The organism is Adlercreutzia caecimuris B7, from assembly GCF_000403355.2.
GTDB classification, from domain to species: domain Bacteria; phylum Actinomycetota; class Coriobacteriia; order Coriobacteriales; family Eggerthellaceae; genus Adlercreutzia; species Adlercreutzia caecimuris.
On the sequence record NZ_KE159646.1, the window covers coordinates 2,431,960 to 2,489,630 of the forward strand.

Annotated in this window: 38 protein-coding genes and 1 tRNA gene (1 of these 39 running past the window's edge); 26 read left to right on the forward strand and 13 right to left on the reverse strand. The window is 64.4% G+C overall.

Annotated features, from left to right (window positions below):
* The 3 genes from C811_RS13800 to C811_RS13810 all read right to left on the reverse strand — a co-directional run.
* On the reverse strand, positions 1–495 hold a 495-nt coding region (locus C811_RS13800), incomplete at its 3' end, for a BspA family leucine-rich repeat surface protein (protein WP_016310294.1).
* An 11-nt stretch (positions 496–506) separates the two neighbouring features.
* Complete coding sequence (locus C811_RS13805; RefSeq protein ID WP_016310295.1) at positions 507–2,159, reverse strand: DUF262 domain-containing protein; 1,653 nt, start codon at positions 2,157–2,159, stop codon at positions 507–509.
* A gap of 723 nt (positions 2,160–2,882) precedes the next feature.
* Positions 2,883–4,082 (reverse strand): Fic family protein, encoded by a 1,200-nt coding sequence (locus tag C811_RS13810; protein WP_016310296.1) that lies wholly within the window; start codon positions 4,080–4,082, stop codon positions 2,883–2,885.
* Positions 4,083–4,454: 372 nt separating this feature from the next.
* Between C811_RS13810 and rlmB the strand changes: the two genes are divergently transcribed.
* From rlmB to C811_RS13835, 5 genes are all read left to right on the forward strand, one after another.
* The gene (gene rlmB, locus C811_RS13815; protein ID WP_016310297.1) at positions 4,455–5,207 is read left to right on the forward strand and encodes a 23S rRNA (guanosine(2251)-2'-O)-methyltransferase RlmB; all 753 of its coding nucleotides are present in this window, start codon (positions 4,455–4,457) and stop codon (positions 5,205–5,207) included.
* Positions 5,208–5,222: 15 nt separating this feature from the next.
* Positions 5,223–5,765: an NYN domain-containing protein gene (locus C811_RS13820; protein ID WP_016310298.1), complete on the forward strand. Its 543-nt coding sequence runs from the start codon at positions 5,223–5,225 to the stop codon at positions 5,763–5,765.
* 204 nt (positions 5,766–5,969) lie between these two features.
* Positions 5,970–6,941 carry a helix-turn-helix domain-containing protein gene (locus tag C811_RS16030; protein WP_016310299.1) on the forward strand — a complete coding sequence of 324 codons (972 nt, stop codon included), beginning with the start codon at positions 5,970–5,972 and terminating at the stop codon, positions 6,939–6,941.
* Positions 6,942–7,319: 378 nt separating this feature from the next.
* Positions 7,320–8,243: a helix-turn-helix domain-containing protein gene (locus C811_RS16350; RefSeq protein WP_016310300.1), complete on the forward strand. Its 924-nt coding sequence runs from the start codon at positions 7,320–7,322 to the stop codon at positions 8,241–8,243.
* A complete protein-coding gene (locus C811_RS13835) occupies positions 8,240–9,172 on the forward strand; it encodes a DUF4097 family beta strand repeat-containing protein (RefSeq protein WP_016310301.1) in 933 nt (310 codons plus the stop codon). The genes C811_RS16350 and C811_RS13835 overlap by 4 nt, the downstream gene beginning before the upstream one ends.
* Positions 9,173–9,427: 255 nt before the next feature.
* Here C811_RS13835 and C811_RS13840 read toward each other — a convergent pair whose 3' ends face one another.
* From C811_RS13840 to C811_RS13845, 3 genes are all read right to left on the reverse strand, one after another.
* Positions 9,428–10,837: a S1C family serine protease gene (locus C811_RS13840; protein WP_016310302.1), complete on the reverse strand. Its 1,410-nt coding sequence runs from the start codon at positions 10,835–10,837 to the stop codon at positions 9,428–9,430.
* 318 nt (positions 10,838–11,155) lie between these two features.
* Positions 11,156–11,434, reverse strand: a complete 279-nt coding sequence (locus C811_RS16755; RefSeq protein WP_156997109.1) for a helix-turn-helix domain-containing protein — start codon at positions 11,432–11,434, stop codon at positions 11,156–11,158.
* 95 nt (positions 11,435–11,529) lie between these two features.
* Positions 11,530–12,801 (reverse strand): MFS transporter, encoded by a 1,272-nt coding sequence (locus C811_RS13845; RefSeq protein ID WP_016310304.1) that lies wholly within the window; start codon positions 12,799–12,801, stop codon positions 11,530–11,532.
* 155 nt (positions 12,802–12,956) lie between these two features.
* Between C811_RS13845 and C811_RS0104085 the strand changes: the two genes are divergently transcribed.
* The 4 genes from C811_RS0104085 to nrfD are packed head-to-tail and all read left to right on the forward strand — an operon-like array spanning position 12,957 to position 17,237.
* Complete coding sequence (locus tag C811_RS0104085; RefSeq protein WP_016310305.1) at positions 12,957–13,586, forward strand: molecular chaperone TorD family protein; 630 nt, start codon at positions 12,957–12,959, stop codon at positions 13,584–13,586.
* A 58-nt stretch (positions 13,587–13,644) separates the two neighbouring features.
* Entirely contained in the window at positions 13,645–15,828 is a 2,184-nt protein-coding gene (locus tag C811_RS13850; RefSeq protein WP_022926656.1) for a molybdopterin-containing oxidoreductase family protein, read from the forward strand.
* Complete coding sequence (locus C811_RS13855; protein ID WP_016310307.1) at positions 15,828–16,364, forward strand: 4Fe-4S dicluster domain-containing protein; 537 nt, start codon at positions 15,828–15,830, stop codon at positions 16,362–16,364. Before C811_RS13850 ends, C811_RS13855 begins: the two co-directional genes overlap by 1 nt.
* Positions 16,365–16,370: 6 nt before the next feature.
* The gene (gene nrfD, locus C811_RS13860) at positions 16,371–17,237 is read left to right on the forward strand and encodes an NrfD/PsrC family molybdoenzyme membrane anchor subunit (RefSeq protein ID WP_016310308.1); all 867 of its coding nucleotides are present in this window, start codon (positions 16,371–16,373) and stop codon (positions 17,235–17,237) included.
* A 124-nt stretch (positions 17,238–17,361) separates the two neighbouring features.
* Here the strand turns inward: nrfD and C811_RS13865 are convergent, their stop codons facing one another.
* Together C811_RS13865 and C811_RS13870 are read right to left on the reverse strand one after the other, a co-directional pair.
* Positions 17,362–18,885 carry an ATP-binding protein gene (locus C811_RS13865; protein WP_016310309.1) on the reverse strand — a complete coding sequence of 508 codons (1,524 nt, stop codon included), beginning with the start codon at positions 18,883–18,885 and terminating at the stop codon, positions 17,362–17,364.
* Positions 18,886–18,941: 56 nt separating this feature from the next.
* Positions 18,942–20,486: a vWA domain-containing protein gene (locus C811_RS13870; protein WP_016310310.1), complete on the reverse strand. Its 1,545-nt coding sequence runs from the start codon at positions 20,484–20,486 to the stop codon at positions 18,942–18,944.
* A 183-nt stretch (positions 20,487–20,669) separates the two neighbouring features.
* Here C811_RS13870 and C811_RS0104090 point away from each other — a divergent pair, with 183 nt between their 5' ends.
* Entirely contained in the window at positions 20,670–23,015 is a 2,346-nt protein-coding gene (locus tag C811_RS0104090) for a leucine-rich repeat domain-containing protein (protein ID WP_016310311.1), read from the forward strand.
* Positions 23,016–23,057: 42 nt separating this feature from the next.
* On the opposite strand, the gene C811_RS13875 is transcribed toward C811_RS0104090, so the two are convergent.
* Together C811_RS13875 and C811_RS13880 are read right to left on the reverse strand one after the other, a co-directional pair.
* Entirely contained in the window at positions 23,058–24,029 is a 972-nt protein-coding gene (locus C811_RS13875; protein WP_016308429.1) for an IS481 family transposase, read from the reverse strand.
* A 410-nt stretch (positions 24,030–24,439) separates the two neighbouring features.
* Positions 24,440–25,966 (reverse strand): response regulator transcription factor, encoded by a 1,527-nt coding sequence (locus tag C811_RS13880; protein WP_084811532.1) that lies wholly within the window; start codon positions 25,964–25,966, stop codon positions 24,440–24,442.
* 244 nt (positions 25,967–26,210) lie between these two features.
* On the opposite strand from C811_RS13880, the gene C811_RS13885 reads away from it, so the two are divergent.
* The 5 genes from C811_RS13885 to C811_RS13905 all read left to right on the forward strand — a co-directional run bounded on the left by C811_RS13885 (position 26,211) and on the right by C811_RS13905 (position 31,026).
* Positions 26,211–27,938, forward strand: coding sequence for an FAD-dependent oxidoreductase (locus C811_RS13885; RefSeq protein WP_016310313.1), 1,728 nt, complete (start codon positions 26,211–26,213; stop codon positions 27,936–27,938).
* A gap of 305 nt (positions 27,939–28,243) precedes the next feature.
* On the forward strand, positions 28,244–29,512 hold the full coding sequence (locus tag C811_RS13890; protein WP_016310314.1) for a chloride channel protein: 1,269 nt from the start codon (positions 28,244–28,246) through the stop codon (positions 29,510–29,512).
* A gap of 101 nt (positions 29,513–29,613) precedes the next feature.
* On the forward strand, positions 29,614–30,243 hold the full coding sequence (locus C811_RS13895; RefSeq protein ID WP_016310315.1) for a GNAT family N-acetyltransferase: 630 nt from the start codon (positions 29,614–29,616) through the stop codon (positions 30,241–30,243).
* 80 nt (positions 30,244–30,323) lie between these two features.
* Entirely contained in the window at positions 30,324–30,629 is a 306-nt protein-coding gene (locus tag C811_RS13900) for a hypothetical protein (RefSeq protein WP_244874340.1), read from the forward strand.
* 79 nt (positions 30,630–30,708) lie between these two features.
* The gene (locus C811_RS13905; protein ID WP_016310317.1) at positions 30,709–31,026 is read left to right on the forward strand and encodes a hypothetical protein; all 318 of its coding nucleotides are present in this window, start codon (positions 30,709–30,711) and stop codon (positions 31,024–31,026) included.
* A gap of 254 nt (positions 31,027–31,280) precedes the next feature.
* Here C811_RS13905 and C811_RS13910 read toward each other — a convergent pair whose 3' ends face one another.
* Both C811_RS13910 and C811_RS17130 read right to left on the reverse strand, forming a co-directional pair.
* Positions 31,281–31,976 carry a CPBP family intramembrane glutamic endopeptidase gene (locus C811_RS13910; RefSeq protein ID WP_156997110.1) on the reverse strand — a complete coding sequence of 232 codons (696 nt, stop codon included), beginning with the start codon at positions 31,974–31,976 and terminating at the stop codon, positions 31,281–31,283.
* 78 nt (positions 31,977–32,054) lie between these two features.
* Positions 32,055–33,860 carry a helix-turn-helix transcriptional regulator gene (locus C811_RS17130; RefSeq protein ID WP_016310319.1) on the reverse strand — a complete coding sequence of 602 codons (1,806 nt, stop codon included), beginning with the start codon at positions 33,858–33,860 and terminating at the stop codon, positions 32,055–32,057.
* A gap of 360 nt (positions 33,861–34,220) precedes the next feature.
* Here C811_RS17130 and C811_RS13920 point away from each other — a divergent pair, with 360 nt between their 5' ends.
* From C811_RS13920 to C811_RS0104105, 5 genes are all read left to right on the forward strand, one after another.
* Positions 34,221–36,656 carry a DMSO/selenate family reductase complex A subunit gene (locus tag C811_RS13920; protein ID WP_016310320.1) on the forward strand — a complete coding sequence of 812 codons (2,436 nt, stop codon included), beginning with the start codon at positions 34,221–34,223 and terminating at the stop codon, positions 36,654–36,656.
* 24 nt (positions 36,657–36,680) lie between these two features.
* Complete coding sequence (locus C811_RS13925; RefSeq protein ID WP_156997111.1) at positions 36,681–37,304, forward strand: DMSO/selenate family reductase complex B subunit; 624 nt, start codon at positions 36,681–36,683, stop codon at positions 37,302–37,304.
* Between the two features lie 113 nt (positions 37,305–37,417).
* Positions 37,418–38,044, forward strand: coding sequence for a DMSO/selenate family reductase complex B subunit (locus tag C811_RS13930; RefSeq protein WP_016310322.1), 627 nt, complete (start codon positions 37,418–37,420; stop codon positions 38,042–38,044).
* A 9-nt stretch (positions 38,045–38,053) separates the two neighbouring features.
* On the forward strand, positions 38,054–38,734 hold the full coding sequence (dmsD, locus tag C811_RS13935) for a Tat proofreading chaperone DmsD (RefSeq protein WP_016310323.1): 681 nt from the start codon (positions 38,054–38,056) through the stop codon (positions 38,732–38,734).
* 9 nt (positions 38,735–38,743) lie between these two features.
* On the forward strand, positions 38,744–39,796 hold the full coding sequence (locus C811_RS0104105; RefSeq protein WP_016310324.1) for a dimethyl sulfoxide reductase anchor subunit family protein: 1,053 nt from the start codon (positions 38,744–38,746) through the stop codon (positions 39,794–39,796).
* Positions 39,797–39,801: 5 nt separating this feature from the next.
* On the opposite strand, the gene C811_RS13940 is transcribed toward C811_RS0104105, so the two are convergent.
* On the reverse strand, positions 39,802–40,335 hold the full coding sequence (locus C811_RS13940; RefSeq protein WP_198010043.1) for a metallophosphoesterase family protein: 534 nt from the start codon (positions 40,333–40,335) through the stop codon (positions 39,802–39,804).
* A gap of 389 nt (positions 40,336–40,724) precedes the next feature.
* On the opposite strand from C811_RS13940, the gene C811_RS13945 reads away from it, so the two are divergent.
* From C811_RS13945 to C811_RS13970, 6 genes are all read left to right on the forward strand, one after another.
* Entirely contained in the window at positions 40,725–41,042 is a 318-nt protein-coding gene (locus tag C811_RS13945; RefSeq protein WP_016310326.1) for a hypothetical protein, read from the forward strand.
* Positions 41,043–41,318: 276 nt separating this feature from the next.
* Complete coding sequence (locus tag C811_RS13950; protein WP_016310327.1) at positions 41,319–42,182, forward strand: Mrp/NBP35 family ATP-binding protein; 864 nt, start codon at positions 41,319–41,321, stop codon at positions 42,180–42,182.
* Positions 42,183–42,378: 196 nt separating this feature from the next.
* Positions 42,379–42,454 (forward strand) — tRNA-Ala (locus tag C811_RS13955).
* Between the two features lie 479 nt (positions 42,455–42,933).
* Complete coding sequence (locus C811_RS13960; protein ID WP_016310328.1) at positions 42,934–44,634, forward strand: ATP-binding protein; 1,701 nt, start codon at positions 42,934–42,936, stop codon at positions 44,632–44,634.
* A gap of 470 nt (positions 44,635–45,104) precedes the next feature.
* Entirely contained in the window at positions 45,105–46,523 is a 1,419-nt protein-coding gene (locus tag C811_RS13965) for a peptidylprolyl isomerase (protein ID WP_016310329.1), read from the forward strand.
* Positions 46,524–47,164: 641 nt separating this feature from the next.
* Positions 47,165–57,671, forward strand: partial view of a PASTA domain-containing protein gene (locus C811_RS13970; RefSeq protein ID WP_016310330.1) — the 5' end (the start) only. 27,659 nt of this gene lie beyond the right edge of the window; 10,507 of the gene's 38,166 nt are visible here — the first part of the coding sequence; the start codon lies at positions 47,165–47,167; its stop codon lies beyond the right edge, outside the window.

A 57,671-nucleotide genomic window follows, 5' to 3' on the forward strand; every position in this document is an offset into this window, starting at 1 on the left:
CCCCATATCCGTGACGGACGAGGTGTCGAACGAGCCGAGGTCGAGGGATGTGAGCGATGAGCACCTCTCGAACATATTACTCATATCCGTGACGGACGAAGTGTCTAATTTTGATAAATCCATCGAAGTGCATTGGTCCAGGTAGGCGAAGGCATGAGGTAGACCAGAGGGGCGTAGTGTGTCCCGTACTATAACTTCCGTGATGGCATGCTGCATTTCTATGTCGCCGACTAAGAGGCCAGAATCCGTAGCCGGCTCGCACTGAACTAGCCGACCATAGGAGGTATCAGCTGAGGGTGAGGATTGCAGGACGAGGGCGTAGCCGTCGTCTCCGACTTTTTGGTATATAGCTGCATACCCCCATGTCGATCCCCATGCTTGACTGCCAGATGCGATGGCCTCTGCCGGTACGCAGGCTATGGCCAGCAGAAGGGCTAGAGCCCCTCTTAAGAAAACATTTTTGAATTTCAGGGGCTGTTTAACTCTCGTCCTCATGATCCTTCTCCTTACTCTCCCAGGTCCCATTTGTCTTTTAAGATTGCGAGCAGCTTTTTCTGCCGTCGCTCTGCCACCGCGGGCGTCCATTCCGGTTCGTTGAGTACTTGCGTGGTCAGGGCGAAGGAACAGGTGCCGTGCTTACCGGCGAAGTACTCGCGCTTCTTGCGATCGAACTCGTAGTTTCGAGCGGCAGAGTTGGTGCGTCTGGTTAAGAGCGCCAAGTTCGCCAGCTTATGGAGCCATCGTTCGTGCTCCTCGGATGTCCACTGCTGCGCCCATTCGGAATCAGGCTTCACGGTTTGCGGCAAAACGTGTTCGATGGTGATGGTGCCTTGCTGGGCGGAGTAGTCCGCAGCGCCGTCGGAGACCATCTCGCTCAAGCGTACAAGAAGGTATTTGCGGCGATAGCTGGGGAGCAGGTAGATGTCTGAATTGAGCACCTCAAGAAACCGGGCTTTCTCTTCGGGAGTTAGTTCCAAAGAGACCGGAACGATGCTCGCCCCATCCGCCGCACGCAGTTCGTTCACGATTTTGCCGTAGCGCTCGATACGGGCGTTGACGTTGGCTCCCGTCGCCTGCAGGCAAGCGGCTAAGCGCTCCATCTTCGTGAAGAACTCCAGGGCATGCTGCTCGCTGCGCTCCTTCATGAGGAACAGCATTGCCGGGGGCATCCAGTCGGAATTCTCGATCTTGTTCAGCCACTTCAGAGAATTGTTGATGGGCTCCGGGTTGACAGCGGCGAGGTAGCGGTTGCTTTTCACAGTGCCATAGGCATCGGTGGCGGGCACGAGCCAGTCATCGATGAATTCCTGAGAGCTCACCTTGGAACCGATAAGCCCGGATACTTCCTCGTAGATGGCGCGACGCCCTTTCGTGGGAATGAGCATGAAGCGCACGTGGGTGAGCACGCTGTTCATGCCGTCGGGGCCGACGGCTGCCTCGGCATCATCCCATTTTCCGTTGTAGACAACGCGCTCCTTTTCGGTAAAGTCTTTGAATAGCCGGGGCTTTACCAGGTCGATGGGCGACAGGTCGAGGCCGCGGCTGTTCAGCACCGAAAACATGCGGAAGGCGCTCTCGAGGTTGTCGGATATGACCTCGACTACGTAACACTGCTCAAGGACGAAATCAATGAAGTCAAGCGTTTCGCTGCTGCTGTCTCCGATCCGCTCCTTGGCGAGAGTTCGGAGAAGGCTAACGTTCTTTGCGACCCGGCCAGGCTTGGCTGTGCTCGACGCAGACAGTTTGTCGAGCATGAAGGTTTGAACGAGCTCGAGGGATTTTCGGTCGTTGTCGCGCGCTGTGATGCGCGGAACGCGTTTGGCATCAGCGCGTCGGCTCATCTTGTCGTTGAGGAGAGCCTCGTAGTTGCCCTTTTTATCGGACGGCAGCGAATCTATGAGAACTGCGAGAAGAATGGCCAGCGTGCATAAGCGCTGCTGCCCGTCGACTACTTCGAAGTCGGTTTCCGACACCTTCACGAGCACAAGGCTGCCGAGGAAGTAGTCCGTCTCGCTTTCGGCGAATGCCTCGTAGAGGTCTTCGAACAGCTTTCCCGCCTGTTCTTCCTCCCACGCGTAGGGGCGCTGGTAGTCGGGAATGCGGTAGCGGCGTTTCGTGTCGAAGACGCCCTCGATCGTGCGCTCCTTCCCCTCGATCATGCGGCGGCCCTCCCTAGTCGGCCGCCGGTTTCGCCCCGGAGCGCGGGGGCGGGGCGTGGATCGGTTACGACATCACCTGGGGGGGGGTGTCCTTCTCTGTTCCATTGAGTCACCTTTCGACTTGCCTTGCGATATGTTCCATTATAGGTATTGCCCCGCAGAGAAACAATGACTGACCAGCGCAGGAATCGGACGAGAGGAGAGAAGATGGGCGACTATGAACCTGGATTTGCCCATCTACGATTCCAACGTGTTGTACGTTCTGCGCGCGGTCTTCCTCCCGGGCGCGGGGGTCCTAGGGGCGGTAATGGCGAAAGCTGCCATCGATCATCTCGTCGAACGTGACGATGTGCACGTTGGCGGACGTGCAAAACTCAAATTCATTTTAGTAAAGTGCACTTTAGCTTTTGAGAGGCGGCCTTAGCCAGGGTAGTCCGTGGAGATAAAACCGAGGAGATAGAAAGTGCCGAGGTCTCGTTTGTGGTGCGCTTGCTGCAGGCGAGATATCTCGTGAATTACGGAGGCCGGAGGCAGCTGCGGCTTTGCTGCGAGGTGAGCGGGCCCCGGCTGGCTTGCTGCCGGGAGTGCCCTCCTCGCGGTCGGAAACGCCTCTTCGGCATTCGCGGCCCTTCTCGTGCCGCTTTGGCGCGGTCGGCGGGGTGAGGACGGGCGTTCCGCGCGAATGAGACGAAGGCCGCTGCTTTCAGCTGAGAGGGTCCCGGTCTACCCTTGCGCCATCAGCCTGCGTATGCCGGCGATACTCGAAACGCTGTCGAGCATGTCCAGCATGGCCGGAGCCTGGTAGAAATCGCCGCGGCGGGCGTTGCCCAAGGGCCGCAAAATGCCGTATTCGCAGGCGCGGTTTATGAGAGTGGTGGCCGCACGCTGGGTGATGCCCAGGTGTGAGGCCACGTAGGCGGAATCTACCACGGGCTGCTCCACAAGCAGCGTCGGAAGCTCGTGGATTTTCGCTCCGGAGCGCTCCGTGATGCGGCCGTGCCAGTCGTTGATAATGCCCTGGGCAAGAGCAGAGGTTTTCTGCGCGATGGCCATGGCCAGATTGAGGGCGTCGGTCAGCTGCTCGATGATGGGAAGTGGGTTGCCTTGCTGGTATTGGGCGAGCGAGTCCATGTAATTGTCGATGTCATGCAGAAGGCCAGCGGAAACGGGCACCGTGCTTTGGACCAGTACGCCGTCATTGCGAAGCATGCGGTGCAGCAGCGTTCGCCCCGTTCGTCCGTTGCCGTCGATGAAAGGGTGTATGGTTTCGAATTGCGCATGGGCAATGGCGGCTTTTGCCAGGGGGTCTATGGCACCCTGCTGAGAAAAGCGGCAGAGATCTGCCAGGCAATCGGGCACTCGCTCGGCTATGGGCGGCACGAAGAGCGCCCCATGGGGGCTATAGGCAGTACCACCCACCCACACTTGCTCCTGGCGAAGCTGCCCTGCGAAGTTGGCGCCGCTTTGCCCGAGAAGGGCGCGATGGATGTCACGCACGCTTTCGGGTGTGAGGGGGCCGCTCAGGCTGAGGGCGCAGCGCATAGCCGCGATGTTGCCAGCGATGATCTGGGCGTTTTTCGGCGCTGAGGGGGAAAGCTCGGCCAAGGCAATGTTGCGTGCGCTTGAGGTGAGGTTTTCTATCTGCGAACTGGCTGCCGACTCGCTTCGCAGAAGGAGGCTGGGCATGTTGAAGGGGAGTGCCGCCTGCCGCTCGTCGAAGCGAGTGAGAAGGCTGCGGGTTTCGCTGAGCTGCTCGATAAGCTCACTCGGAAGGGTGAACGTTCGCTCGCTAAGGAGGGCGGGGATAGCCGCCCGATAGGTTGCAGTGATCTTGCGGCGCTTTGCCTTGGGAATGAAAACGGCGTCATCGTCGCTGAGGTGCCAAGGAGTCTCTTCGCTTGATACAGCGGGCCAGCCGTTCATAGATTCCCCTTCCGTTCTTCCGCAGTTTCACTTCCTCAAATTAGCATTATCGGAAGTGAAACTGCATTCACTTCCGCTAATTTTCCATAACGGAAGTGAGTTGCGAAGAGCGGGGATGCTGCGGTTTTGCTGTGAGGTGAGCGGGCCCCGGCTGGCTTGCTGCCGGGAGTGCCCTCCTCGCAGTCGGGAGCGCCTCTTCGGCATTCGCAGCCCGTCTCGTGACGCTTTGGCGCGGTCGGCGGGGCGGGGGCGGGTGCGGGGCCGGGTGCGTGGTACACTGCTGCGAACGAACAAAAGGCCCCCGAGCGGCCGTCCGGGTGCCGGCGCGTGGCGCGGCGGAGGGCGGCGGCCCCAACCAACGAAAGCGAATCCATGGCTGATTTCATTGAAGGCAAGCGCCCGGTTATCGAGGCACTGCGCACCCACGTGCCCCTGAAGTACATCCTCATGGCCGACAACCTGAGTCAGGGCGACAGCATCGTGCGCGATATCCAGCGCAAGGCGAAGAATCGCAACGTGCCCATTAAGAAGGTGTCGAAGAAGAAGCTCGACGAGATTTCCGAGCGCGGCAGCCACCAGGGTGTCATGGCCGAGGCCGAGCCCTTCGGCTACGTGAACGTGACCACCATTCTGGAGGCGGCGGCGAAGTCGGCCGAGGAGCACGACGGGCGCGCGCTCATCGTGGTACTCGACCACATCACCGACGCCGGCAACCTGGGCGCCATCGCGCGCTCGGCTGAGTCGGTGGGTGCGGCGGGCCTCATCATTCCGAACAAGCGGGCGGCCCGGGTGACGGCGGCTACCTACAAGAGCTCGGCCGGGGCCATCTCGCACATTCCCGTGAGCCAGGTGGCGAACATCACGAGCACCCTGGACCGCCTGAAGGAAGAGGGCTTCTGGGTGGCCGCTGCCACCGAGCACGCGAGCGACTACATTTGGAATACGAACCTGAAGGGCAAGATCGTGCTCGTGATGGGCAACGAGGGCGAGGGCGTGTCGCGCCTGGTGCTGGAGAGCTGCGACTTCGGCGTGAAGCTGCCCCAGGTGGGCGAGATCTCCAGCCTGAACGTGGCCCAAGCCTCCACCGCCTGCATGTACGAGTGGCTCCGCCAGAACTGGAAATAACTCGCAGGTCGCAGTATGGCCAAGCAACGGAAAAGGCTCCTTATCGTCGATGGGTACAACGTGCTGCGGTCGGGCAGCCGGTACCGGTGGCAGCCGCGGGCCGATGAGGACTACACCGACGACTTCTTCAACACGGCGCGCGAGCGGCTCATCAACGACGTGGTGAACTTCGCCGGGCGCGACATGGGCGCCGTCATCGTGTTCGACGCGGGCGACAACGAGCTTTCCCAGGGAAGCCGCACCAAGGTGGGCGGTGTGGACGTGGTCTTCTCGCCGGCGGGGCAGTCGGCCGACAAGGTGATCGAGAAGCTGGCCTACGACGCCGGCAAGCGCGGTGTGGAGACCATGGTGGTCACGAGCGATGCCGCCATCCAGGACACGGTGTTCGGTGGCGGCGTGGATCGCATGAGCGCCGAGGGGTTCTCCCATGAGATGGGCGAGTATTACGAGGACGCGCGGCTCGACGACACCCCGAAGGTGGCCCCCAAGCGCACGGTGGCCGACCGCATTCCCGCCGACACCTTGGCGAAGCTGAAGGCGCTGCGCGACAAGAAGTAGATGGCGGCCGGCCAGCATCGTGGTGTTTGGCGGTGGGCCCTGTCGGCAGTATTCGCACAAGAGAGGGCGGTGTTTTCCCAGATCAGACATTCCGCAACCAATAATTGCGGGAAATGACAACGGGAATTGGTCGCGCGGGCGGCGGCGTTTCGGTAGGCTCGAAGGCAGTCGAGGAAGGCAAACGCAGAAGAAAGGGACCACATCATGAACGTTGAGATTGCCGAGCGCCTGGCCGCGCGCCGTAAGCAGGCGGGGCTGTCCCAGGAGGCCCTGGCGGAGAAGCTGGGCGTGTCGCGCCAGGCCGTCTCCAAGTGGGAGCGGTCGGAGTCGTCGCCCGACACCGACAACCTCATTGCCCTGGCGAAGCTGTACGGGGTATCGCTGGACGAGCTGCTGTACGTGGACGACGCCATTGCCGACGATGTGGCCTTCGAGGCGGCCGACCGGTCCGCGGGCCGCCAGGGCGCGGCGGGCATGGCGGCTGGCGGGAGCGCGGCGGGCGCGGTGCTGACGACCGCCGATGCCGCTGGCGGCGCAGGCGAATCTGCGGCCGACGTCCGCGATAATACGTTGTTCGGCCCCGACGGAATCAACTTCGAGAAGGAAGGTCGAGGGCATGTGCACGTGGGACCCGACGGCATCCGCGTGAACGACGGCAAAGATCACGTGCTGGTGAGCTGGGCCGACGGCGTGCACGTGCGCGACCGCTACGGCCAGGAAGTGCACGTGGGCTGGGACGGCGTGCGCGTGAACACCACCGAGCCTGGGGCCGCCGACCACATCTTCGAGCGCGCCTCCTTCGACGACATCGATTCCGACTTTGCCAAGCGGTGGATGAAGTTTCCCTTCTGGGGCATCGTGCTGGCAGCCTACCTGCTGCTCGGCCTCGTGAGCGGCGCGTGGTGGCAGGGGCTGTTCCTGCTGTTCCTCATTCCCGTGTACTACATCGTGGGCGCGGCCATCGTGTCGCGCCGCGTGGCGCCCATGCTCTGCGGCCTGTATCCCGTCGGAGCTACGGCATGGTTCTTCTGGATGGCCTTCGTGGTGGGCCAGTGGCATCCGGCATGGGTCATCTTCTTCACCATCCCGCTCGTGGAGATGATCATCGTGAAAACCTCCGAGCGCTGGCACCGCCGGCATGATGCGGGCGAGGTTGTCGTCGAGGAGCTGTCTTAGACGCGTGCCGTGCCGACGGCTCGAAGAGACGACGTTGCGCCGAAGCCGACCGTCGCCTTTCCCGAACGGCCCGCTGTTGCTCCGAGCGAGTCTCCGCTGCCTCGAACGGGCCGCTATCTCGCAGTCGGGCGACACCGCCTTCCCTCAGCGCTTGGGCACCCCCGGTTCCTCGGAACGCAGGGGGCTTTTCTTTGGTATGCTGGTATCGTTGAGAAAGTGACTGGCATTTTCCCAGGTGGCATATGGGGCAACCGCTGGTTGTCGCGGCAATGTTCCGCAGGATTTTGAAATTGACCACAAAGGGTGCTGGTGCAACTTCCAGGGAAACCATAGGGTGAAAGGCGAGCAGTGACCACACGCAGGACACGAAAGGGAACCATGATGAACGTGGAGATCGCCCAACGCCTTGCCGAGCTGCGCCGCGAGCGTGGTTTCTCCCAAGAAGGCTTGGCCGAGCAGTTGGGGCTGTCGCGCCAGGCCGTTTCCAAATGGGAACGCGCCGAGTCGGCGCCCGATATGGGGAACCTCATTGCCTTGGCCGACTTGTATGGCGTGACGCTCGACGAGCTGTTGCGCGTGAGCCCCGAAGTTGAGGAAGACGTGCGCTACGAGTCGCAGGAGCGCGCCGAATCGGCCGAGAGCCAGGCGGCGGAAGCGGCCGAAGCGGCTCGCGCGGCGGCCGAGCGCGCCGAGACGGCAGCCGTGGCGGCCTCGGCGGCTGCCGAGAGCGATGGCGCCCAGAAGGTGGTCGTGGAGGTGAGCGCCCCGGCGCCGGGGGTCGGAGCGAGCGCGGGCGCCCGCGGAGTCGGTGCAGCCATGGGCGCTGGCTCGATGGCCGGCGGTGTGCCCGGGGTTGCCGGTGCGCCTGCTGCGCCGCCTTATCCGCAGGCCGCTTCCCCCGGCGGACCGTCGGTGCCGGGCGGCATGCCGGGCGGGGCGATGCCCGGCTACGGCGCTCCGCAGGCTCCCGTGCCGCCAGTGGGGGCAGCACCCTTCGGGGGCTCAGCCCCAATTCCCCCGGCGGCTGCGGTACCCATTGCGCCGCCCGCGCCGCCCCAACCGAAAGACCCGCTGCGCAGCTTCCCCTACCCGCTGCTGTGCGCTGTGCTCTTCTTGCTGGCCGGTTTCTGCTTCGGATGGTGGCATCCGGGCTGGATTATCTTCCTTACCATTCCGTTCTACTACTGGATTGTGGGCACGCTGGAATCCGACCCCGCCTATCGCGAATGGGTCGTCGAGCGTGGGCGCGCGGCGCAGGATGCGGCCCGTGAAGACGCTTCGTCTGAGGGAGGTGCCCGATGAAGCTGGCAACGAGCACCTGGGTGAAGATCGCGCTCATCGGGCTTCTGTGCCTGGGCGTGTGCGGATGGCTCGGCGGCTGCGGACGGGGTGTGTGGTTCGCGAGCTCGCCGCTGTGGCCCGGCGGCGTGCTGGGTTGTGCTGGTATCAACGCCGTAGATGGCGCGCTGTCCGGCCTGGCCCAGCCTGGCAACTACGAAACCACCACCGAGGGAACCCGCTTCGAGGCGGATGCCTCCGAGGTGAGCGCCATCGAGGTGAATTGGCTGGCCGGCTCGGGACAGGTGCGGGTGGCGCCCGATAGCGAGACGGGCGGCAAGGTGATCGTGGAGGAGACGGTGCGCGGTGGCTCGTGCCCCGTGATGGTGTGCGAGGTTGAAGACGGTACCCTGTCCGTTTCCTACATGGAGGGCCATGGCGGCCTGTCCGGGTGCTCGCAGAGCTGGTTCGGCCAGAAGGACCTGACGGTCACGGTGCCCGCGTCCCTTGGCGAGAAGCTGGAGCTGTTCGGCTTGGAGGCGGCTTCGGGCCGCTATACCGTGGAGAATCTCAACTGTGGTGAGCTGGAGCTGGGCGTGGCCTCGGGCGAGGTGGATATGACGGGGCTTGCGGCCAAGCGCGCGGAGCTCAGCGTGGCGAGCGGTCGGGTGCACGTCCAGGGTGCCATCACCGAGAACATCGGCCTCGACCAGGCATCGGGCGACGTGAGCCTCTCGCTGCCCGACGCAGCGCCTGCGGAGGTGACGGGCAGCATGGCTTCGGGCTCGTTGACGTTGGAGCTGCCCGCCGACACGCAGCTGGCGGCCGAGGTCGACAAGACGAGCGGCAACTTCAACAACGAGTTTGCGAACCAGGGAAATGGCAACGGAAAGCCGTGCAGCCTCTCTTTCGCCATGATCAGCGGTGCCTTCACGGTGCGTCCCGCAGCTTAGGGGCGATGGGAGCGGCAATTCGCCTCGGCGCCAGGACGTACGGGCCCAGATTGCGAGGAAAATGACGGTTCTCGTAGTTTCGGCGAGAGAGGTACGGGCGTTTTCCCAGGTCGCTTCTTCGACTCGCGGCGCTTTCGGCGAAAAAGCTACGAGAAACGGCATTTTCGTCGCATTTCAGCAAGCGCAAAAGGAAGCGCCCTCCGCGGAGGGCACTTCTGCGTTTCGGGCTTGGTTGGTGCGCGTTGGCTGTGCGGCTTAGCGCTGGCCGAAGAGGTCGTCCAGGTTCAGGCCGCGGCCGTCCTGGCCGTAGGGGTCGCCGTAACCGTAGCCGTTGCCGCCGTCCTGGCCGTAGCCGTAGCCGTCGCCCTGCTCGGGCATCGACTGCTCCAGCTGCTTCTTGGCCTCGGCCGCGGCCTTCTGGCTGGCGGCGTCATCGCCGAGGGTCACCTGGATCTCCTGCTCCTGGCCGTTGCGGTTCACGGTCAGCGTCACGGTGTCGCCCGGCTTCTCGCCGCGCACGGCCAGCATAAGGTCGCTCGCGCCTTCCACCTTCTCGCCGTTGAGGGCCGTGATGATGTCGCCCTCGGCCAGGCCCGCGGCCTCGGCACCGGAGCCCTGGGCCACGCTGGCCACGTAGGCGCCGCTCTCGGCGGGCAGGTTGTAGCTGCCGGCCATCTGGTCGTTCACCGTGGACAGGCTCACGCCGAGCTGGGCGTGGGTCGGGGTCTCGCCGGCGATGATCTGGTTCGCGAGATTCACCGCATAATTTGCGGGAATGGCGAAGCCCACGCCGGAGTAGTTGCCGGAATAGGAGGTGATCAGCGTGTTGATGCCGATGAGCTTGCCGTCGGCGTCCACCATGGCGCCGCCGGAGTTGCCCGGGTTGATGGCCGCATCGGTTTGGATCATGTTCGGGTAGATGGTAGCCTCGCCCGATCCGCCGGCCTGGGCTGACTCGCTTGCGTCCATGATCTGGGAACGGCTCGTGGCCGACACGATGCCCGTGGCCACGGACTGCTCCAGGCCGAAGGGAGCGCCCAGGGTCATAACCCACTGGCCCACGGTAAGGTCGTCGGAATTGCCGATCTCCATGGGGGTGAGGCCCTTGGCGTCCTTGGCCTTCAGCACGGCCACGTCGGAGGACGGGTCGGCGCCCACCAGCTCGGCGTCGTAGGTGTTGCCCTCGATGGTCACCTTGAAGGCCTGGCCGCCGTCTACCACGTGGTTGTTGGTGATGAGGTAGCCGTCCTGGGTCATGACGACGCCGGAACCGGTGCCCATGGCCTGGAGCTGGCCGCCCGCATCGGCGTAGGTTTCCACGAACACCACCGACGGCAGGCACTTGGCCGCCACGGCCTCGGCGAGGGTCTCGCCATTCTGGGGCGTGAGGGCCGCCTGGCTCATGGGGGCGGGCTCGTTTGCGGCCTCGGCGGTGGCGGGGTTGATGACGGCGCCGTTGATGCCGAGGGCCAGCATGCAGGCCATGGCCGCACCGGCGAAGCCCGTGAGGAAGGTGCGGCTGCGCTTCGACTGGGCGCCGGGCACGGTCTCGGCCACCGACGCGGCCACCGAGCGGTCGATGTCGAAGGCGGCGCTGTCCGCGATGAGCTCGGCGGGGCGAGCGTGGTTGCCGCGAGGAGAGGGATTCGTGTTGAAGTTCGTCATGATGGCTCCTTTTGGAAGGGGTCTGTCTTTTGCTGGAGCGCAGACTATCACGGCGAAACACGGACGATCGGCTGCGGCAACCCCTCGTCATGCTCCCGACACGCAGATACACCAGCGGGAGTAGTCCGCACGGATGAGGGGGCTGCCCTTCCCCGGTGAGCATGGATCACTGTTCCGAAAGAGGGACACCTGATAGAGCAAGGAGCCGGGACGCTCTTACCGGGTAAGAGCGTCCCGGTGCGCCCGATGGCGGTCGAGTGTGATGTGGCCGCCACTTTTGCGTCGCTACCATCCTGGGGCGGCGGTGACGTCGGCAGCTCAGTACTTGTCCACGAGGTCGATGAGCTCCTGCTTGGAATGGATGCAGGTTTTCTCGAAGATGCGGCGGGTGTGGGTGCGGATGGTGGATTCCGATACGAACAGCGCCTCGGCGATAACCTTGGCGGAGCGGCCGCGGGCCAGGTAGGGGAGCACTTCGGCTTCCCGGCGCGTCAGGCCGTAATCCTCGGCGATGAGGGCGAAGACGGCCTCATCGGGGGTATCGTCGACCGGGGGCTCCTTTTCGGCGCCTGCAGCGTCGGCCGTGGCATTTGCCATGGCAGCTTCGGCATTTGCCGAGGCGATTTCGGCGCCTTCGGCTGAGAAAGTGCCATCGGTGCCGTTCTCGCTCGCAGTCGGTTTGCTGCCGAGGTTCACGCAACCGTAGACGATGGCGGGCCGGTCAAGGAGGGGGCAGGCTCTGCGTCGTCGTCATCCTCGGGAACCTCGAAGGACGGGTGCTTGGCGCTGTGCCAGAGGAACCACAAGAGCATGACCAGGAGATACACCGCCGCAATGCAGACGCCCACGATGGCGCCGCTGGCTACCTCGGGTACGAGCATGACCAAATAACCGATGCCAATGCCGATGAGCCGCGCCAGAATGGAGAGGGCGCGCACGAGGCCGCCCACCACGAAGCCAGATACAGCGAAGTCGTAGGCTGTAGTCGCCACCATGTACCAGATGATGACGTCAAAGACGCCGTAGATGGCGCTCATGATGGCGTTCAGGATCACCGGATGCACGGTCCAGAAGAAGGGAACGACGGCGAAGAGCACGATAGAGATGGGAATGAGCAGCTGGTAGGTCCAGGACAGGTTGATGTGACGTCGCGAGGCGATGACGAAGATGAACAGGCCGAGGGCCGCGACCAAGTTCAGCACCAGGGGAAAGCCGTGGGCGTCGGTGGCTGAATCCACGCTGAGCACGGCGGTTTCCCACATGAACCCGAACAGGCAGGAAAATACGAGGGTGGCGATGATGAGCGGCACCAGGGACGTGAGGGCGGTCAGGTAGCGTCTGCCTTCTGCCTGGGGCTCGGGCTCGCAGGCGCTATCGGTGCGACAGCGTATAAGGCAGAGCAGCGAGATGACGGGCAGAGGCGCCATGAGTAGCACCGGTGGTATGGCGGCCAGCGATACTGCCAGGCTGATGCCGAGGAAGAGAACGGTAGTGAGCAGGAGCGCTGCGGGCGCGTAGAGCACGGTGCGCGAAGGATGCATGCGCCCGAGCACGTCGGCCCAGCTTCCCCAGAAGTAGCCGTAGCCCACCCCGGCAAGGGCCGAGCCGGCCACGAGGGCGGCCACGAGACCGCTGCCTTCGAAACGGGCGCCTGCTAAATGGATGAGGGCGATACCGGCGATGATGGCGCCGCAGAATAGCCACGGGGAGAACTTCGCCAGGTTCTCCGGTGTGCGTTCCACGAGGGCCGAGATACTGAACAAAGTGGTCATGTTCGCGAGGAACGAGACAACTACCACCAAGGTGTTGAATTCCGGTGTGTCGGCGTTGCCGGTCAGCAAAATGGCGCTGCGGAAGGTGAGCATGCTGCACGCCCAGAAGAAGGCAAGGCCGAGATAGCGCAGCCGCAGAGAACGCGGGGATGACACATCGCCCGTGCGGGAGAACTCAATCATCGTTGCCATTGGCCCTCCCCCTCCTCATACCATGCTCTATCTGGGCATTTGCTGGCGTGTCATCTATTATGACCGACTTGCTTTCAGGTAAATCATCAGAAACTGATGATATAGAGCGAGGCCGACGATTCTAGCATGGGTCGCCATCGAGAGGAGGTGCGATCATGCAGAAGCGGGCAAATTACGTGAGGGCCTTAGGAGCGTTGTTCGCGCTCTGGGGTGCCGATTATCCCGCGGCCTATGAAGGAGCTCAAGCGGCGGCGGTCGATGGCCTTGCCGCTCCCGCACCCCCCTCGGCGGCAGTGCGTCGCCGTCTTGAGGACGAGGTGCTCACCTTGGGGGCCCTGGCCGCAACCCTTCCCGTGGAATCTCTCTATAAGCCGTGGGCCTCTATGTCGGGAGGTGACGGGGACGGCCCGGCGCAGTTCGGTGCCGCGCGGAATCTGCTGCTCGGAGATAGCGCCCAGCATATGCGCGCGCTCTACGATGGGCTGGAGTTGGAGGTTCCTCCCGCCTACGAGGCCATGCCCGACCATGTGGCCCTGCTGACCGAAGTAGCGTGCCTGTACGCAGAGGCGGGCAATGGCGAAGCGGTGCGCGCTCTGCTGGCCGACCACCTCGATTGGCTCGGCGCTTACGAGGACGCCCTGGCAACCCGACTTGCGACCCTCGGGGCGCGCCCGTTGCCCGTGGCACAGCACCACGATGAGCTGACGGCTGCCCTGGCCCACGGCCGCGAACTGACGGGGGCCCTGACCCGGGCGATTCACAATCTTTCCCAGAGCCTTCGGTAAAACGCCGAAGGGCTTCAGAGACAAGGAGAACGCAGACATGCAAGAGAAGGAGGCTTTAATGCGCTGCAATCCCACCAGGCGGACCTTTCTGAAGGGCACCGCCGCCACCGCCGCGCTGGCTGCCGTGGGCACCTGCTCGGTGGCCACGTGGCAGGCCGAGCGGGCCGAGGCTGCCGGGGCGAAGACCCAGGGGGCGTCGCTGTGCAACGGCTGCTCAAGCAAGTGCGGTCTGGTCGCCACTACCCTCGATGGGCGCCTGTGGACCGTGGAGGGCATGGAAGAGCATCCCTATTCCAAGGGAACGCTGTGCGGTCGCGGTCACGGTACGGCCCAGTGGGCCTATTCCGATGGTCGCCTGACCCAGCCCATGAAGCGGGCCGAAGACGGCAGCTTTGCCCCCATCAGCTGGGACGATGCCTTTGCCGAGATCGGGGCCAAGGTGCAGGAGATCCTGGCCGAGGCGGGACCTGAGGCCCTGGCCATCGTTCAGGATCCCCGTCCCTCGGGCAAGTACTACAGCAAGCGCTTCATGAATGCGCTCGGTTCGGCCAATGTGTACACCCACGCCGCTGCCTGCAACCTGTCTAAGGAAAGTGGCATCCAGGAGGCCACGGGCGCATCGAACTATTCCGTGGATTTCCCGAACACCAAGATGGTGGTCTTCATTGGTCGCAGCTACGGCGATGGTATCCGCCCCTCGTCGGTGAAGAGCCTGGCCGGGGCTGCCGACAAGGGCGCTCGCGTGGTCATCGTGGATCCGCGCCTGAACAACACCGGCATCTTCGCCACCGATTGGGTGCCCATCAAGCCTGGCACCGACATCGCCCTTCTGCTGGGCATTGCCAACGTGCTGGTGACGAACGATTTGTATGACCACGAGTTCATCGAGCAGTTCACTGTGGGCTTCCCGGAGTTCGCGGCCCAGGTGGCCGAGTACACGCCGGCATGGGCCGAGGGCATTTGCGACGTGCCGGCCGACACCATTGTGGAGCTGGCCGAGGCCCTGGCTGCCGCAGCGCCCGCCTGCGCCATCGAGCCCTCCTGGCGCGCGGCTTTCGGGTGCGCCTACCAGAACTCCTTCGAGACGGCCCGCGCGGTATGCGCCGTGAATGCGCTTCTGGGCTGCTGGGGCCAGAAGGGCGGTGCGCTTATCACCTCCTCGCCCAAGGCCGGCGACGTGGACCCGGTGAAGTTCCCCAAGGTACCCGAGCCTGCGGTCAAGCGCGTGGGCGACGCCGAGTTCCCCCTGGCGCTGTCCGGCACCGGCACCAACCTGGCCGTGCTGAACGGCTGCAACGACGGCACCGTGCAGGGCGTGTTCTTCTACAACTCCAATGCGGTACAGGGCTATGCCCAGCCGGCGAAGTGGCGCGAGGCTCTGGCCAAGGCCAAGCTGGTGGTGACTATCGACGTGCAGATGAGCGAGACGGCCCTCGTCTCCGATTACGTACTGCCCGAGTGCACCGTGCTCGAGCGTATGGAACTGCCCGAGTTCATCGGCGGCAAGAAGCACTATGTGGCGCTGCGCACGCCGGTGATCGATCGCGTGCACCCCGAGACCAAGCCCTGCGACGAGATCTTCGTCGGTCTGGCCGAGGCCTGCGGCGTGGGGCAGTACTTCCCCTTCACCATAGAGGAGCTGGCCGATGCTCAGTTGGCCACGGTGGGCACCTCCCTTGATGCGGTGCGCGAGGCCGGCATCGTGGAGTTGGCCGACCCGGGCTTCGAGTTCGGCACGCCCACGTTCAAAACTCCCACGGAGAAGTTCCAGTTCACCTCGGCGAAGGTGGCCGAAGCGGGCTTGAACCCGGTTATCGGCTATGTGCCGCGGCTGGTGGAGCCGGCGGCGGGGGAGTTCTCCCTTATCGGTGGCAAGCAGGGCATCCACTCCCACACCATGACGCTGAACCTGGAGGCCCTGAACGCCATTTCCCGCGAGTACCAGCTCGAGCGTTTGTGGATGGCCGCCTCCGATGCCGCTGAGCTGGGCATTGCCGATGGCGACACGGTGGAGCTGTCCTCGAGCGAGGCTTCGGGTCGTGTGGCCGTGAAAGTGACCGAGCGCTTGAAGCCCGGCGTGCTGTTCTTGCCCACGCACTACGGCAGCACGTCGCCCTATCTCACCCGCGCCCAGGGCTTCGGCCTGAACATGATGGACTTCATCCCGCTGCATCTCGAGCCCGCCGTGGGCTCCACCATGAGCCAGGAAGTGGCGGTTACGGTTAGGAAGGTGGAAGACTGATGACCCGCTATGGCATGCTCATCAATACGAAGAAGTGCGTCGGCTGCTATGCCTGCCGCATCGCCTGCCAGATGGTGAACGGCCTCGATCACGAGGAGGCGTTCATCAAGTTCGACGAGGTGGAGCAAGGCGCGTATCCCAATGTGTACGCGGAAGTGGTGCCGGTGCAGTGCATGCACTGTGAGGACGCCCCCTGCGAGGCCGTGTGCCCCACCCACGCTACCTACACCACCGATTCCGGCGTGGTGCTGGTGGACGAGGGCAAGTGCATCGGCTGCAAGTACTGCATGGCCGCCTGCCCCTACGGCGTGCGCGTGCAGATCGAAAAGACCGGCGTGATCGAGAAGTGCCGCTTCTGTTGGTACGAGGGCCAGCCGGGCAACCCGCCGCGCTGTGTGAACACCTGCGTCTCCGGTGCCCGCATCTTCGGTGACCTGGACGATCCCGAAAGCGAGATCTGCCAGGAGATCGCCCGCACGAACGCTCAGCCTCTGGCGAGCGACTTGACCGCCGCGAAAATCTACTACGTGAGGTGATGACCAATGGTTTGGGGATCTATGATCGCATGGTACCTGTTCTTGGCGGGCGCGTCCGCCGGGGCCTTCCTCACTTCGGCCTTTGTGGAGGCGAAGTACCCCGATAGCGTGAAGATGCGCGTCGCAGGCCGCATTATCGCGCCGATCTTCCTCGGCATCGGGCTGCTCATGCTCATGCTGGATGCGGAGGCGGGGCTGCATAACCCGCTGCGCTTCTTCTACCTGGTGATGAACCCGGGTTCCGTAATGACCCTCGGCGTGTATTTCATCTGCGTGTTCATGCCGGTATCGGTGGTTGCCGCTCTGCTTGAGGTGCTGCGCCGTCCCGTGCCCAAGGGGCTGACCTGGGTGGGCATCGTGTCCGCCTTCTGCGTGGCCGCCTACACCGGTTTCCTGCTGGGCGTCGTGAAGGCCTATCCGCTGTGGAACAACGCCATTCTGCCGGTGCTGTTCGTGGTGTCGGCTCTCTCGGCCGGTCTTGCCGCCACGAGCTTGGTGGGCCTGGTGACCGACCGGGAGCGCTTCGAGCGCATGTGGCTCATCAAGAAGAGCCATGTGATCCTGTCGGCCATCGAGATGGTGGTGCTCGTGACCATGCTCATCATCGTGAGCTCGGGCAGCGCCGAGGGCGCCGCATCGGTGGCCTCGCTGGTGTCGGGCCAGTACGCGCCCATGTTCTGGGGCGGCCTGGTGCTGCTCGGCCTGGTGGCGCCCTTCGCCATCGAGGGATACCCCGTGTTCATCACGCGGAAGGTGGAGACGTCCACCACGTCTATGGTGGTGAGCGTCATTGGCGAGGGCGGCGTGCTCGTGGGCGGCTTCATGCTGCGCCTGCTGGTTATTTTGGCGGCCCTGCCGGTGGTGTACCTGTAGACCCTTCAATGATGGGGCCGGGACACCTTGCCGGGTAAAGTGCCCCAAAGTGTTCCAGCCCTCGAATCCTGCACAGTGGGACACCTTACCCGGTAAGGTGTCCCACTTCTATCGGGGTGCGCCCCTACTCCTCTTCCAGGGTGATGCGGTCGATGCGGGCGGCCAGGTCGCTGCCGCGCTCGTAGAACTGGAGGTTCTGGTTGTGGGCGAAGTAGCGCTCGCAGCCGTGGTCGTTAATGAAGGCCATGCCGGCGCGGTTGACCGATAGGTCGGTTACCAGCATGAGCATCTCCTGGCCCTCGCCGAAGGCCTCTTCCACGAACCTGAATACGTTGTCCAGGGCGGCTGCGGCACCGTCGATGCTGCCGTCCAGCGCGTCCAGCCGCGCATTGAAGCGCTCCCGCAGCAGGTTGAACGTGGGCCCCTCCGGTCGTTCGGCCCCGGTGCGCAGCACCTCGTCCAGCAGGCCGATGGCCCGCTCGAAGGAGCGGTAGCGCTCCTCGGTAAGCAGGCTCGCGGCCCGCTCCGTATCGCGGTCGTGGGCGAGGGCCGTGGCGGTGGCGCGCATGAGATCGGCCCCGTTGTCGTTCTCGGCCACGCCTGCGGCAGCCAGGCGCGCCTTCAGATCGGCCAGCACGCCGTGGGTGAACGCCGCGGCCTTCTCCTCCATAACGGCTTGGCGCAAACGGCCCACCGTGGCATCCACGATGAGCCCCATGACGGCCACGCGCTCGTCGAAGGGCGCCCGCCGTGCCCGCTCGGCCAGGCCCGTATCGGCCGTGCCCTCGAGAATGCGGTCGATCTGGTAATCGCTGCGATACTTCGTGAACAGGTCGTAGTACATCGCGAACCGCTTCGCGATGTCGCCGTTCTGCACGTACTGCTCCACGAGCAGCTCGTCGACGGCCAAGCCCTGGGCCTCGTAGAGCTTGATCATGGCCGACAGGTCGTCCCAGCCGCGGGCCGTGACGAAGGATGCGCCGTCGGGCGTGGCCTCCACGGCGTAGAAGTGGTTGCGCTCGATATCGAGATAGGTGATGACGGCCGGGTGCACTTCCGCTGACACGGCGAATTCGCGCCACACGTCGTAGTCGGGCTCCACCTCGATGCGCTTCAGGCGGTCCCAGGTGGCGATGTCGAAATCGTGAGCCGTGCGGTTGTACTCGGGCGGGTTGCCCGCGGTCACCACGATCCATCCATCGGGCACGGCGTGGCGGCCGAACACCTTGTACTGCAAGAATTGCAGCATGGCCGGGGTAAGGGTCTCCGACACGCAGTTGATCTCGTCCAGAAACAGGATGCCCTCGGGACGGCCCGTGGATTCCATGGCCTCGTAGACCGAGGCGATGATCTCGCTCATGGTGTACTCGGACACCTGGTATTCCACGCCGCCATAGATCTTCGTGGCGATAAAGGGCAGGCCTAAGGCGCTTTGGCGCGTGTGGTGGGTCATGGAATAGGACACGAAGCCCACTTCCAGCTCCTGGGCGATCTGCTCCATAATGGCCGTTTTGCCGATGCCTGGGGCGCCGAGCAGAAACACCGGGCGCTGCCGGGCGGCCGGCAGCCGGTAGTTGCCGAACTCGTCCTTGGTGAAATAGGCTACCATGGCGTTTTTGATCTGCTGTTTCGCTTCGCGGATGTTCATAGGGGGCTCCTTTACGGACGGCGGTTCGTGAAATGGCGGCGAGGGAAGAGCTATGGTCAGAGGGGCTCCTCTTCTAATACGAAGGTCTCGTCCAAAACGACTTTCATGGCCCACGGAGGTACCGGGGCGCTGGCGGCGGCATCGTCGGAATCGAGGAAAACGAAGGCGGTCTCAAAGGCGGGGCGCCGGGTGGGATAGGTGCCCTGGCCGTCGGTGAAGTAGATGAGGCCGCCGAGGTCGTTCAGCTCGCCAGCAGCGAGCGCTTCGTCCACGTAGGCGAACACGGGACGGAAATCGGTGCCCCCCAGACCCTTGATGACGGGATTTTCCAGGTAGTCTTCCAAATCGCGCAGGCAGGTGATGCGGGCCACGTCGGTCACGGCGGCATCGCACTGGATGATGAGCACGTTCATCTTCGAGAAGAAACTCGTCTCGTCGGCGAGGATGGAATAGGTGCGCTCGATGAAGCGCCGCACGAGGCCGTCTTTGGTGGAGGCCGAGGTGTCGATGGCGATGACGAAGTCGCGGATGCGCTTCTCCTCGGCGAATTCCACCGGCTCCACGAGGGGCAGGTTGCCGTACAGCTGAAGGCCGTAGGTGTAGAAGACGTAGTCGAACTCGTCGTCGTTCACGCGAATCTGCTCGCCCATGCGGGAGAACTTGCGCAGGAAGGCGCGGTAGTCGTGCTTCTCGCGGGTGACCTTGCGCAGGTTCATGGCCAAGTTCGAGCCCTCGATGCCCCACAGCTTCGCGTAGGCGTCCAGCTGAATGCCCATTTCCAGGGCGGCGTTCTCCCACTGCTCGCGGGAGCGGTCCAGCTGCACCGTATCGGCGAAGCGCTCGCCGATGGCCCGGGCGGCGTGCTCGGGGGCCTCCTTTTGGGTGATGTCGGCGGCATCCATGGCCCGGTGGGCCTTGTGGCTGTAGGGAACATCGGCGGCCTCGTCGGGGATATCCATATCGGTGCCGGGGGTGTCGGCCGCACCGGCGGCGGCTCCGCGTTGGCCCTCGCCCTCGGCGGCCTCGCCCTCGGCCAGGTTGCCGTCGTCTCCCTCGGCCACGGTGGCGGCGTGCCAGGGGCGATGGTCGTCCACGGAGAAGCGGGCTGCGAGGCGAGCAAGTTCCTCGGCGCTTGCGCCCGCAGCGCGGCGCTCGCGCAGGGCCGCGTAGACGCGCTCGGCGGTCATAAGGCCGGCTTCTTCGGCCATGCGCTCTAGCTCGGGGCGCGAGGCGGCGGCCGTTGCCGTGCGCGTAGCGGGAAGATCCAACTGGTCGATGACTGATTCCACCACCATATCGCAGGCAATGTCCCACAGATCGGGCTCCACATTCGCGCCAGGATACAGGTGCAGGAACACGTTGTGCAGCACCACGTGCAGGTAGGAACGGGTGGCCTCGGCGCTGTCGCGGGCATAGGTGCGGGCCCAGGTGGCCGGGTCGAAGCGCAGGTGGGCGCCATCGGTGGCGAAGGTGGCGCCGGGAGTGGGCAGGGGGGCCAGCCGCGCGAAGGCGGCGCTCATGAAGCGCAGGTTCACCAGAAGGCCGTTGCGCACCAGGTCGAGCGCATCGAGGGCGAGGGCTTCCATGTCGTTGCTGCGCACCGTGGCCTCCTTTCGCTGCGCGATTCCCGCGAAGCCGGGGTTTCTGCTCTGCGCACTGCGCGGGTTTCCGGCCAAAAATTCTCTCGGTTTTGAAAGTTGTTCCCGCTTGCGGGGTAGTGTAGCATGGGGCACACGCGGGGTAAACATCCCTGCAGCCTCCAAATTGGGAAGGTGCACAAAACTATGAACGCTGGAACGCTGGTATTTCGTGATGAGGTCACTCCGATAAGAGATCTTGTTGCGCAGGCGCAAGAAAATCCGCTTCGACTTTCCCTCGATGAGGTGACCGTCGAGGAGCCGGGGCATCCCATTGAGGGTGAGAACTGGCGCCCGCAGCTGGCTCCCTACAAGCCGTGGGTGCACGATGCGGCGCTCGATGAGACCGACGAGCTAGAGGGCACTGACGGCGACTTGCTCATTGTGGGGGCCCTTGGCATGGGCATAACCGACGAGGAGCGCATGGCCCTTATCGGAGATGCCGTGCACGGAGAAGGGGCGGCAGGCACGGAGGAGGATGCGGCGGACGTCTCTGCCCGCGCGCTGACGCCCCATGAGCTGTGGACGTTGGGGCAAACCCCGCGTTGGAATCCCGGCCAGTCGCAGGATGAGGCGTCATCAATTACGGATAGCGCAGCCTTATGTGAAACATTAGAATGCCGTGAAACATCCAATACCATCCGCTCGCAGACGAATAGATACCGTGAAACATCAGAAAGTTTTTGTGAAACAACGGAAGAGCTGTCGGCGAGCCTAGCGGGTGAGCTGGCGGGTGGCTCGACAGGCGGCCTGGGGCATGGCGACGTGGACGGCCTGAGGGGCGGTGCTGCAGGTGAGTCGGAGGACGGTCAGGCAGGTGAGCCGGGGGAAGACGCGCTGAGGCACTTCGCCCTCAACGTACCGCTGACGGTGCGACGCGACGGCGAGGGGTTCGCGGTGTCGGCAGTGCATCTGGCGGCTTTGGCCGAGAACGGGCTTCCTGCCGACAACTTAATCGTGGTGGTGCCGTCGTATATCGATGATGCGCCGGTGAAGCGCATCGCCTCCGAGGCGTTCGCGCGGCGTTACACGAGCGGTGTGCAAGTGCGTCTGCTGGTGGTGCCCGATACCGTGGAAGTGGTGGGTGCCCAGGCGTTCGGCTCGGTATGCGCCGAGACGATCTCTCTCGGGGCGAGAGTGCGCACCTACGATCCCGCCCCGTTGGACATGGCGCTTCCCAATCCGCGTTTGGAACGTCGCCGCTATCTGGTGAGCGCGGCCAACGAGCGGCTCGCAGTGCGAGGCGGCTGTCTGCTGGAGCGCTTGGGCGAAGCGGCTGGTGCTGCCGGGCCCTCCGGCAAGAACCCCCAAGGCTCCTGGCGACTGCTGTTCGCAGAGGCTCCCGCGCCTGAGCGCCTTGCCATTTCCCAGGGCGTGCGCGTTGTGGGCTCGGCAGCCTTCGCCAAGGGTTGCCCGCCGCCTCGGGTGCTGGATACGCCCGGCACCCTGGAACGCGTGGACGGCACCGTGCACCCCGAGACGATTTGGCGCGGTGCCGACCTGGCTGCGCTTGCTCGCATTGTGCAGCGCTGCGGTGGCCGTGTAACCGATTTTGACGCCGTTGAGCAAGACGGCTGCTGGTACGACTTCGCCGACGGCGCGGCTCGGCTTGTCGCGGGGCCGCCGGCACCGGATTCGGTGTCGCGACAGTTCTCGTCAGCGGCCCATGCTCGGGTGCGCGGTGGCGCGGCCCTCTCGCCCCGCGAGATCGCTGCCGAGGCCGCTGTCACCATGGCAGCGCCGGCATCGGCGGCCGACCGTCTGGCATTGCCCCGGGCGGTAGAGGGCGCCCCGCTCACGGTCATCGCCGAGCGAGCGCTCATCACGGCTCCAGCCACCCTCGTCTTGCCCGACACGGTGCGCACGGTGCGCGACGGCAACGCCTGCAAGGGCACGCGCAAGCTCATGCTGCCCGAGGGCCTGCGTACCATTGGCGCCCACTGCTTCTGCTCGCGCACGCTAGTGGGGCCGGTGCTCATTCCGGCCAGCGTCACCAGCATCGGCGAGGGCAGCTTCGAGTACGCCGTAGTGCGTCTGGCCGCGGCCGATGCCGTGGTGCACATCACCTCCGACCAGCTTATGAGCTGCTTTTTGGAAGCGCCCGACGATGGCATTCCCTTCGATTTCACCCGCTACGACGATCAGCTGCTTGTGGGCCGCGGCCTACCCGACCACCTGGGCGCTCTGCTGCACCGCGTGGCCGCCCCCTTCCGCCTGGCGCCCGCGATGCGCGACCGCATCGTGGAAGCCCTGCGCGAGCGAGCGGCCGATGCAGTGGCCGCCGTGGCGCGCGAGGGCGATATTACCTGCGTGCGCGCCCTGGCCGAGGCCGGCTTCCTCGACGACGGCGAGCTGTTCGACCGTCAGATCGAGCGCCTCCGCGCCAGCAACCGCACCGACTGCGTCTTGTTCCTCATGAACTGGCAACATGACCGCGCCGAGGCCTCGCGCGCCACCATCCCGAAGCGCGCCCGCGACCGCTTCGCGCTGTAGGGAGGCCGGTGGGCGCATCTTTGGGCGCAAGGCGGTCGGTTGCTAGGTGTTGTGTGCCAATAGGTTGTTTACGCCGACGATGCGCGACATGGGCGGCAGGCCCCCGCAGGCGCTGTGCGGCCTGTCCCAATTATAATGCTCGATGAAGGCGGGGAGGGCGGCGGCCCTCCCCGCCTCGCTCTCCCACGCCCTGCCGTACTGCCACTCCTGGGCGAGCGTGCGGTTCATGCGCTCGACCTTGCCGTTCTGCCAGGGGCTGAAGGGCCTCGTGTAGACGTGGCGGACCCCGCGCCCCTCGAGCAGCGCGTTGAACTCGCCGCTGCGGTAGCCCGGCCCGTTGTCGGTCATCACGCGCTCGACCGAGACGCCCATCTCCCCGAAGAAGCCCAGGCAGCGGCCCATGAAGGCCGCGCAGGTGCCCTTGCGCTCGTCGGGCAGCAGCTCGGCGTAGGCCACGCGGCTGAAGTCGTCGACGGCGACGTGCAGGCACGCCGTGCCCGCCCCCGGCCTCGGCCGGCCGGCGCGGCCGCGCGCCCGCCAGCCCCCGCCGTCGGGGACGCGGGCCACCTTCTTGACGTCGACGTGCAGCAGCTCGCCGGGGGCCTCGCGCTCGTAGCGCACCGGCGTCGCGGGGCCGCGGCGCCGGACCTCGCCGGTCACACGGTCGACGTCGGCGAGGCGCGGCATCCCGCGGCGGGCCACTATCCTGGCGCAGGTGCGGGCGGGGACGCCGGTGGCCGCCGCCAGCGCGAGCGGCGCGAGCAGCATGGACGCGCGGGCCTCGGCGACGCGCTCCTCGGCGTCGGGCGGCGTGAGCCTGGCGAGCCTGCGCGGCCGGCTGCTGCGGTCCGCCAGCCCCTCGCCGCGCCGGCTGCGGCGCAGCCACTTGCACGCGGTCTGGCGGCTGACGCCCATCTGGCGGGCGGCGTCGGCCACGCCGACGCCGGATTCTATGCGGGAAACGAGGGTTTCCCGCCCCCTCGGGGTCAGCTTTGCGTTAGGATGCGATGGCATGGGAGGCCCCCTTCGCTGCGAATCTAGACAACTCACAGCTTGGCGGAGGCCTCCCTATTTGTCACCACCCGGATGTAAACAACGTCTTGGCACTAAACAGCTAGGCGACGAGCCGGTGGGCGCAGCTGACGACTCCTCTCGGTCTGCATTGCTTGGAAAACATGCTTTTCTGGGCAGAACTGGCTGGAATATCTGCTTTTTTGTACGTATGAGAAATTAGCTATGACCTGGCAATATACAAGAAATATCCAGGTCAGAGCCGTGTACAAAAAATCATACTTTCCAACTTACGGCAATGCGAAAGGCGAAGAGGATGCAGGCGCGCGGGCGCGCACTGGTGCGCGCGAGGCGGGGGAACGCAGGCGCGCGCGGGCGCGCAGGCGCGCGAGAGGCGAGGGGGCGCAGGCGGGCTAGCCTTCGCGCTCGAACAGGTCGAGCAGCTCCTGGCGGGTGCCGACGGCGCACTTGCGGTAGATGTGCTTGACGTGGGTTTTCACTGTGCCAGTGGTGACGAACAGCGTATCGGCGATATAGGGAAGGCTTCGGCCGCGCACCAGGTATTCCAGTACCTCCGCCTCGCGCTTGGTCAGCTTGAAGTGCTCTGCGAAGGCGGCAGCATGGTTCTCCTTGTTTGGGGCTGGCGCCTGGCGGCCGGGTACGCCAGGTGTCTCGGCTGTCGCAAGATCGTCTGAAGCTCCCCCTGCTTTCGTGTTCACTACAACGCAGAACAGCAGGAGCACGCCGATGGCGCAGGCAATCTCGAAGGGTGCGAGCGCCCCACCGGCGAGGTAGTAGAACTGCTTGCCCAGAATGTTTCCCGCCAGCACCACCGCCGAGATGAGCCCCTGGCCCACGCTGAACGAGAGCAGCGGCGCCAGGCCCTCCCGCTGGGTGCTTTGCGTGACGAGCACGTACACAAGCACCTGCAGGAACATGGCGCACCCCTGCACGAGCGCGCCGCCCATGGGGACGCCTGCGCCTCCCAGCGCGAGGATGATCAGCAGTCCCGCCACGGCGAAGGTAACGGTGGTGCGGTAGAGGCTCAGCGCCGAGAAATCGTGCTTCTCAAGCGTGAAAGGCACCAGCGCCAGCACGGCGATGATGAAGCAGACGGCCACGCCGCCGGCGAACAGGCTGGCGGCCTGCTCGTAGGTCGTGCCCATAATGGCGGAGGATATGAAGTTGCCGATGAGCGCGGCGAGGATGATGGGAGCCATCGACCTCCAGGGGAGCAGGCGCGCCTCCCAGCTTCCGGCGACGATCTCGCCGGGCATCGCGTCGGGGGCGATCGCCGCCTTCGAGGGAAAGACATCGAGCGACACATGATGGCGCCGAGCGGCCTCGTCGGTTCTCAGCCCCATGGAGACAAGGGGCAGCGCAGCGACGGCAACTACGGCGAAAGGCCCCGCTTCTATATGAGAGATGGCAAGATAGAGCACGTAGGCGAAGAGGAACGACAGGATGATGACGCCGGGAGCATCGCGGAAATCGAGGGAATAGCGAGCGCCCCACGCGGCACCGCACAGTGTGCCCGCTATGCCGGTGATCACGCCAGCTAGGATAACGAACGCCAGCATTTGCCGGGCGAGCAGCCAGGGAAGAACAACGGTCGCCGCTCCCATCACGACCGCGGCGATGATGAGGGGCGTCGGTCCCATGGCCATCGTGTTCCGCCGTGATCCCGCGACCAAAAGGAGCGCCGTGGCGATGACGGCGGCTTGGGACGTGAAAAAGCCGTATTCGAGGCCGACGCTGGACGATGCGTCGGGGGTAGAGATGAGCACGGGACTGAGGTAGCACAGAAACCCCCACGCCCACAGCGCACCCGATCCTACGATGGCCTCGAGGGCCGAGCCTCGCCGTGCCCCCTTTGCCCGATGCGCCTTGAGCTTGCCCGACGGATCTGTTGGCCGCTGCCCCTGCGTCCTCTCGTTCATTCCCACTATGTTCCCTCCCTTGTCCGCGTGGGAATATCCTATCGCACTAATGAGGTAGAGAGAGGAGGAACTTGTGGCAAAACAATGCGATTGATCAGCGGAAATGTAAAAATCTCCCGTTTCGGAAGATGTGATTTCCCGCAGCAACTGCTACACTTTCGGGCCGTAAGGTCCACGCATATGAGAGATCGCGGCCCGGCTGATGCCACCGCCGGGGGACCCTGAGTCATTGGAGGGAACATCTATGGAAAACGAGAAGAACACGACGCAAGCCAATCTGCCGGAAGCCCGTCGTGGTGTGAGCCGCCGCGGCTTCCTGTCGGGCGCCGCCCTGGCCGCCGGCGCCGCCGCGGTAGCCGGGTTGGCCGGCTGCGCGCCCCAGGCCGCGGGCGAGGCCGCGGGCGAGGCGTCGACCGCCGGTGGCGACGCCATGGCCGCCACCGGGGCCATGCAGACCACCGACCCCTCGAAGGCCGTGTGGCCCGTGGTGGAGGAAGTGGAAGTGGGCTCTGCCGGCGAGGGCGAGATCGCCTTCGTGGCCGAGCCCATCGCTGCCGACGAGATCACCGCCACCCACGATGTGGACGTAGTGGTATGCGGCCTGGGGCCGGCTGGCGATGCCGCTGCTCTGGCCTGCGCCGAGCAGGGGCTGAAGGTGGTGGCCGTGGAGAAGCAGAACCGCGGCAACTACAACTCTGCCACCATCGGCGGCACGAACTCCAAGCTGCACGAGCACTGGGGCATGACCTACGACACCGACGCGTGGATCGCCGACGCCATGGTGGACAACGCCTTCCAGGGCGACATGACCCTGTTCAAGCACTTCCTGGAGAAGAACGGCGAGGCGGTGGACTGGTACATCAGCCACTTCGACAACCAGAATCTGGATGACTACCCGCTCACCTTCGCTGCCGGCGACTTCCCGGACTTTCGCGACGAGTGGGACAAGACCGCGCTGTCGCGCTCGTGGAACACGTCGCTGAACCTGCCGTACCCGCCGGGCGAGCTGGCCGACATTCTGGCGGGCATCCTGACCGAGGCCGGGGTGGAGATTCGCTTCAACACGCCGGCCTGTCAGCTGGTGACCGACGACGCCGGCAAGGTGACGGGCGTCATCGTGAAGGGCGAGGGCGGCTACGAGCAGTACAACTGCGCCAAGGGCGTGGTGCTTGCCACGGGCGGCTACGAGTTCAACCAGCAGATGCTGAAGGAGCGCTGCCGTCCCCGCGGGGTGCCGGGGGCGTGGCTGACGGGTGCCTTCGGCAACACCGGCGACGGCCTGCAGATGGGTATTGCCGTCGGTGCGGCGGAAGACGAGTTCCCCCAGCCCATCATGTTGGATCCCGAGCAGCTCATGCCCTACCTGCGCGTGAACAAGCTGGGAAAGCGCTTTACGCCCGAGTATGAGCCCTATGGGCATCTGGCCATGGCCATCCAGGCCCAGCCCGGCACCTACGACTTCTACGTGGTCGATGGCGCCATCGCCGAGAAGATCGACAAGATCTGGACGCCGAGCTCGTCGTGCTACGGTCCCAAGGAAGTGTGGGTCGGCGCCGCCACGAGCGAGAACGCCCTGAAGGCCGACACGTTGGAAGAGCTGGCCGAGCTCATGAAGGTGCCTGCCGACGAGTTCGTGGCCACCATCAACCGCTGGAACGAGATGGCGGCGGCCGGCAAGGACGGGGACTTCAACTTCCCTGGTGAGATGATGATGACCATCGACACGCCGCCGTTCTACGCCACCAAGGAACATGCCGACGGCCTGTGCACGGCGGGCGGCCTGCTGGTGGATACGGCCTGCCGCGTGCTTGACAAGGAGCGCCAGCCCATCGAGGGCCTGTTCGCGGCCGGTATCGTGTCGGGCGGCATGTTCTACAACACCTATCCGCACAACCTGAACTGCCTCTCCCACACGCGCAACTGTCTGATGGGCTACACCATCGGCCAAGTGCTCGGCGGCAAGGAGGCCTAAGGGTCGGATGCTCTGGCTTCCGCCCATTGGCGCAAGCTGATCGGTCGCTGCCCTTGCCAGCGCCAACCCGTCGGGCGTCCTCCCTCCCCGCGCCCGATTCCGCGGCCCGCATCTCATCTGAGGTGCGGGCCTTTTGGCGGCCTCCGTCTTTAAGTCCGGAATGCGGGGAGGACTCGGGGCCAACAGACCTTTTTCGCACGCTCGGGGCCGTCTTCTGCTATAGAATGGGCGGCAAACAGCAAGAGGCAGGCGCGGAGCGGCAAGCGACAAGCATCACCCGGTGCGACGCAAAACAGGAGGCGGAAATGGGAAAGCTGGCGGCGAAAGCGGGGCACGGGGCGCTGTTCGGGGTGCTCACGGTGGCGCTCGGCGGGTTTGCGGGGGCCTTTGCCTGGGCGTTCTTCTTTCTCATGAACCTCGGTATCGATCTTTTGTGGGTGAAGGCCCCGGCTGCCCTGGAGGCTCAGGGACTTCCCGCCGTCGTGTATCCGCTGGCGTTCTGCCTGGCGGGCGGCGTGATCATCGGGCTCTTCCAGAAGCGATGCGGGGCCTATCCCGAAGATATGAACACGGTGATGGCCCAGGTGAAGACCACGGGCCGCTACGAGTACCGCCATCTGGGCGCATCGTTCACAGGTGCGCTGCTGCCGCTTTTGTTCGGCGGCTCCATCGGCCCCGAGGCGGGGCTCACGGGTGTGATCGCGGGGCTCGCCACCTGGGTGGGCGACAAGATGCGCTTCATGAGGTCGCAGGTGCGCGAGCTGTCGCAGGTGGGCGTGGCGGCCGTGGTGTCGGCCACGTTCTCGGCGCCCCTGTTCGGTCTGGCTGCGCCTCTGGCGGGGTATGCCGACGAGTCTGCGGGAGCGGCTCCGTCGACCATCGAGGTGCCCCGGGCGACGAAGCTGGTTGCCTACCTGCTCGCCATCGCCGGGGCCCTGGGGGCCATGGTCGGGCTCGGGTCTCTGTTCGGCCAAGGAGGAGGCCTGCCCCATTTCTCCACCATCGCCATTGGCGCTTTGGAACTGGCCTGGGGCATTCCCCTTGCGTTGCTGGGGGCAGCAGCTGGATGGCTCTTCCACGGCAGCGGCCGGGCCGTGCGCGGGCTGGCCAGCCGCCTGGGGGATCGCCCCGTGGCGAAGGCGGTGGCGGCCGGTGCGTTCCTCGGCGCCGCGGGCGTCGTGCTTCCTTTCACGATGTTCGCCGGCGAGGCCCAAACCGAGCAGCTCGCGGCCACGTGGACCACGTTCAGCGCGGCGGCCCTCATGGCCACGGGGTTCCTGAAGGTGATCGTCACCCAGGTGTGCCTGGGCCTGGGCTGGCGCGGCGGCCACTTCTTCCCGATCATCTTCGCCGGCATCGCCATCGGCTACGGCGCCGCGGTGCTCACGGGCATCGACCCCGTCTTCGCCCTGTGCGCCACCACTGCCGGCCTGACCGGTTGTGTCATGCGCCAACCGCTCATGACGGCGCTGCTGCTGTTTCTGGTGTTTCCCGTGAAGGCCGTCTTCGTGCTTTTGGCCGCTGCGGCCATTGGCGCTCTCATCCCCGTGCCGAAAGGCTGGCTGGAGCGATAGCGATCGCACCCCAGAGTGGGGCCTTGTGCGGGCCGGCGTTTCATCCCGGCGTGGTAGAGTGGGCGAAGAGCATTCAACGCGGAGAAGAGAGGGGTGGCGCGATGTTGGAGGTGCGCAAGGCGCGAGTCGATGAGCTGGATGCGGTGTTCGAATTCTACGGGCAGATGGCTGACCAGATGGAAGACACCGATTTCGACGTGCAATGGCGTCGCGGCGGCCACCCGTCCGCAGCGCTTCTGCGAGAGTCGGTGGAAGCCGGTCAGATGATCATCGGCGTGCTCACCGGGGATGCCGAAGGGGAGGGCGTGGAAGCGGGTGCGTGCGCTTCGGGCGCCGGCGGGGCTATGGACGCCCGGGCCGAAGGCGGCAAGGGCGCTGCCGGTTCCCATCCCGTCATCGCGAGCGCCATGGTGGTGAACCACGAGGGGTCGTCCGGCTACGAGGCGGTGCCCTGGGCTGTGGATGCGGCGCCCGAGTGTGTGGGCGTGCTGCACGTGGTGGCTACGCTGCCGGTCTATCACGGTCGCGGCTTCGCGCGACAGCTTCTGACCCGGGGCATTGAGGTTTCCCGCGCCGATGGGCTCGTGGTTCTGCGCCTGGACACCTTCCCCCACAACAAGCGGGCCCGCAGTCTCTACGAATCCTGCGGCTTCGAGGATCGGGGTGACTGGACCGTCTACTACCCGGCCCTCGGCGACATCCAGGTGTCCATGTACGAGCTGCCGCTGTAAGGGGTGCTACGAGCCCTGGCGCTCCCGCTCGATAAGGCCGAACATCTCGCGCTTGGAGTGGATGCCGAGTTTTGGTAGACGTGCTTCAGGTACGTGTGTGCCGTATCGCGGGAGATGCAGAGCTTCTCGCGGATGTAGCCGGAGTCGCGTTCGGCGGCGAACAACCGGAATACCTCGGTCTCGCACCGTGTGAGTTTGCAGCGCTCGATAAGCTGTGCTCGTCCGAAACGACCGAAAACACCCTGCTGGCGTCTCCCGCCGGGGCGACGCTCTTCGTGGCGAACAGCGCCACGGGCGAGGTGTTCGTGGTGGACGCAGCCGCGCTGACGGTCACAGCGACGGTAACGGGACTCGCGAGCCCCAAGGGCATGGCCGTGGTGGCCTGAGAGGGGAGCGCCCGTGTCATCCTGGGCGAGCGGAACGAGCGGAAGAGCCTCGCCGCTACGTACCTAAGAAAGGAGACCCATGAAGAAGGTACCTCTGATCGCGCAGATTATATCGCTGGCCTGCGCCCTCGTGGCGGTGGGCGCCGTGCTGTTGTGGGCCGCGCCCTGCGCCGGCTCACTGGAGTTGGCGAACGGGAACATGGTGCCCATGCGCTGCGCCTACACCGGTAAGGTCGCTGTGCTGTTGGCGCTTATGCTGGCTGTGGTGTGCACGGCCGGCCTGGCAACGAGGCGCCCGCTGGCCGCGACTGTGGCGCTGCTGTCGGCGGCCCTCATCCTCATGACCTTCGACACGCCGCAGTCGGCGGGCTGGCGAACCCCAATCGCAAGCGCATAAGGGCTTAGGGCGGCCAAGTCAGAAGCCGGGAGCGTCCGCACGGGGCCAGAAGCTGGAGCGTCCGCATGGGGCCAGAAGCTCGATGTGCCCGCGTTCCAACATGGAAAATCTGCTTTTTTGGGCCCTGTAGCATGGAAAATATGATTTTCTGGGCCTGAAAAATACCTATCTTGACCTGGTGTTTCGCGAGAAATACCAGGTCATAGGCCTGTCAAAAAAAGCATATTTTCCAAATTCTGAAGCTCCGAAGCAGATCAGTGGGGTTCGGGAAAGCCGAGGGAGAGGCTGCTTTCGGGAAAACGGAGGGCACAGGCGGCGGGGATGGTCAAGATGAGGGTTGCCGCGGCCAGGGAGGCGAAGCCGGCGGGAGCGGTGACCACGTAGCTGGCGGGGAAGTCGCCGCCGACGAGCACGGGGCCGGCGAAGTAGATGATGTCGAATACCGCGTGCAGCGCGATGACGAGGGGTAAAGTGCCGCCCCGGAAGAGCATGGCGGCCAGCACGATGCCGAAGGCGAGGGCCTCCAAAAATTTCAGGGTAAGCGACGCGGCGACCAGCTCGGCGGCCGGGTCGCCCTCGATGCCGATGGGCAGTCCGTGCAGGGCGGCGAACACGACAGCCGTCGCGACGATGGTGGCCTTGGGGCCGCATACGTGCCGTACCGCGCGCAGGAGCAGGCTGCGGAAGACGAGCTCTTCCACGACCGCCACGAGCACGCAGGTTCCCACGAGGTAGAGCCACCGCGGGCAGCTTTCGGCACCCGCGCCGGCCGCGCCGGCCCCGAGCGCGTCAGCCGCGCCGGTTGCGCCGCCTGCGCCGGTCGCGGGCAGGTCGGGGAGCGCCAGCAGCGCGGCCGCCAGCGCGGCGAGCACCACGCAGGCCGACGCCACCACAAGGTAGCGCCACTGCACCCACGGCGTCTCCTTCGCTCTGTTCGTGCTTTCCGTCATGGCCCCATGGTAGCAAGCGCGGCCCCGCCTGCGCCCCGCGTTCCGCCCGCGCGTCACGCCCCGTCGCGAAACGGCGGCCTAGCGTCCTTCGGGGCCGAAGCTCTCCACGAGCTCGATAAGCTCCTGGCGCTTGTGAATGCCCAGTTTCACGTAGATGCGCTTGGAATGGGTGCGCACGGTGTTCTCCGACACGAACAGCAGCTCGGCGATGTGGGCCACGGTGTTGCCCCGGGCAATGAGCTCGGCCACCTCGGCTTCGCGCGCTGATAGTCCGAAGCTCTCGCGCACTGCTGCCATCTGCTTCGAGAATCGATCGCGGTATGTGGCTTCCGCCTCGTGCCCGTCGCGGGATGGAGGGGCGCCTCTTCCGGCAAGGGTGTTTTGGGCTCCGGGGAAGGGGTCGGCCGTGCGCCCGGCGCCCTGCTTGCGCGGCAAAGCGGCTCCGTCCCCGTTCTCGCCAGCGTGCGGCGATGCGACTGAGCCCGCATCTTCGGTTCGCGCAGGCCCCTCCGAAGCGCCTGCGCCCTCATGCTGCGCCTCCGGCCCTTTCGCCTCGGGCCTTCCCTCCTTGGCAACGCGCCCGCCCTTCGCCGCTCCGCTTGGTTGAGAGCTCGGCCCAGGGCGGTGCCCGTCGCCCGTCTTGCGGCGCAGCGCCAAAAGCTCGATCTCGTCGGGAGCCCCGGTGGACAAGGCCCGCCGGAAGCCCCCTTGGCCGACGAAGTACATGATGCCCAGCAAGTACAGCGCCCCGATGGTGATGAGCGCAAGCGGCGAGAGTCCCCCGAAGGGCAGCTCGCCCAGCGGGAGCGACTCGATGAGGCGGCCGCCGATGAAGCCCACGTCGTGCAGGCCGTACATGATGCCGCCGAAGGCGCCGTAGATAAACACGGGGTTGATGCCGCCGTCACGCGATACCTGGGCGCACTGGATCATCATCAGCATGATGGTAACCGACCACAGCGCGTACAGCCCCGCCGCCAGAGCTCCGGCGTAGCCGCGGCCCAGAAGCGGCAGCAGCAGAAACGCCGTGGTCACCACAGGGAAGAACAGCCGGTAGCTCGTGGCCACGTTGATACGCAGGTTCTTCTTGGCCCACACGGCGAGCAGCGCCACGGCTGCTGCGCACGAGGCTGCCATGGACAGCGCGTTCACGATGGTGCCCACCGCCGGATCGCCTACGGCCAACGACCGCATGACGCCGGTGCAGAAGCCCAGGGTGCCGAGGGTGAGCGCCGTGCGCCAGATGGTGGACAGCACGTGCCGATAGGTGCGCGGATGCTCGCGCGGCGCGTCTTGGAACATAGGCTGGTCGAGGTCGATGGTGCGACTTTTCAACACCACGGCCAGGCCGAACAGGGGCAGAAACACGCAGGGGATGAGATAGGCCGTCACCGCCACGGGAATGAGGTACAGCGCGAAGTACAGCACTGCGGCCCAGGCTGTGCCGGCGATGAGGTTGCCCATGCCCTCGCGTGCGTCTTGGCTGGCGAACAGCCGCTGCCACAGCATGTAGAAGCCCGCCGATCCCACGCCGAGGAGCGCTCCGCCCGCGCCCGCCAGGGCAACGGCGATGCTGCGCGCGTACATGGCGCCGATGAGCAGGCACCAGCCGCCCATGTAGGGCACCGCCACGGCTTTCACCATGAAGTGCCGGGTCTCGGCGGGGAAGAGGTAGGTGCCGGCGGCGCTAGCCAGGAAGGTGAGGGCGAACGCGAGCGATTCGGCCCCGAAGAACCACAGCATCACCTCGGGGGTTTGGAAGGAGAGGGGTAGAAACGGGAACACACCGCCCCATACGCTGGCGGCGTTGATGGCAAGGAACAACCCATAGCCGAGCGAGGCCGTATTCGGCCGCAGCAGGCTGAGCAATGCCGATGCCCTCACAGACCTTCCCTCCCCTTGCGCGGTAGACGCCATCGAGCTGCTTGCGCTCTCCGTTGCGCCGCGACCGATGCCGATCGGTACGTTTCTCGCTGCGGCGTCTCCTTCTTTTCGCTGATGCCCAGTATAGCGTCTCGCAAGGAAGAATGTCCGTCGACAGGGGAAACAGGTGACACGACACAAGGCTGTGAACAGGTATAATGCGAAATTCACACGGAGTATGTGACACGCCTTCCGCCCGCAGCGGGCTATGATGCGGCCCGTCGACGAGGCCGAGGAGACCCTCGCCGACCGTTCCGCCGATGCTCTGTCGGGCGTTGCCGGAATGCCCCATACTGTTTCGAGAGAAGAGAGGGAGGGACCATGACGATCACGAAGGAGCATTCGTTGTCCCGTCGCACGTTCATGAAAGGCTCGGCGCTCGCCGGCCTCGGCGCCGCCGCCGTCGGCACGGCCGGTCTGTTCGGCTGCGCGCCTGCTACCGACTCCGGCGCCGCCGGCGGAGGGCTGGCCGATACGGCGGCAGTTGAAGAGAAGGTCTGCTGGGGCCATTGCTCGGTGAATTGCGAGACCCGCTGTGCTCTGCGCTTCCATGTGGTGGACGACGAGGTGAAGTGGGTGGAGACCGACAACACCGGTAACGACGAGTACGGCGATCACCAGCTGCGCGCCTGCCAGCGCGGACGCACCATCCGCCGCTGGCTCAATCACCCCGACCGCCTGAATGTCCCCATGAAGCGCGTGGGCAAGCGCGGCGAGGGCAAGTTCGAGGAGATCAGCTGGGACGAGGCCATCGAGACCATCGCCAGTGAGTACCGGCGCATCTTGGATGCCTACGGTCCTGAATCGGTGTACGTGCAGTACGCCTCGGGCGTGAACGCCGGTAACATCGGCGGCTTTCTCAACCGTTTGGTGAACATGAACGGAGGCTGTCTCGGGCGCTACGGTTCCTACAGCTCCGCCCAGATCTCCCAGGCGCTGCCTTTCCTTTATGGTGGCCGTGCAGCCAACGGCAACTCGGATGTGGCCAACTCCAAGCTTGTCGTGCTTTTCGGCGACAACAGCTGCGAGACCAAGATGTCCGGCGCCGGTCCCACCTACCACTATATGCAGGGCCTGGAGAAGTCGGGCGCGAAGGTGATTGTCGTCGACCCGCGCTACACCGATACGGCTGCCGTCCATGCCGATCAGTGGATCGCTATCCGCCCCGGCACCGATGCGGCGCTGGTGGACGCTTGCGCCTACGTGATGATCACCGAGGATTTGGTGGATCACGACTTCCTGAGCACCTACTGCATCGGCTACGACGATGCCACCATGCCCGAGGAACTGCGCGGTACGGGCGCTTCCTATGTGGACTACATCACTGGCAAGGGAGCCGACGCCACGCCGAAGACGCCCGAGTGGGCCGCGGCTATTACGCTCGTGCCCGCCGCTACCATCGAGGCGCTTGCGCGCGAGATCGCCACGGCCAAACCCTGCGCTATCTACCAGGGAAAAGGCCCTCAGCGTCGCGGCAACGGCGAGCAGACGGCCCGCGCCATCTGCATGCTGGCGGTGCTGACGGGCAATGTGGGCATCAACGGCGGTAACACAGGCAGCGACCTGGATGGCTACTACATGCCTGCCTGGTTCGGCGTGCCGGCTGAGGACAACCCGGTGGAGGTGTCCATCGCCTCATTCACCTGGACTGACGCGGTCGATCACGGCGAGCAGATGACGGCCACGCGCGACGGCGTGCGCGGTGCCGACAAACTCTCCGTGCCCATCAAAATGATCTGGAACTACGCTGGCAACTGCATGACGAATCAGCACGGCGACATCAATCATGCCCACGAGGTGCTCTCCGACGAGTCGAAGTGCGAGTTCATCGTGCTGTGGGACACGTTCATGACCGACTCCGCGAAGTACGCCGACATTCTGCTGCCCGATCTCATGGCGGTGGAGCAGCCCAACATCATCCAGAGCGAGTACGCTGGCAACATGGCCTACTACATTGCCGGTGACGCCATCACCTCTCCGAAGTTCGAGCGCCGCACGCTGTATTCGGTGCTTACCGACGTGGCCGATAAGCTCGGTCAAAAGGAGGCTTTCACCGAAGGGCTCGATGAAATGGGCTGGCTGCGTCGCATCTACGAGGAGCAGGCCCTGCCCGGCGACCCGGGTGCGCCCACCTTCGACGAGATGATGGAACAGCACATCTACAAGAAGCAGTGTCCCGAGGGCGAGCACGTGGCCTTTAAGGACTTCCGCGACGACCCCGAGGCCAATCCGCTGGAGACGCCGTCGGGCAAGATCGAGATCTACTCGCAGGCCCTGATGGACACCGTGGCCGATTGGGAGCTGGCCGAGGGCGACCTCATTCACCCGCTGCCGGTGTACTGCCCCGAGGCGGAGGGCTATGCCGACCCGCTGGCCGAGAAGTATCCTCTGCAGTTGACGGGCTTTCACTTCAAGGGCCGCACCCATTCCTCCTACGGCTGCATCGAGGTGCTGAAGGCGGCCAATCCGCAGGAGCTGTGGATGAATCCGCTCGATGCCGAGGAGCGTTCCATCGTCGATGGTGACACCGTGCGTGTGACCAACGATCGCGGCACCGTGGAGATCGTCGTGAAGGTGACGCCCCGTATCATCCCCGGTACTGTGGCCATGGGCCAAGGTGCATGGCATGACGCCGACATGAGCGGCGACAAGGTGGATCGTGGAGGCTGCATCAACACGCTGACGTCCCACCGCCCCTCGCCCTACGCGAAGGCCAACCCGCAGCACACCAATCTCGTCGAAGTGGCCCGTGCCTAAGCGCACTGTGAACGGAGGAGAGCCATTATGACTTACGGATTCTATTTCAACGGCACGCGCTGCACGGGCTGCAAGACCTGTGTGCTGGCCTGCAAAGATAAGAACGACCTGTCCGAGTCCATCAACTTCCGCAACGTGTACGAGTACGGCGGCGGTACGTGGACGAAGGGCAATGACGGCTGCTGGACGAACGACACCTTCGCCTACAGCGTGTCGGTAGCTTGCAATCATTGTGATATGCCGGTGTGCATGGCGAACTGCCCTCAGGGCGCTATCGAGAAGGACGCCGATACCGGCGCGGTGCGAAGCGATCCTGAGAAGTGCATCGGCTGTGGTACCTGCGCGAACGCGTGCCCCTATGGTGCGCCCAAGGTTGATACCGAGATTATGAAGAGCGTGAAGTGCGATATGTGCGCCGACAAGGTGGCTGCCGGCGAGAAGCCGGTGTGCGTGGAGGCGTGCCCCCTGCGCGCGCTGGATTTCGGCGACATTGACGAGCTGCGTGCCACCTACGGCGATGTGGCCGAGTTGGCTCCGCTGCCGGCGGCCAGCGAGACGAGCCCCAATTTGGTGATCACGCCGCCTGCGACGGCAAAGCCGGCAGGCGACACGACCGGCGCGGTGCTGAACCCGCGCGAGATCAGCTAACGCCTTGCCGGAAGGGAAATCGCGGAGGGTAGTCGCACGGCTGCCCTCCGTGGTAGTATGCCGAGGCGAAGGGCTGCTCGCAGCGGTCGGGGGTATGAGGGAAGGGAGTGGCCATGCAGTACGGGTTTCACTTCAACGGGCGGCGGTGCACGGGCTGTAAGACCTGCGTGCTCGCCTGCAAGGACTTCCACGACCTGCCTTCCGATATCGCCTTCCGCCAGGTATACGAGTACGGCGGCGGAACGTGGCGGCGAGCGGACGACGGCACGGTGACCCAGGACACCTTCGCCTACCACCTGTCGGTGGCCTGTAACCACTGCGGCAATGCTGCCTGCGTGCGCGTGTGCCCTACCGGCGCCATGCACAAAGACGAGCGCGGGCTTGTGCGGGTGGATGCCGACCGTTGCATCGGTTGCGGCTATTGTGCGCTGTCATGCCCCTACCGTGCCCCGAAGGTCGATCGCGTGGCGGGCCGCTCGGCGAAATGCGACGGCTGCGCCGAGCGTGTGGCCGAGGGCAGACAGCCCATCTGTGTGGAGGCCTGCCCCCTGCGCGCGCTCGATTTCGGGCCGATAGACGAGCTGCGGGCTGCCTGGGGCACGGTGGCCGACGTGCCGCCGCTGCCAGCCGCGACGGCTACGGCGCCGAATCTGGTGGTGTCGCCGCCGCGCATCTTCAAGGACGACCCCGGGCGCGTGCGCGCCGAGGGCCGCGTGCAGAACGCGCGGGAAATTGTATAGGAGCCTGTCATGACCCACTGTGTTGATAATGCTTCCACGGCGACGAAGACGGCCGCCGACCCTGCTGCCGTGGAGGCCATTGCCTTCGTTGGGGCGGTCCTGGCGCCGTTCTTCCTGAACGACCCGCGTACCGGCCAGGCCCCCGACGCCTTCGCTGCTCTGGCCGAGCTAGACGTGGACGCAGCTGCGGCCGAGTGGCCCTTCGCCGATGAGTCCGAGGCTCGTGCAGCCCTGGCGCTGATGCGCGCCGGTTTGGCTGCGGGCGCCGATCACGACGACCTGGTTTGGGAGTACCGCCGTCTGTTCGTGGGCCCGGGGCGCCTTCCCGCGCCGCCGTGGGGGTCGGTCTACACCGATCACGACTGCGTCATCTTCGGCGAGAGCACCCTGGCGCTGCGGGCCTGGATGCGCGCCCGCGGAATCCAGCGCCTCGGCGACGAGCGCACCCCGGAAGACCACATCGGCCTCATGCTGGCCCTGCTGTCCTTTCTCGCTGCCGAGCGCCCCGAGCTGGTTGACGAGTACCTGCGCGATCACCTGCTCACCTGGGCGCCTCATTACCTGGAAGGGCTCGCCGAGGCGGCCGATCACCCCTTCTACCGTGGCCTTGCTCGCCTGACTCGGGCGACGCTGCTCAGCATGCAGCAGGAACGCGAGCTGGCGGTAAACCTGCCGCGCTTCTATCGCTAGGGGCGTTTCGTGACCGGCTTTTCCTTCGCTTTCGACGAGATCACCCTGGTACTCTTCACCACGCTCGCCCCCTCGGGCGCGGTGGCCTACCTTCTCATGAGCCTGCCGGTGATGCTCGGTCGGGCGACGGGAGATGCGGCGCGGCGCCTGAATCAGCTGACGTGTCTGCCGCTGGTCATTGCCATGGTGGGGCTCGTGGCTTCGGCAACGCATCTGGGCAATCCCTCGAACGCGCTCTACGTGTTCACCGGTGTGGGCCGCAGCCCGCTTTCCACCGAGGTGGGATGCGCGGTAGCGTTTCTGGCGCTTGCGGGTATCTACTGGCTGTACTCTTTCGCCGAGCATCCGCGTAGGGGACTGCAACGGGGGCTGCTCGCGGCCATTGACGTGGCCATTGTCGCCTTCGTCGTGGCCGTGGCCTTCGCCTACCACGTGGACACCATCATTACCTGGAGCCTGCCGCTCGTGCCGGCGTCGCTGGTGCTGAATTCCCTGGTGGGAGGGCCGCTTATTGCGCTGGTGGGTTTCGCGCTGGCCCGCTGGCCCGTGTCGAGAGCGGCACTGTGCGGTCTGGCTGCTGCGGCGTTTGTGGCGAATACGGTGGTGTACGTGGTGCTAGGCGCATGGCTGCATCCGCTTGCCAACGAGCTTGCGACGGTCGGGCAGCTTGTGCCGGCTTACCCGGCTTTCGCGGCGACCTTCGTTCTGCTGAGCGCCAGCGGCATCGCGCTGTCCTGGCGTGCCGCTGATGGGGCGCAGGGCCGCAAGGCTGCCAGCTCCGGTCAGGCCATGTCCGCGCCTGCCGCCGAGCCGCTTGCTGTTGCCGATGCGCCCGCTGCCACGCCCGCCGAGCCGCTTACTGTTGCAGCCGCGCCCGCTGCCGCGCCCACCGAGCAGGGCGCCGCCACCGAGCAGGGCGACGCGCCCGCTGCGAACGGTTTGCCCGGCGACCTGCATTGCGTCGTCGTTCGATCCATCGGTGCCTTGCTCGCGCTGGCGGGTATCTTCGTCATGCGCTTCGTTTTCTACATGACCCACCTCACCGTCGGCTTGGGGGTGTAGCTATCCTATGCCTCCAGCAGCGTCTTTCCGGTCAGATCCTCGATAGCGGTGCGCAGCACGCGGCCGTTTTCCACGTCCATCTTCGCGATGGTGCGGCCGAAGTCGCTGCGCGGGCGGAACACTGCGCCCGGACACATATATATGCTCGCGGGCCGCGCCTCGGGGCCGACCACCAGCTCTGGCACGTGGGTGTGCCCGTGCACGATGACATCGGGGATGGGATCGCCCGGGCCGAGCCCGCGTGAGGCGCCTCCGCGACTGACCCGCACGTCGCCGGGCTTGTGTCCCACGAGGAACTTCACCCCGCCGAGCACCGGGCGCGCGAAGAGCCCCACGTCGCTGCCGTATTCCGCGAAGTCGTTATTGCCGAGCACCGCCGTCACAGGCGCGAGCGTCTCCAGTTCGCGCAGGATAGCCGGCCCGCCGATGTCTCCTGCGTGGATGATGTGGTCGCAGTCGGCGAGTGCCGCATAGGCCTGCGGGCTCAAACTGCCGTGAGTGTCGGAAATGATGCCGATGCGCATAAGGCTTCCTTCCATGGATGGTTTTCTACCGAAGATAGCCGATTCTGTGCAGTAAACGCCGCGAAGTAGACATGCGCGGCTCCATTCCGTAAGAAAAACGCGTTCCGATACGCAAAAAGGGCCGAAATGCACTGTTTTCTAATTATCTACGAGTCAGGACAATCTATCTCGCGGCGTTTACTGCACAAAAAACGGAGAAAGAGAAACAGAGGCGGCCCCCGATGCTGCTTTTGCTATGATGCTGCTAGAAAAGTGCCGTGCTTGCGGGCGAAGTTGCCGTCGAAATGGTGCGGAAACCGCCGAAGGGTTCCGCGCGATCTGCCAGGCGCGGCCGCAGAAGGCCATCGCCCGCCCGAGGGTGATTGCCGAGGAAGGTCATTGCCCCCACGAGAACAGGAGCATCCATGGGTAAGAAGGACGTTGAGGCGCTGGACATCACCATCGACGAGCTGCCCACCTACCTGCACACGAACCATTCGGTGTACATGGAAGTGGCCGACGGGCTGTACTACCTCACCGACGTGAACGACCAGTACTGGCGCGCCCAGGATACCAACCGGTTCAACGAGAAGGGGCACTACGTCGACTGCAGCCCGCTCGTGCCCACCATCGCCGAGTTCCTCGACCTGCCCTTCCACGACGGGAAGTCGGTGCGCGCCATGGCCGGCGAAGCCACGTTCTACGCGTCCGGCGACGGCAAGGACATGCCCGAGGACTTCTAGGCTGCAAGCTCCGCGGCGAGGCGGCGCCAATGACCGCCGGCTATGCGACGAGGGCAGAGACGCCAACGAGTCGCAGGATCCTTTGCGCCATCGCCTTGGTCGCCAGTCCTGCGATGGGGGATTGATGGGGCGATAGCGCCAGGGGCGGCAGCCTCTCTTTGGTGCAACAGTAGCGATAATCAGGGGGTTTGCAAGGCACGAGGTTGTGCTATGATGCCCCACGAGCTATCTTGGTTGCGAATAATGCAGCCGCTGAGAGAAAAGAAAGAAGGAATCATGGCAGAAGAATGCTCCCACGAGTGCTCCAGCTGCGGCGTGTCCGGCTGCGGCGACCGTACCGCTGAGGCGGGTCCCTCCACCCTGGCACCCAACAAGCGCTCCAACGTGAAGCACGTCATCGGCGTGGTATCGGGCAAGGGCGGCGTGGGCAAGTCCCTCGTCACGAGCCTGCTCGCCTCCGAGATGAACAAGCGCGGCCATAAGGTGGCCATCCTGGACGCCGACATCACCGGTCCGTCCATCCCGAAGTCCTTCGGCGTGGATTCTCGCCTGACCGCCGACGCCGACGGCATCAACCCGGCGAAGTCGGCCAGCGGCATCGAGGTGATGTCCGTGAACCTCATGCTGCCCGAAGGCGACATGCCCGTGGCCTGGCGCGGCCCGGTGGTTACCGGCGCCATCAAGCAGTTCTGGCAGGAAGTGAACTGGGGCGATGTGGACTACATGTTCGTCGACATGCCTCCGGGAACCTCGGATGTGTTCCTCACCGTGTTCCAGTCGCTGCCCGTGGACGGCATCGTCACCGTGTCGGCCCCGCAGGAGCTGGTGGCCATGATCGTGGGCAAGGCTGTGAACCTGGCGAAGTCGCTCGAGGTGCCGGTGGTGGGCCTCGTGGAGAACATGGCCTACTTCAAGTGCGACGACTGCGGCAAGGAGCATCACATCTTCGGCGAGCCCCAGGGCGCAGCCGTGGCTGAGAAGTACGGCATCCCCGCCGTGGCCACCCTGCCGATGGATCCCTCCTTCGCCCGCCTGGTGGACGAGGGCCGCGTGGAGGCCTACAACGTGGAAGGCGCGCTGGACGGTATCATCGACGAGGTGGAGAAGGTCGCCGCAGCAGCTGAGACGGCTGCGGAATAGGCGGTTGGCCGGCGAGGGCCGACGACGCGAGGGCTGGCGGCGCGGGGGACATCCTCGATGTTGCCGCATGGAGGCCGTGGCGCCAACAGGCGCGAGAAGGGCTCTTCGGAGGCGCGATAACAGGGCGCGAGAAATTTTTTCAAAAAAGTTCTTGCGCGCCCGAGCCATTGTGCTAATATAGTCCTCGCACTTTTTCGGGGCCTTAGCTCAGCTGGGAGAGCGCATGGCTGGCAGCCATGAGGTCAGGGGTTCGATCCCCCTAGGCTCCACCAATAATTTCAGAAGCCGGGTCATGTGACCCGGCTTCTTGTATGTAAGAGCTCCTTGGGATCGAACCCCGCGAGGGGCGAACAGCCCAGTGGGCTGTTCGCGGCCGAGGCCGAAGGCCGAGGTCTTGAAGACCTGCGCAGCAGGGCTTCCGTATCCCCCTAGGCTCCACCAATAATTTCAGAAGCCGGGTCATAGGGCCCGGCTTCTTGTATGTGAAGCCCCGCTAGGGAGCCGTCTTCTGTGGCGGCGGGATGCCCCAGTCGCCGTCCACTGGCCCTTTGCTGTGGCGTCGACCGCAGAGCGCGGGTCTTCGGGGCTTGTTTTGAGACGTTCTCTCGCCGCTCTCGAGCGGGCTCTCTGTTTGCTCTCGAAAATGCTCTCTAATTACTCTCGAAAATGCTCTCTATAGAGAGTAAAATATAGAGAGCAGATAGAGAGCAACGAGAGAGTGGGCGGGTAGGCGCTCAGAAAAGGTGGCTGCATGACTCCAGAAGCGCTTGAAAGCACGGTAGCAAGGCTGCGCAAGCAGGGATGTGATGACGCCCAGGTGGAAGTCAAAGCGTGCAAGAGCGCTTTGTCGAAAGACATTTGGGAGAGCGTGAGCGCTTTTGGGAATACACGTGGCGGCACGCTCATTTTGGGTCTGGAGGAAAACGAGGGCTTCAAACCTGTTGAGGGGTTCGATCTCAACAAAGTGCGCGACCAGTTCATCTCCGGTTTGGAAGACGGAGGGAATGCCAAACCCAAAATAGCCAATATGCCCCAGTACGACTTGGAGCGCATGGATTTTGAGGGCGCGCAGGTTCTCGTCGTAGAGATTGCGGAGGTTGAGCCTCGGTTCAAGCCGTGCTACGTGCAAGCGAGGGGGCTGTCGAACGGCGCTTTCAAGCGCGTCGACGATAAGGATATCAAGCTTTCCTCAACCGAGATTTTCGAGCTGAAGCACCTGCTGGAGCCTTCTCCCGCCGACCGCGAGGCAGTGGGCGGCTCGTCTCAAGATGATCTTGACGCGACACTGACTGACCGCCTGCTCGCCCGCGAAAAGGAGCGCGGGTCGCGTGCGCTGCGCGGCACCGATGACCGCAATGTGCATCTCAAGCGGCTGGGCGTTGTCACCGCATCGGGTGCCCTCAGCTTTGCAGGTCTGATGAGCCTGGGGGCCTATCCCCAGGAGTTTTTTCCGAAGCTTATCGTGGATGTGACGGTTCATCCGGGAATAGAGAAGTCCGAGCCCGATGGCCCTCGTTTTCTCGACCGTGTTCTGTGCGAGGGGCCTATCGGCGAAGCAGTGGACGAGGCGGTGCTCGCGGTGGCGCGAAACCTGCGAACGTATTCCTATGTAGAGGGCACGGGTCGTCGCGATGAGCTGGAGATTCCCCGCGATGTTTTGCGCGAGGCCATAGCTAATGCCGTCATTCATCGCGAGTACTCGAGCTCATTCGTCGGCCAGGCGGTATCGGTAGATGTTTTCGCCGATAGGGTTGAGATTACCAATCCCGGTGGGCTGTGGGGCGGCAAGACGCTGGAAACGCTGGGCGATGGGCAATCACGCTGCCGAAACAGCTCCCTTATGCAGCTTGCGTCGCGCATCGACTATTCCGCCGAGGGTGCCCCGGCGGAAGGGCAGGGATCGGGAGTGCGTCTCATGATTCGAGAGATGCGGTCGCATGCTCTCGATGAGCCGCGTTTCGAGGCGGGAATAGATTACTTCAAGGTTGTTTTACAAAGAGGCGGGATGGAGATAGCCGCGAATCGGGAATGGATGGGCACGGTGACAGCGCGGCCCTTGAGCTCGGTTGAGCGCGCGGTGCTCTTAGAGGCGCGGCGCGAACAGGCAATTTCCGTCAAGGAGCTTCATCGACAACTTGGCTACGACTCCGACGAGATTAGAGAGGCCCTCAAGACGCTCGAGGAAGATGGCCTGATAAAGCCCTTGTCGAAGGACAAATATGAGTTCGCGAACAACTCTGGTAAGTCGTCAAGATCGGTTTCGGCCCGGGAGGCCATTCTCGATGTTTTGGGAGAAAGCGACGAGCCTGTTGGTATGCGAGACATAGAGGAGAAAACGGGCAAGAAGATCGCTACCCTGAGAGCGCAGATGGCGCGTATGGTAGATGAGGGCATCGTCGTTCCCACGGCGCCCCCGACTGACCAGTCAAGAAAGTACATGCTGAAGAGGTAGGACCCCTCCTTGCAGATCGTTACTGCAGCTTGTTTCGGGGCGTTCTCTCGCCGCTCTCGAACGGGCTCTCTCCTTGCTCTCGATACAGCTCTCGATATGGCTCTCTATATCGAGAGGCATATCGAGAGGCATATCGAGAGACCCGAGGGCGGTTTTCGAGAGCGATTGTCTCTCGCTGCTCTTTTCTGAAAAGAGTTTTCCCAGGTAAATAGTGACTTCATTCCTTAAGATTTCAGCTAGTTTACAGGAATATGTGCGTTTCGTTGCGGGGGTGTGCGGTCTTCGTGAGTCGCTTTTTCATGGAGAAGGCCATTGACATAATATCGACCTGACCACACTAAGGGTACACTATCTCGTTGCGCTCTGGCGATGATGGGGCACAGGGCCCGGTTGGGAGGGCCGTGCTTTGTGGCAGTACAGGGCTAGGATGCGCGGACATGGGGTTCGCGCAGCGTTCGAAAGGTTGAGGGATGAAATTTACCTCGTTTGTTAAGAGCTCTGCTCTGAAGCGCGTGGGGGCGGTTTCGCTCACGCTCGCTCTCGGTGCCGGCCTGGTGGGCTGCGGCGGCAACGGTGCCGGCGGTGCTGTGGCCGCTACCGTCAATGGCCAGAACATCATGGAGCAGACCGTTACCGATTATGTGGCCCAGTTCCGCGCCGATAGCGGCCTGGAAAGCGACGAGGCCTGGGGCGAGTGGATGGTGGCCAACAACTACACCCCCGAGACGGTGCGCGAAGAGGTTATCGAGTATTACGTGAAGCAGGATCTGTACGATCAGGCCGCGGCTGAGTACAACGTTGCCGTGGAGCAGGCCGATATTGACGAGGCCATGGAGCAGACCAAGGCCATGTTCGAGAGCGACGAGGCCTTCCAGCAGGCCCTCGAGGCCAGCGGCATGACCGAGGAAACCTACATCGAGACCAACCTGCGCCCCCGCCTCATGGAGTCGAAGCTGGCTGAGGCCGTGGCGAATGCCGAGAACGGCGGTGGCGATGAGGCCCTGCTCGCCCAGGCTCAGTCGGCAAGCGACCAGTTCAACGGCGCGAAGCGCACGAGCCACATCCTGCTGACTGCCGAGGGCGACGAGACCGACGAGGCTCTGCAGGCCCGCGCCCAGGCTCTGATCGACCAGATTAACGCTGGCGAGATCTCCTTCGAGGACGCCGTGTCCCAGAACTCCCAGGACAGCGGCTCCGCTGCCAAGGGCGGTGATGTGGGTTGGAACGTGCTCAACAACTTTGTGACCGAGTACACCGATGCGGTGGCCGGCCTGAACAAGGGCGACATGACCGCTTCCCCGGTGAAGAGCGAGTTCGGCTACCACATCATCAAGTGCACCGATGTCTTCGAGGTTCCCGAGGGCGGCATTACTTCCCTCGATCAGCTTCCCACGGAGTTCGTGGATGCCCTGCGCAATATGCAGTCCGCCGCGGCCGGTCAGAACTTCACCACCTGGTATCAGGAGTATCGTGAGAACGCCGAGGTGACGGTGAACCCGATGCCCGAGGGCCTGCCCTACGCCATCGACATCGCCCCGTATCAGAAGGCCGCTGAAGAGAAGGCCGCTGCGGCCGAGGGCGAGCCTGCTGCCGATCCGACTGCGCAAGACGCTCAGGCTGCTGAGGGCGACCAGGCTCCCGCCGAGGGCGATGCCGCTGGTGCCGACCAGGCTCCCGCCGAGGGCGACGCCGCTGGTGCCGAGGGCGATACCGCTCCCGCCGAGGGCGACCAGGCTCCCGCCGAGGGTGACGCCGCTCCCGCCGAGGGTGCCGACCAGGCTCCCGCCGAGGGCGATGCCGCTGGTGCCGACCAGGCTCCCGCCGAGGGCGACGCCGCTGGTGCCGACCAGGCTCCCGCCGAGGGCGGCCAGGCTCCCGAGCAGCAGTAACCGCTGCTCTAAAGAACCCGAGCACAGCGCTCGTTTCAAAGCCCGCACCTTTCGGTGCGGGCTTTTTTATATCTGCAACACCGCTGAGTGGTAAATATGACTCATTTGCCTATTCAGAATAATATCTTTACCCTGTCAAATCCGCCGTGAGCGTGGATTTGCTTCATAATGACACCAGCGCATCTCAGCTGCTCTCTGGAGCAAGGCCTCTGCGGCTCGTTCGTCGGTGTTCCGGCGCGGGCAGCCCCTTGCTCGGCAGCGCGCGTTCCAAAGTCTCGGCCCGGCACATGAGCGCCAAAGGGCGAGGCGGGCTGCGGGAGCTTCTTCGAAGCCAAGCGCTCCGCATCTAGGTCCCGAATGGGACATCAAAGGGGAGGGATCCTGCAAGGATGCCGCTCCAAGTAACGTCTCAGTAACGTGGCCGTTTGCTTCCCGTTACCTAGTGGACAACATCCTGAAAAGTTATACAATGGAATATTAAGTATAAGACTGCCCTTAGTCTACTTTCGGAGGGAAAACGCCCCCTGAAAGTGCGGGGGGGGGGGGCACTAAAAATGACCCTTTACCTTGCAATTTAAGAGTTGAAGGAAGACAGTACGAGGATGTTGCGAAACATGGCGAATGACAAACGGAGCACCACTATGGCCAATACTACGCAAAATCATCATGATTATACGAAAGACGACGTCAGAGCGTCTTCGGGTCCGAGTGTCGGAGTGGCCGCGCCGCCCGAGGGCGCGCCTGCAGTAGCCGAAACGGCTGCATCTCCGACGCCTGCGGCGACGTCTGCGCCGTCTCGGGCGTCGCGTGCCCGCGCCGCCACGCCCCACGATTCCAACGCGCATTGGCATACCCAGGTGTCGGCCCAAACGGCCCCGGTGAACTCCTTTGCCGTGAAGCCCTGGGTACGCTTGCTGTCGGTGTGCTTGTCGCTGCTGCTGGCGCTCACCATGTTCGATGCTACGGCGCTGACCTCCTATGCCGACGAGTTGGCAGACGACAGCACGCCTATGGCGAACACTGCCGGCGAGGGCGACGAGGGTGCCGATCGCGCGGCCGAGGCCCAGAAGAATGCCTGGGCCGCCACGGTGCAGGCCCAGGAGCTGGACGAGAAGGTGCTCGCCAGCTTGAAGCCCGCGAAGCTGACGGCCGCGGCCGAGGTGCTACCCCAAATCACCACGACCACCGAGGGCGTGAAGAAGAAGGACGTGGCCGACCTTGCCAGCCGCGTGCGACCCAACTTGGTGGCGTCGGGCGTGCCCTACGGCGCGGCCGAGGGCCTGTTCGTGAAGGGCAGCCGTGCGAAGGCCTCCTTTGAGCTGGGCAATCTGGCTGCGCTGCTGAAGGGCGGCTACCTGGCCGGCTCGAAGCCCGGCGACCGCTTCGTGCTGACCTTGGACGTGCCCTACCTGTATACCGACGACGAGGGCAATCTGGCCACTACCTCTTCCCAGGAGGAGTGGAAGCTGCGCTGTGCCCTGGCCGACCAGGCATCTCGCGCCACCTCCGGCGCCGAGGGCGCCCCTGCAAGCTTGGCTGCCGCCCAAGAGGCCGCCGCTAAGGCCGCTGCCGACCCGTCTACGACCGAGCGCGCCATGCGCGCGGCCCTGTTCGCCAACGAGATACCGGCCGGTTGGTCGCTGTGGCAGGAGCACGACGGCTCCTATGTGCAGCTGACTGCTGGCGACTTGAAGAAGGGCGTTTCCGGTCGCTTGGTGCTGCGCTACGACGCCAACGGCGGCAAGCTGGACGCAAGCGCCGAACTGCCGGCCTTCGAGATGGGCTTTGTGGGCGGCGTACCTGAAGGTACGCCCGTATCCATATACTATGGATACGAAGTCCATTCCTTCACTGCCGCTGCACCGGTCGCTCGGGAGGCCGGCGACAAGGCCGAGGCCCCGAAGGCCGTCTACGGCGACCTGAAGCGCGGCGCTGCCGGCTCCTACGCCCTCGTCAACGAGCGTAATGACGCTACGGCGAAGTTCTCCGCCACGGCGACGAGCGCGGCTATGCCCCGCACGAGCGCGGGCGATGGTATCGGCTACCTGACCCACCTCGTGCGCTACGAGGTTCCCCAGAATGCACCGAATGCAACGGCCTTCGCTCTGGGCGCGGCCTTCCCGGTGAACGCCGCGGGTGCCATGGGCGTGCCGGCCGAGGTCCTCATGGCCTATAAGGTGGACAAGGACGGCAAGGCCGAGGCCAATACCACCGAGGACGCCGTGGACACCTCCAACGAAGCCCGCAAGGAGAACACCTTTGTGGGCGTGCCCGGCAAGGGCGGCGTCATCGTGCTGGACGTTACAGGCCTCACCGACGAGCAGATCGCCTCCATCAACCCCGCGAAGGCCTCTACTCTGAAGGCCCTGCACCTGGACCCCATCCCCTACACCGTGACCGCCGATGACCGCATCCAGCTGGCCCGCACCGGCAAGGACGGGGCCATCGACGCCGGCGAGAGCCGCACGTTGTACGTGGCTGCCCCCTTTGCCGAGAAGGCTGTGGCCTTCCCGAAGGAGAGCGACACGTCCGACGCGGTGACGGCGGTGTTCGACGTGCAGGTGGCTACGGGCCAGGGTGCCGCCAGCGTGGTGTATGCCGAGTGCGTGGAAACGAGCACGGCGTTCACGGCTAAGGAAATGGGCCTCGAGTTTATGACCGATGCCCAGGAAAAGGCCCAGGAGGAAGCCGAAAAGCCCACCGAGCCCACCGAGCCGGCGGAGCCCGAGACCCCCGGCCTTCTGACTGAGTCGCGCGACCCGCTGACTCCTGCCGATCCGAACGTCCAGGAGCCCGCCGACGAGCCGACGGCCGAGCCCGCGCCCTCCGACGACCCGTCGACCGACGAGCCGGCTAACGAGCCCGCCGACGAGCCGGCGGCCGAGGAAGCTGACGAGCCGGCCCCGGGCTACCGCGAGCACCCGGAGATGGCACCCACGCTGCTGCTCACCGCGCAGGCCGGCGCGGCGCTGTTCACTAACCAGATGCGGGCGATGGCCACGCCGTTCTCCACGGTGGAAATGCTCGCTGACAACTACCTGGACCCCAACCTGCATGTGGGCGGCGGCACGCCGGTGGACGGCCAGCTGAACACCTACATGATTAAGACGAGCGAGCAGGTGTGGCTTACCCTGCAGCCCAACTACCGCTACGCCGACGGCTTCATGGGCCGCAGCTACGAGCTGTTCGGCTTGGAAGAGGCGCGCGACAATGCCGTTATCTTCCGTCTCGATATCCCGTACCTGTACTTCAACCAGAAGGGCTCGGTGGAGACCATCGACGCCGCCGAGTGGGAGAAGAACCAGCTCGAGGGCATGAAGTTCAAGAACGACCATCAGCGCTTGGCCTACTTCCCGAACACCGACGCGCTGAACTCCTACGACTTCGGTCAGAAGATCAACGGCGAGATGCGCTGGTACACCACCGAGGAGATGAGCGACCCCGAGGACGGTCCTTTGGCCGCGGGCCTTTCGGGCACTTGGTACATGCGCTACAAGGGCAAATCCTCCGAGCACCAGTACGAGCTGGGCCCGGGCGCCCAGTCCATGGAAGGCCAGGTGCGCTTTGTGGGCACCGTGCCGGACAACACCGGCGCCACGGCGCTTCTGGGCTACGAGTACATTAACTATACCGACGCCGACGGCGTGGAGAAGACGGGCATGAAGCCCACCGAGGTAGAGCCGGGCCGCAAGCGCGCCGAGGGCGCGAAGAACGTGCTGCGCGCCACCTTCATCCAGACGAATCTCCAGTGGGATCTGAACGTGCGCTCCGAGAACACGCCGGTGCTGTGGGACCACTACAACTACGCGGTGTACACGGTGCAGGTGAAGAACCGTTCCGACACGCGTGACTCCGAGATCGACTTCTTGAACTACGTGTTCATGTTCCCCGGCGCCACCGGTTCCACCTCCGGCGTGCGCGCCGAGGACTTGCTGCGTTGGAAGAGCAAGAACAACGGCGCGAGCTTCGAGGCGAACAACAGGCCCAATGCCGCAGAGACCAACGCCATCTACACCGGCAAGCCGAAGGACGGCGGCGCGCTCGTCTACGACGTGTCGAAGCTGTCCAACGAGGAAATCCAGGGCATCGTGAAGTCCATCGACGCCAATGATTTCGACTATCAGAAAGAGCTCGGCCTTGCTCCTATGCCCTACGCCACCGGCGGCAAGGATGGCCAGATTACCGTCGACATCCACGAGGACGATATGCCCTACGGCAAGCATTTGTTCTCTCATACCGACAAGGCCAACCAGTCGGTATCGCCCACCTATACGCCGCCCGAGGACGAGTCCGATGTGCATACGCTGCTGGTGGCCATGCCCTACACCACCAATTATGGCGATGGCTCGGGCGGCTACACCCAGGCCTATCTGCATCCCTACGCCACCGTGAACTTCGGCAACCGCGGCTACGACAGTGCGGGCAACTCCAACGACTACCAGTGGATGAAGGACACCACGGTGCGCTCCAGTTTTGCCAGGCCGGAGCCGGGCGTGACGGTGAACAAGCGCGCCCGCAACGTGAAGACCCCCACGACGCTGTCCGACCGTCAGAGCGCGCCGTTGGGCGAGATGGTCACTTACTGCATCGACGGCATGACCAACAAGTCGAACATACCCCTGTTCGGGCAGAGCGAGGGCGCCTCATACGGTGCGGTGCTGGCCGACCAGCTGCCAAGCGGTTTCCAGCTGACGGGCATCACCTTAAAGGTAGATGCCTCCAGCGAATCGGATACCATCGTGGATGTGCCCGCCCAGCCCGGCAAGCCGGCGGAAGGCGACAACCCGGCGGTGGATCCGGTACCGGCGGTCACCCACCAGAAGGCGGCCTTGAAAGACTGGTTCGACATGACGGGCACCGTCGTGGAGTTCGAGGCGCGCGACAGCGCTGGCAAATCCACGTGGGTGGGCCTGAACGTACCTGTGGAAGTTGATCGGGCCACGGATGACTCCTCGGCAACCTATCGCCTGGGCAGTGTAGAGAACTCGGCCGACGGCATCGCCGAGATGCTGGAGGCCAAGGGCATCGCTGCCGTGCCCGGGCGCAAGCACGCGGCGAACACCCCCACCTTCACCGGCGCCTTCCGCATTCTTTTCAAGGATGCCATCCCCGCCAAGACGAGCATTCCCGTGACCGTGGATGTGACCGGCCTTATGATGGAGCGTCAGTCCAACGGCACCAACGGGTGGTACGACAACAAGGCCGAGATTGCCTACGGCAAGAAGCTGTGGGACTCGGGCACCAACACCTATAGCGTCACGCCGGCTACCCAGGCGGCCCCCAAAGCCACCTTCCAGCCCGTGGACCCGGTTCCGCTGGACGAGGCCCGCGTATTCTCGGAGTTCGACGGCTCCGGCACGTCGGACCCCACCATGTCCACCGAGGCGAAGCGTCGCAACGCGCTCGTGAACACGGCCAACGCCGGCTACCGCTTCCGCTTCGGCGATACGTCTGACTCGCGCATGGCGCCGGCGGTCATCAACATCGGCCCCATCCCCGACGGCATGAGGCGTATCACCGGCTCCAACGGCCAGCTGGTGCCCGACCCCGCCACGCCGAAGAAGGCGCAGTTCACGGCCAGCGCGGTGAAGCTGGGCCCGGGCTTTTTCGGGGATGACCCCGTGGCGAAGATCGATACGATCACGCTGACCTACTACAGCACCGAGGCGGCGGGCGACCTTACCGTGCAGACCATGACCATTCCGGCGAACCGGGTGGCCTCCTACTTCAAGCCGGAAATGAACGCCGGCGTGGCTACGGGCAACTACGTGATGGACATGGGGAGCGCCGGCATCGGGTATCTGCTCGGTGTGAAGATCGACCTGGAAACCTTCCGGGCCAACCACACCATCGCCCAGGCTCAGGCGATGGTAGAGATCATCGGCACGCCGAAGGACGTGGGCGACATCACGGTGTCCTCCTCCTTCCGCACCGATTACGAGAACGCCAGCTCCAACGTGTCGAAGAGCGACTCGGCCACGCTGCATTCCATGTACGTGCCCATCAAGCCGACGGTGTCGGCCTCTTTCGGCTACGTTGACGACAACGGCGTGCGCCGCCACAACGCCGCGGTGCCCTATCGTTGGGGCGACATGGAGGACGAGACCGCCTACTTCCGCTACGACCTCACCAACGATTCGAAGTACAGCATCGAAAAATTCGACACCGACCTGGTGGTGAACAACCCTGCGGGCACGAAGAGCGACGGCACGCGCAACGTGTACCGCGGCTTCCTCACTCGGGCGGTAGTCATTCCCGGATTTGTGTACGGCCCCACCAATGTGCTGGATGCCAACGGAAACCCGTCTAAGGACGAGCTGGGCAATCCCATTATGGAGACGCGCTGGCACTACGCCTACGGCTCGGTGGCCTCTATCGACGTGTTCGACCAGAACAACAGCACGGCTACCATCATGAAGGCCGAGGACGAGATTGACCCGAATAAGTCCTACGCCATCGAGGAGACCATCCGTGCGCTGCCCGCGGCCGGCGGTACGAAGGACATGGGCGATGGCTCGAAGCTTACCTTGTCTGCCGATGGCGTGGTGACGCTGAAGGTGGCCACCGACGGCATCGTCAACGGCAAGACCTCCGCCGGTGCCTCCGAGAAATCGCCGGTAAAGATGGTGCGCGTGCGCTATGGCAAGGTCAACGAGAATGCCACGGCGGCGGACACCACCAACACCATGACGGTGCCCGCGAGCAACAAGGCGCCTGTGGTGTATCTGGTGGGTCGCGCCGACAGCCATGACAGGGTGACGACCGACATCCAGGGTTTCGCCACCACGCCGGTCTACGGTCCCGACATGCAGCTGCCCCGTGGCATCCGGGTGGATACCACCAACGGCCCGAACCGTATGAAGGCAAGCGCTACGATGAGCTTCGGCACCTTCGGCTCCGACATTCAGTGGACGGTGACCAAGGCCAAGGACGTGCGCCCGAACGCCGGCACCGAGCAGACGGGCCAGAACGTGGCCGTGGCCAACTTCTCCGACGGCCATTCCTACAACTTCACCCTGAAGAACACGGGTCTCAACCGCGCCGACGATGCCACCGTGTCGGTGAACATCGACGACTTGAGCCCGTATTTGAAGAAGCCCGTGAACGACGTGCAGGGCTTCAAGACCGGCACGGTCACGCTTTCCGAGGCCCTGTTCAAGTTCGGTTCCACCGTGCGCGCGAACAACGACCCGGCTACGCTGAAGTCGTCGCTGAAGAGCGCCACGTTCTCCTTCCGCGACGTGGTGACCGAAGGCGGTGTGCAGGTGGCCAAGCCCAAGGCGAAGCAGGTCACGCTGACCGGCGACGAGATGCTGGCCCTGTGGTCGTCCACGAAGAAGGCCGACGGTACCTTCGTGCTGGATATGACCAAGGATAAGTTCGCCGACTGCGGCGACTTGTACCTCGAGAACATCGAGTTTGCCTACAGCGAGATTGACCCGCGCACCACCGCGGCCGGTACTACCAAGGACGTGACGGTGAAGCTGACCGGCACGGTGAACCATTGGTTCAACAACGGCCCGCATAGCGAGGGCGCCGCCTACGGCAATGCGCCCAAGGAGTACTCGCAGGTGCGCGCTACCATGAAGATCGTGCAGACGGCGCCGCTGGACAACCCCAACAACGCCAAGGCGGCCACTGGCTTCTTCAAGGTGTACTACCCGGCCATGGCCATTCACACCTACGGGCAGTACGGCCCCAACGCGGGCGAGTACATGAACAGCCACACCTATGGTAACGGCGGCTGCTCCGATGGCTCCTACACGCTGACGGCCGTGCCCTACGACCGCGACTTCAAGCTGTGGGCCAACCTGTACAACGAGTCGAACACGAGCCGTTTGGACGACGTGGACGTGACGCTCACGGTGCCTTTGGAGTACACCACGGGCGGCGTGACCCAGATGGACGGCTCGAAGAAGTACGACTACGTGGGTTTCCACACCACCAAGGTGACGGTGAACAAGGAGCTGTTCGAGACCTTTAAGCACGGCACCGTGGGCACCATCGTGTTCACGGGCTATGGCGAGGGCACTGGCGCCAATACCGCCGGCCTGAAGACCTGGACCATCCAGCCCAATGAAGCCTACCGCTTGCTCGACCGTAGCAACGTGCCGGCAGCCGAGGCGCTGCCCGACCACTTCGAGGATGCGACCGACCCTGCGAGCATCTTCGAGTTCAACGACGAGGGCGATCTCGTCATCGGCGAGGAGACGCTGCGCGCGCACGGCATCATGAACCTGCTGACGGTGCAGCTCGTCTCCTGGCAGGACATGGATGTGGATCCGTCCTCCAACCGCAATGAGCAGAACGTGGTGCTCGACGGCTTCAGCGACCAGGACTTCGAGACCTTCAAGAACATGACGGGCAAGGCGCAGAACTACCTGCTGAAGCTGCGCAGCCTGGACCCGGCGACGAACAAGCCCCTCGGCGGCTCGCCGCTCGACGAGGTGACCAAGGCGGGCATGAAGAACACGCCGGTCACCCGTACCGACATCTCGCAGGTGTACCTGTCGAAGATGTACTTCGACACCATCAACCGCGCGGGCCTGTACGACTCCAACGCCGGGGGCACCACGAGCCCGGCTGCAGCGGGCCGCCGTTTCTCGCTGCTGAACTACGGCTCCAACGACAGCCACCACGGGCGCCATGGCGGCTATACCGACGGCGAGTACAACTACGTGCTGGATGTGGGCTACAAGTCCCAGGTGTCGCTGTTGGCCGACTTCCGCCAGGTGAACAAGGACTACGGCGTGGGCGCCCCCGAGCGCACCTGCCACTGGGAGCAGAACAACCGCAGCATGTCCTACACCGGCTCGAAGACCTACAACTCGGGCATGGTGCTTCACATAAGCCAGAACGTGCCCAACGGCTACTTCGATTCCTACTATATTAAGATCCGCCGCAAGGCCGCCGCCTATGTGGACAAGATCACCGTGACCTACTCCGACGGCAAGAAGCTCGAGGTGGAGGGCAGCAAGATCAAGGAGCTGCTGGGCGGCACGAGCGCCGACTCGGTGCAGGCCGACAAGGACGGCAAGAAGTACTTCCGCCTGAACCTGCTCGCCCGCGATGCGGCCGGCAACCCCGTGGCCTCCTACGGCACGGGCGACGACCCGAGCGATTCCTACCGCCATCCCATGGACGACTATGAGAAGGTGGTGCCGACTGCTCCGGGCACGCCGCTGTTCACGGTGTCGAAGATCGAGTACGACATTCGCATCAACCAGCATCAGTACGCCACGGGCGACAACCGCTACATCTCCGGCGCGGGCAACTGGACCGAGAGCGACACGGCGGGTGCTGCCCTGAACGTGCCCGACTACGGCACCTGGTTCGGCGTGACCAATGACAACCGCGAGGACATCGTGAACAACATGGCCCTCGAGGTGAACGGCCGTATGTACACCGAGACGAGCGCGGGCGGCATCAACATGTTCGTGGACACCGCCATGGAAGTGGGCGGCACGAACTCGGGCAACGACCGTCCCGGTCACGTGGCCATGGTGCGCTGCGACAAGCCGACCAACGACCACGTGAAGAGCGGCTGGTCGTTCCAGGACTACCACCGCAACGGCACCTACTACAGCCACACCCACGACGAGGCTTACATGCGCCATATCCGCAGCTACACCAATCTGGTGGCGCGCGTGGACGGCAACTACACCATGGAGGGCATCAACTGGAAGGGTGCCGACCACACCAAGCTGAACGACACCACCGATGGCTCCAACATGACCGAGCACGGCCTATTCGGCGGCGATGTAAACTTCGCCACGTCGTTCTACCGACATACTATATATAGAGGCATCTACTCGGGCGATCCCAGCTACAGCGGCAGCTACGACACCTACTACCCCAACGACTGGGGCTGGAACTACACCGCCTTCACCGACAAGGTGATGCTCGGCGACACGCTGCCCTGGTGCCAGCCCGACGACGACCTGTCGTTCTACGGCTTCCTCTCCACGGGCATGAAGGTGCAAAACGGCGTGCTGGACCACCTGCGCGACTACGACCGCGCCTCCATTACCTTCACCACGAAGCAGTGGGTGGCGGGCAAGGAAGCCGACGGCTCCGACAAGGTGAACGCTGAGGGCTTCCGCATCTTCGAGGAGGACGCCACGGCGGCTCGCACCTTCCGAATCGACCACGACGGCCTGCACGAGAAGCAGGGCGACAACTGGGTGAAGATCTCCGATAACGGCCTGGATTTCCTGACCAACACTGCGAGCGGCGCCGGCGGCCTCATCGAGTTCGCCCGCCCCGACGAGGAAACGCACAAGGAGATCATCGACTACAAAAAGGCCCACGCCGCCGGTGTGGTGACCCTGCCGCTGAACACGAACGAGTTCGTGGCCTCCTATTCGATGGACTTGGGCCCCTACAACGGCAATGGCGACATCACCTCCGAGAACACGGGCGTGAAGGTGGATCGCGACGGCGATAGCAACGTAGTGGACATCCGTCTGTTCGGCCGACCCTACATTTACAAGGGACAGAAGCACCCGAACATGACCCACAGCGGCTGCGGCGACAAGGCCGACGCGCTCAACCACGTGTCAACGAAATCCTTCCACTTCAGCAACCTGCTGACGCCCATCGACAGCTACACCGGTGCCAACACGCCTATGGGTGCGCATCCCGGCGTGACCGACTGGCGTGGCAGCAGCAACGGCAGCGTGGACCATCGCAACCGCGACACGGCCTACTACCTGGGCTACCTCATTCCCTTCGGCTACCATTCGTCGCTGACGGTGAACCCCGACGGGAAGACCTACAACAACACTGGGCACCCGAACATCTCGGATTACCAGAACGACAACCTCACGCCGAATATCGTGCGCTACGAGGCGCGTTTCCGCAACATCAACGACGTGAACGAGGGGCAGGACGACGAGAACCGCGCCGCCCACATCAGCGCCGTCACTCTGAAGGCCAGCTGGAACCCCATCCGCCGCGACCCGAATTCCGTGGGCGACCCGAAGATCGACGCGCTGCGCGTGCAGAAGATCTACGTGCCGGCCCAGTTCGTCACCGTGGGCGGCCATGCCCGCAACGACAACTGGTTCCGCGCCCAGGACTTCACCTTCACGGTGTACAACGTAACGACCCACAGCACCGCTACGGTGAAGCTGACCTGGAACGACA

Excerpts from the sequence above, each read along its gene's own strand:
- nrfD (WP_016310308.1), top strand. The coding sequence starts at position 16,371 with ATGGTTTGGGGATCTATGATCGCATGGTACCTGTTCTTGGCGGGCGCG.
- C811_RS13840 (WP_016310302.1), bottom strand. The coding sequence starts at position 10,837 with ATGACGAACTTCAACACGAATCCCTCTCCTCGCGGCAACCACGCTCGC.
- C811_RS13820 (WP_016310298.1), top strand. The coding sequence starts at position 5,223 with ATGGCCAAGCAACGGAAAAGGCTCCTTATCGTCGATGGGTACAACGTG.
- C811_RS13895 (WP_016310315.1), top strand. The coding sequence starts at position 29,614 with ATGTTGGAGGTGCGCAAGGCGCGAGTCGATGAGCTGGATGCGGTGTTC.
- dmsD (WP_016310323.1), top strand. The coding sequence starts at position 38,054 with ATGACCCACTGTGTTGATAATGCTTCCACGGCGACGAAGACGGCCGCC.
- C811_RS13920 (WP_016310320.1), top strand. The coding sequence starts at position 34,221 with ATGACGATCACGAAGGAGCATTCGTTGTCCCGTCGCACGTTCATGAAA.
- C811_RS13890 (WP_016310314.1), top strand. The coding sequence starts at position 28,244 with ATGGGAAAGCTGGCGGCGAAAGCGGGGCACGGGGCGCTGTTCGGGGTG.
- C811_RS16030 (WP_016310299.1), top strand. The coding sequence starts at position 5,970 with ATGAACGTTGAGATTGCCGAGCGCCTGGCCGCGCGCCGTAAGCAGGCG.
- C811_RS13960 (WP_016310328.1), top strand. The coding sequence starts at position 42,934 with ATGACTCCAGAAGCGCTTGAAAGCACGGTAGCAAGGCTGCGCAAGCAG.
- C811_RS16755 (WP_156997109.1), bottom strand. The coding sequence starts at position 11,434 with ATGGCAAATGCCACGGCCGACGCTGCAGGCGCCGAAAAGGAGCCCCCG.
- C811_RS13810 (WP_016310296.1), bottom strand. The coding sequence starts at position 4,082 with ATGAACGGCTGGCCCGCTGTATCAAGCGAAGAGACTCCTTGGCACCTC.
- C811_RS0104085 (WP_016310305.1), top strand. The coding sequence starts at position 12,957 with ATGCAGAAGCGGGCAAATTACGTGAGGGCCTTAGGAGCGTTGTTCGCG.
- C811_RS13940 (WP_198010043.1), bottom strand. The coding sequence starts at position 40,335 with ATGGAAGGAAGCCTTATGCGCATCGGCATCATTTCCGACACTCACGGC.
- C811_RS13880 (WP_084811532.1), bottom strand. The coding sequence starts at position 25,966 with ATGAACGAGAGGACGCAGGGGCAGCGGCCAACAGATCCGTCGGGCAAG.
- C811_RS13805 (WP_016310295.1), bottom strand. The coding sequence starts at position 2,159 with ATGATCGAGGGGAAGGAGCGCACGATCGAGGGCGTCTTCGACACGAAA.
- C811_RS13855 (WP_016310307.1), top strand. The coding sequence starts at position 15,828 with ATGACCCGCTATGGCATGCTCATCAATACGAAGAAGTGCGTCGGCTGC.
- C811_RS13850 (WP_022926656.1), top strand. The coding sequence starts at position 13,645 with ATGCGCTGCAATCCCACCAGGCGGACCTTTCTGAAGGGCACCGCCGCC.
- C811_RS16350 (WP_016310300.1), top strand. The coding sequence starts at position 7,320 with ATGATGAACGTGGAGATCGCCCAACGCCTTGCCGAGCTGCGCCGCGAG.
- rlmB (WP_016310297.1), top strand. The coding sequence starts at position 4,455 with ATGGCTGATTTCATTGAAGGCAAGCGCCCGGTTATCGAGGCACTGCGC.
- C811_RS13965 (WP_016310329.1), top strand. The coding sequence starts at position 45,105 with ATGAAATTTACCTCGTTTGTTAAGAGCTCTGCTCTGAAGCGCGTGGGG.
- C811_RS0104090 (WP_016310311.1), top strand. The coding sequence starts at position 20,670 with ATGAACGCTGGAACGCTGGTATTTCGTGATGAGGTCACTCCGATAAGA.
- C811_RS13865 (WP_016310309.1), bottom strand. The coding sequence starts at position 18,885 with ATGAACATCCGCGAAGCGAAACAGCAGATCAAAAACGCCATGGTAGCC.
- C811_RS13905 (WP_016310317.1), top strand. The coding sequence starts at position 30,709 with ATGAAGAAGGTACCTCTGATCGCGCAGATTATATCGCTGGCCTGCGCC.
- C811_RS13930 (WP_016310322.1), top strand. The coding sequence starts at position 37,418 with ATGCAGTACGGGTTTCACTTCAACGGGCGGCGGTGCACGGGCTGTAAG.
- C811_RS13950 (WP_016310327.1), top strand. The coding sequence starts at position 41,319 with ATGGCAGAAGAATGCTCCCACGAGTGCTCCAGCTGCGGCGTGTCCGGC.
- C811_RS13885 (WP_016310313.1), top strand. The coding sequence starts at position 26,211 with ATGGAAAACGAGAAGAACACGACGCAAGCCAATCTGCCGGAAGCCCGT.
- C811_RS13845 (WP_016310304.1), bottom strand. The coding sequence starts at position 12,801 with ATGGCAACGATGATTGAGTTCTCCCGCACGGGCGATGTGTCATCCCCG.
- C811_RS13835 (WP_016310301.1), top strand. The coding sequence starts at position 8,240 with ATGAAGCTGGCAACGAGCACCTGGGTGAAGATCGCGCTCATCGGGCTT.
- C811_RS13945 (WP_016310326.1), top strand. The coding sequence starts at position 40,725 with ATGGGTAAGAAGGACGTTGAGGCGCTGGACATCACCATCGACGAGCTG.
- C811_RS13910 (WP_156997110.1), bottom strand. The coding sequence starts at position 31,976 with ATGACGGAAAGCACGAACAGAGCGAAGGAGACGCCGTGGGTGCAGTGG.
- C811_RS13875 (WP_016308429.1), bottom strand. The coding sequence starts at position 24,029 with ATGCCATCGCATCCTAACGCAAAGCTGACCCCGAGGGGGCGGGAAACC.